At 67.2% G+C, this 56,244-nt stretch carries 54 protein-coding genes and 1 tRNA gene (2 of these 55 running past the window's edge); 26 read left to right on the top strand and 29 right to left on the bottom strand.

Annotated elements, in window-relative coordinates; genetic code table 11:
• From ASE70_RS07155 to ASE70_RS07135, 5 genes are all read right to left on the bottom strand, one after another.
• On the bottom strand, positions 1-668 hold the 5' portion of the coding sequence (locus tag ASE70_RS07155) for an argininosuccinate synthase (RefSeq protein ID WP_055998610.1). Its footprint begins 550 nt before the window's first position; the window shows 668 of its 1,218 coding nt (coding positions 1-668); its start codon is at positions 666-668; its stop codon lies beyond the left edge, outside the window.
• Positions 669-915: 247 nt separating this feature from the next.
• Positions 916-4,317 carry a chromosome segregation SMC family protein gene (locus ASE70_RS07150; RefSeq protein ID WP_056503519.1) on the bottom strand — a complete coding sequence of 1,134 codons (3,402 nt, stop codon included), beginning with the start codon at positions 4,315-4,317 and terminating at the stop codon, positions 916-918.
• Positions 4,318-4,363: 46 nt separating this feature from the next.
• Positions 4,364-5,095: a thioredoxin domain-containing protein gene (locus ASE70_RS07145; RefSeq protein WP_056502917.1), complete on the bottom strand. Its 732-nt coding sequence runs from the start codon at positions 5,093-5,095 to the stop codon at positions 4,364-4,366.
• A 26-nt stretch (positions 5,096-5,121) separates the two neighbouring features.
• Positions 5,122-5,814: a DsbA family protein gene (locus ASE70_RS07140; RefSeq protein WP_056502914.1), complete on the bottom strand. Its 693-nt coding sequence runs from the start codon at positions 5,812-5,814 to the stop codon at positions 5,122-5,124.
• Positions 5,814-6,347 carry a DUF721 domain-containing protein gene (locus ASE70_RS07135; protein ID WP_056395387.1) on the bottom strand — a complete coding sequence of 178 codons (534 nt, stop codon included), beginning with the start codon at positions 6,345-6,347 and terminating at the stop codon, positions 5,814-5,816. Before ASE70_RS07135 ends, ASE70_RS07140 begins: the two co-directional genes overlap by 1 nt.
• 28 nt (positions 6,348-6,375) lie before the next feature.
• On the opposite strand from ASE70_RS07135, the gene ASE70_RS07130 reads away from it, so the two are divergent.
• From ASE70_RS07130 to nudC, 3 genes are read left to right on the top strand one after another with little or no spacing between them, the layout of a single operon-like run.
• Entirely contained in the window at positions 6,376-7,407 is a 1,032-nt protein-coding gene (locus ASE70_RS07130; RefSeq protein ID WP_235519658.1) for an A/G-specific adenine glycosylase, read from the top strand.
• Complete coding sequence (locus tag ASE70_RS07125; protein WP_056502911.1) at positions 7,404-8,726, top strand: serine hydrolase domain-containing protein; 1,323 nt, start codon at positions 7,404-7,406, stop codon at positions 8,724-8,726. The genes ASE70_RS07130 and ASE70_RS07125 overlap by 4 nt, the downstream gene beginning before the upstream one ends.
• Positions 8,723-9,574: an NAD(+) diphosphatase gene (gene nudC / locus ASE70_RS07120; protein WP_056502909.1), complete on the top strand. Its 852-nt coding sequence runs from the start codon at positions 8,723-8,725 to the stop codon at positions 9,572-9,574. Before ASE70_RS07125 ends, nudC begins: the two co-directional genes overlap by 4 nt.
• Here the strand turns inward: nudC and ASE70_RS07115 are convergent.
• Positions 9,571-10,461, bottom strand: a complete 891-nt coding sequence (locus tag ASE70_RS07115) for a prephenate dehydratase (RefSeq protein WP_056502907.1) — start codon at positions 10,459-10,461, stop codon at positions 9,571-9,573. The genes nudC and ASE70_RS07115 overlap by 4 nt on opposite strands.
• A 115-nt stretch (positions 10,462-10,576) precedes the next feature.
• On the opposite strand from ASE70_RS07115, the gene ASE70_RS07110 reads away from it, so the two are divergent.
• The gene (locus tag ASE70_RS07110) at positions 10,577-11,257 is read left to right on the top strand and encodes a c-type cytochrome (RefSeq protein ID WP_056502904.1); all 681 of its coding nucleotides are present in this window, start codon (positions 10,577-10,579) and stop codon (positions 11,255-11,257) included.
• 261 nt (positions 11,258-11,518) lie between these two features.
• Here ASE70_RS07110 and ASE70_RS07105 read toward each other — a convergent pair whose 3' ends face one another.
• Complete coding sequence (locus ASE70_RS07105; RefSeq protein WP_056502901.1) at positions 11,519-12,202, bottom strand: HAD family hydrolase; 684 nt, start codon at positions 12,200-12,202, stop codon at positions 11,519-11,521.
• A 16-nt stretch (positions 12,203-12,218) separates the two neighbouring features.
• On the bottom strand, positions 12,219-12,881 hold the full coding sequence (locus ASE70_RS07100; protein ID WP_056502898.1) for a YggS family pyridoxal phosphate-dependent enzyme: 663 nt from the start codon (positions 12,879-12,881) through the stop codon (positions 12,219-12,221).
• A 22-nt stretch (positions 12,882-12,903) separates the two neighbouring features.
• Between ASE70_RS07100 and ASE70_RS07095 the strand changes: the two genes are divergently transcribed.
• Positions 12,904-13,428: a thiamine phosphate synthase gene (locus tag ASE70_RS07095; RefSeq protein ID WP_056502895.1), complete on the top strand. Its 525-nt coding sequence runs from the start codon at positions 12,904-12,906 to the stop codon at positions 13,426-13,428.
• A 33-nt stretch (positions 13,429-13,461) separates the two neighbouring features.
• Here ASE70_RS07095 and ASE70_RS07090 read toward each other — a convergent pair whose 3' ends face one another.
• Positions 13,462-15,573, bottom strand: coding sequence for a TonB-dependent siderophore receptor (locus ASE70_RS07090; protein WP_235519656.1), 2,112 nt, complete (start codon positions 15,571-15,573; stop codon positions 13,462-13,464).
• A 144-nt stretch (positions 15,574-15,717) separates the two neighbouring features.
• On the opposite strand from ASE70_RS07090, the gene ASE70_RS07085 reads away from it, so the two are divergent.
• Positions 15,718-16,788, top strand: a complete 1,071-nt coding sequence (locus ASE70_RS07085; RefSeq protein ID WP_162235941.1) for an AI-2E family transporter — start codon at positions 15,718-15,720, stop codon at positions 16,786-16,788.
• Positions 16,789-16,969: 181 nt separating this feature from the next.
• Here ASE70_RS07085 and ASE70_RS07080 read toward each other — a convergent pair whose 3' ends face one another.
• From ASE70_RS07080 to crtY, 4 genes are all read right to left on the bottom strand, one after another.
• Positions 16,970-17,896: a phytoene/squalene synthase family protein gene (locus ASE70_RS07080; protein ID WP_056395419.1), complete on the bottom strand. Its 927-nt coding sequence runs from the start codon at positions 17,894-17,896 to the stop codon at positions 16,970-16,972.
• The gene (locus ASE70_RS07075) at positions 17,893-18,474 is read right to left on the bottom strand and encodes a TIGR00730 family Rossman fold protein (protein WP_056395422.1); all 582 of its coding nucleotides are present in this window, start codon (positions 18,472-18,474) and stop codon (positions 17,893-17,895) included. Before ASE70_RS07075 ends, ASE70_RS07080 begins: the two co-directional genes overlap by 4 nt.
• A 176-nt stretch (positions 18,475-18,650) precedes the next feature.
• Positions 18,651-20,129 carry a phytoene desaturase gene (locus ASE70_RS07070; protein ID WP_056502889.1) on the bottom strand — a complete coding sequence of 493 codons (1,479 nt, stop codon included), beginning with the start codon at positions 20,127-20,129 and terminating at the stop codon, positions 18,651-18,653.
• On the bottom strand, positions 20,126-21,289 hold the full coding sequence (crtY, locus tag ASE70_RS07065) for a lycopene beta-cyclase CrtY (RefSeq protein ID WP_056395428.1): 1,164 nt from the start codon (positions 21,287-21,289) through the stop codon (positions 20,126-20,128). Before crtY ends, ASE70_RS07070 begins: the two co-directional genes overlap by 4 nt.
• Before the next feature lie 252 nt (positions 21,290-21,541).
• Between crtY and ASE70_RS07060 the strand changes: the two genes are divergently transcribed.
• The 6 genes from ASE70_RS07060 (at position 21,542) to ASE70_RS07035 (ending at position 28,603) form a co-directional block, all read left to right on the top strand.
• Positions 21,542-22,354, top strand: coding sequence for a sterol desaturase family protein (locus ASE70_RS07060; RefSeq protein ID WP_056395431.1), 813 nt, complete (start codon positions 21,542-21,544; stop codon positions 22,352-22,354).
• On the top strand, positions 22,269-22,709 hold the full coding sequence (locus ASE70_RS07055) for a DUF2141 domain-containing protein (protein ID WP_235519654.1): 441 nt from the start codon (positions 22,269-22,271) through the stop codon (positions 22,707-22,709). The genes ASE70_RS07060 and ASE70_RS07055 overlap by 86 nt, the downstream gene beginning before the upstream one ends.
• 68 nt (positions 22,710-22,777) lie before the next feature.
• Entirely contained in the window at positions 22,778-23,647 is an 870-nt protein-coding gene (locus tag ASE70_RS07050; protein WP_056395434.1) for a MipA/OmpV family protein, read from the top strand.
• Between the two features lie 765 nt (positions 23,648-24,412).
• Positions 24,413-26,098, top strand: a complete 1,686-nt coding sequence (locus tag ASE70_RS07045; RefSeq protein WP_056502887.1) for an ABC transporter ATP-binding protein — start codon at positions 24,413-24,415, stop codon at positions 26,096-26,098.
• Positions 26,082-27,167, top strand: a complete 1,086-nt coding sequence (locus ASE70_RS07040) for an efflux RND transporter periplasmic adaptor subunit (protein ID WP_056502884.1) — start codon at positions 26,082-26,084, stop codon at positions 27,165-27,167. The genes ASE70_RS07045 and ASE70_RS07040 overlap by 17 nt, the downstream gene beginning before the upstream one ends.
• Positions 27,164-28,603 carry a TolC family protein gene (locus ASE70_RS07035; protein WP_082450826.1) on the top strand — a complete coding sequence of 480 codons (1,440 nt, stop codon included), beginning with the start codon at positions 27,164-27,166 and terminating at the stop codon, positions 28,601-28,603. The genes ASE70_RS07040 and ASE70_RS07035 overlap by 4 nt, the downstream gene beginning before the upstream one ends.
• 384 nt (positions 28,604-28,987) lie before the next feature.
• Here the strand turns inward: ASE70_RS07035 and ASE70_RS07030 are convergent.
• Positions 28,988-29,074, bottom strand: a tRNA-Leu gene (locus ASE70_RS07030).
• A gap of 135 nt (positions 29,075-29,209) precedes the next feature.
• Here ASE70_RS07030 and ASE70_RS07025 point away from each other — a divergent pair.
• From ASE70_RS07025 to gltB, 5 genes are all read left to right on the top strand, one after another.
• Positions 29,210-30,154: a complex I NDUFA9 subunit family protein gene (locus tag ASE70_RS07025; protein ID WP_056502882.1), complete on the top strand. Its 945-nt coding sequence runs from the start codon at positions 29,210-29,212 to the stop codon at positions 30,152-30,154.
• Entirely contained in the window at positions 30,151-30,996 is an 846-nt protein-coding gene (locus ASE70_RS07020) for an undecaprenyl-diphosphate phosphatase (protein ID WP_056502880.1), read from the top strand. Before ASE70_RS07025 ends, ASE70_RS07020 begins: the two co-directional genes overlap by 4 nt.
• A gap of 151 nt (positions 30,997-31,147) precedes the next feature.
• Positions 31,148-32,593 carry an NAD(P)-dependent oxidoreductase gene (locus tag ASE70_RS07015; RefSeq protein ID WP_056502878.1) on the top strand — a complete coding sequence of 482 codons (1,446 nt, stop codon included), beginning with the start codon at positions 31,148-31,150 and terminating at the stop codon, positions 32,591-32,593.
• On the top strand, positions 32,590-33,174 hold the full coding sequence (locus ASE70_RS07010; RefSeq protein WP_082438742.1) for a DUF2059 domain-containing protein: 585 nt from the start codon (positions 32,590-32,592) through the stop codon (positions 33,172-33,174). The genes ASE70_RS07015 and ASE70_RS07010 overlap by 4 nt, the downstream gene beginning before the upstream one ends.
• The gene (gltB, locus tag ASE70_RS07005; RefSeq protein ID WP_056502875.1) at positions 33,171-37,703 is read left to right on the top strand and encodes a glutamate synthase large subunit; all 4,533 of its coding nucleotides are present in this window, start codon (positions 33,171-33,173) and stop codon (positions 37,701-37,703) included. The genes ASE70_RS07010 and gltB overlap by 4 nt, the downstream gene beginning before the upstream one ends.
• 65 nt (positions 37,704-37,768) lie before the next feature.
• Here gltB and ASE70_RS07000 read toward each other — a convergent pair whose 3' ends face one another.
• Positions 37,769-38,332 carry a hypothetical protein gene (locus ASE70_RS07000; protein WP_156356078.1) on the bottom strand — a complete coding sequence of 188 codons (564 nt, stop codon included), beginning with the start codon at positions 38,330-38,332 and terminating at the stop codon, positions 37,769-37,771.
• 45 nt (positions 38,333-38,377) lie between these two features.
• On the opposite strand from ASE70_RS07000, the gene ASE70_RS06995 reads away from it, so the two are divergent.
• Entirely contained in the window at positions 38,378-39,049 is a 672-nt protein-coding gene (locus ASE70_RS06995) for a glutathione S-transferase family protein (RefSeq protein ID WP_056395461.1), read from the top strand.
• A gap of 466 nt (positions 39,050-39,515) precedes the next feature.
• Here the strand turns inward: ASE70_RS06995 and rpoN are convergent, their stop codons facing one another.
• The 6 genes from rpoN to ASE70_RS06965 all read right to left on the bottom strand — a co-directional run bounded on the left by rpoN (position 39,516) and on the right by ASE70_RS06965 (position 44,604).
• A complete protein-coding gene (gene rpoN, locus ASE70_RS06990; RefSeq protein ID WP_056395473.1) occupies positions 39,516-40,997 on the bottom strand; it encodes an RNA polymerase factor sigma-54 in 1,482 nt (493 codons plus the stop codon).
• Between the two features lie 5 nt (positions 40,998-41,002).
• Entirely contained in the window at positions 41,003-41,788 is a 786-nt protein-coding gene (lptB, locus tag ASE70_RS06985; protein ID WP_055998417.1) for an LPS export ABC transporter ATP-binding protein, read from the bottom strand.
• A gap of 168 nt (positions 41,789-41,956) precedes the next feature.
• Positions 41,957-42,502, bottom strand: coding sequence for an LptA/OstA family protein (locus ASE70_RS06980; protein WP_056502869.1), 546 nt, complete (start codon positions 42,500-42,502; stop codon positions 41,957-41,959).
• A gap of 5 nt (positions 42,503-42,507) precedes the next feature.
• On the bottom strand, positions 42,508-43,146 hold the full coding sequence (gene lptC / locus ASE70_RS06975; RefSeq protein ID WP_056502865.1) for an LPS export ABC transporter periplasmic protein LptC: 639 nt from the start codon (positions 43,144-43,146) through the stop codon (positions 42,508-42,510).
• A gap of 9 nt (positions 43,147-43,155) precedes the next feature.
• Positions 43,156-43,776, bottom strand: a complete 621-nt coding sequence (locus ASE70_RS06970; RefSeq protein ID WP_056395479.1) for a ribonuclease D — start codon at positions 43,774-43,776, stop codon at positions 43,156-43,158.
• Positions 43,777-43,785: 9 nt separating this feature from the next.
• Entirely contained in the window at positions 43,786-44,604 is an 819-nt protein-coding gene (locus ASE70_RS06965) for a TerC family protein (protein ID WP_056395483.1), read from the bottom strand.
• Positions 44,605-44,821: 217 nt separating this feature from the next.
• Here ASE70_RS06965 and ASE70_RS20975 point away from each other — a divergent pair, with 217 nt between their 5' ends.
• Positions 44,822-45,676 (top strand): cold-shock protein, encoded by an 855-nt coding sequence (locus ASE70_RS20975; RefSeq protein ID WP_056395487.1) that lies wholly within the window; start codon positions 44,822-44,824, stop codon positions 45,674-45,676.
• Positions 45,677-45,770: 94 nt separating this feature from the next.
• Entirely contained in the window at positions 45,771-46,127 is a 357-nt protein-coding gene (locus ASE70_RS06955; RefSeq protein WP_056502860.1) for a bleomycin resistance protein, read from the top strand.
• Positions 46,128-46,207: 80 nt separating this feature from the next.
• Here ASE70_RS06955 and ASE70_RS06950 read toward each other — a convergent pair whose 3' ends face one another.
• Positions 46,208-46,642, bottom strand: coding sequence for a hypothetical protein (locus ASE70_RS06950; protein WP_056502857.1), 435 nt, complete (start codon positions 46,640-46,642; stop codon positions 46,208-46,210).
• On the bottom strand, positions 46,639-47,565 hold the full coding sequence (locus tag ASE70_RS06945; RefSeq protein ID WP_056502853.1) for an acyl-CoA desaturase: 927 nt from the start codon (positions 47,563-47,565) through the stop codon (positions 46,639-46,641). Before ASE70_RS06945 ends, ASE70_RS06950 begins: the two co-directional genes overlap by 4 nt.
• A gap of 71 nt (positions 47,566-47,636) precedes the next feature.
• Here ASE70_RS06945 and ASE70_RS06940 point away from each other — a divergent pair, with 71 nt between their 5' ends.
• The 3 genes from ASE70_RS06940 to ASE70_RS06930 all read left to right on the top strand — a co-directional run bounded on the left by ASE70_RS06940 (position 47,637) and on the right by ASE70_RS06930 (position 49,939).
• Positions 47,637-47,969: a metalloregulator ArsR/SmtB family transcription factor gene (locus ASE70_RS06940; RefSeq protein WP_235519652.1), complete on the top strand. Its 333-nt coding sequence runs from the start codon at positions 47,637-47,639 to the stop codon at positions 47,967-47,969.
• Between the two features lie 178 nt (positions 47,970-48,147).
• Complete coding sequence (locus ASE70_RS06935; protein WP_056502850.1) at positions 48,148-49,098, top strand: glutathione S-transferase family protein; 951 nt, start codon at positions 48,148-48,150, stop codon at positions 49,096-49,098.
• Positions 49,099-49,129: 31 nt separating this feature from the next.
• Positions 49,130-49,939 carry a glutaminyl-peptide cyclotransferase gene (locus ASE70_RS06930; protein WP_235519650.1) on the top strand — a complete coding sequence of 270 codons (810 nt, stop codon included), beginning with the start codon at positions 49,130-49,132 and terminating at the stop codon, positions 49,937-49,939.
• A gap of 41 nt (positions 49,940-49,980) precedes the next feature.
• Here the strand turns inward: ASE70_RS06930 and ASE70_RS06925 are convergent, their stop codons facing one another.
• The 4 genes from ASE70_RS06925 to ASE70_RS06910 all read right to left on the bottom strand — a co-directional run bounded on the left by ASE70_RS06925 (position 49,981) and on the right by ASE70_RS06910 (position 53,097).
• On the bottom strand, positions 49,981-51,591 hold the full coding sequence (locus ASE70_RS06925; RefSeq protein WP_056502847.1) for a cisplatin damage response ATP-dependent DNA ligase: 1,611 nt from the start codon (positions 51,589-51,591) through the stop codon (positions 49,981-49,983).
• 48 nt (positions 51,592-51,639) lie between these two features.
• Positions 51,640-52,131: a Dps family protein gene (locus ASE70_RS06920; protein ID WP_056502844.1), complete on the bottom strand. Its 492-nt coding sequence runs from the start codon at positions 52,129-52,131 to the stop codon at positions 51,640-51,642.
• A gap of 108 nt (positions 52,132-52,239) precedes the next feature.
• Positions 52,240-52,800, bottom strand: coding sequence for a TMEM165/GDT1 family protein (locus ASE70_RS06915; RefSeq protein ID WP_056502839.1), 561 nt, complete (start codon positions 52,798-52,800; stop codon positions 52,240-52,242).
• 12 nt (positions 52,801-52,812) lie between these two features.
• Positions 52,813-53,097, bottom strand: a complete 285-nt coding sequence (locus tag ASE70_RS06910) for a hypothetical protein (RefSeq protein ID WP_156356077.1) — start codon at positions 53,095-53,097, stop codon at positions 52,813-52,815.
• Positions 53,098-53,277: 180 nt separating this feature from the next.
• Here ASE70_RS06910 and rpmG point away from each other — a divergent pair, with 180 nt between their 5' ends.
• Positions 53,278-53,445 (top strand): 50S ribosomal protein L33, encoded by a 168-nt coding sequence (gene rpmG, locus ASE70_RS06905; protein WP_055757016.1) that lies wholly within the window; start codon positions 53,278-53,280, stop codon positions 53,443-53,445.
• Positions 53,446-53,902: 457 nt separating this feature from the next.
• Here the strand turns inward: rpmG and ASE70_RS06900 are convergent, their stop codons facing one another.
• Positions 53,903-54,205, bottom strand: coding sequence for a hypothetical protein (locus ASE70_RS06900; RefSeq protein WP_056502832.1), 303 nt, complete (start codon positions 54,203-54,205; stop codon positions 53,903-53,905).
• A gap of 86 nt (positions 54,206-54,291) precedes the next feature.
• Between ASE70_RS06900 and ASE70_RS06895 the strand changes: the two genes are divergently transcribed.
• Together ASE70_RS06895 and ASE70_RS06890 are read left to right on the top strand one after the other, a co-directional pair.
• Complete coding sequence (locus ASE70_RS06895; protein ID WP_056503502.1) at positions 54,292-54,714, top strand: CBS domain-containing protein; 423 nt, start codon at positions 54,292-54,294, stop codon at positions 54,712-54,714.
• A gap of 57 nt (positions 54,715-54,771) precedes the next feature.
• On the top strand, positions 54,772-55,704 hold the full coding sequence (locus ASE70_RS06890) for a hypothetical protein (protein ID WP_056502827.1): 933 nt from the start codon (positions 54,772-54,774) through the stop codon (positions 55,702-55,704).
• Here ASE70_RS06890 and ASE70_RS06885 read toward each other — a convergent pair.
• Positions 55,701-56,244: the 3' end of a lipopolysaccharide biosynthesis protein gene (locus ASE70_RS06885; protein WP_056502824.1), read on the bottom strand. The gene runs 926 nt beyond the window's last position; only the last 544 of its 1,470 coding nucleotides appear in the window; its start codon lies beyond the right edge, outside the window; its stop codon occupies positions 55,701-55,703. The genes ASE70_RS06890 and ASE70_RS06885 overlap by 4 nt on opposite strands.

The following is a 56,244-nucleotide window of genomic DNA, read 5'->3' as shown; positions in this document are numbered from 1 at the left end:
TGTGGCGTATCGGGCGCGTCCTCGGGGCTGACCGTCCGCGAGAAGACATATTCTGGAACCTCGTCCCACGGGTCCTCCAGCACCTTCCCCTCGGACGAGGTGTGCAGCAGGTTGGCATCGGTCGAGAAGGGCGATTCGCCGCGCTTGTCCTTGGGCACCGGGATCTGGTGCTGTTCGGCGAAGGCGATCAGCGCGGTGCGGCTGGTCAGATCCCATTCGCGCCACGGCGCGATGACCTTGATATCGGGTTGCAGCGCGTAATAGCCGAGTTCGAAGCGGACCTGGTCGTTGCCCTTGCCGGTCGCGCCGTGGCTGACCGCGTCGGCGTTCACCTGACGCGCGATCTCGATCTGGCGCTTGGCGATCAGCGGGCGCGCGATCGAGGTGCCGAGCAGGTACAGCCCCTCATACAGCGCGTTCGAGCGCATCATCGGGAACACGAAGTCGCGGACGAATTCCTCGCGCAGGTCGTCGATGAAGATATGCTCGGGCTTGATGCCCATCAGCTCGGCCTTTTTGCGCGCCGGCTCCAGCTCTTCGCCCTGGCCGAGGTCGGCGGTGAAGGTCACGACCTCGCACTTATATTCCTGTTGCAGCCATTTCAGGATTACGCTGGTATCGAGGCCGCCCGAATAGGCGAGTACGACGCGGTTGATGGACTCGGCCATGGGCAGGCTCCTTGAGGCTCGCGATTTGATGTTGGCGCGCGACTAGGCGACAAGGGGACAGGGCGCAAGGATGCGTGGGCGGATGTCTCTCCTTGCCTCCACCACCGTTCGCTTCGAGCGCAGGTTCGAGCTTGTCGAGAACCGTAGTCGAGAAGGTGGCGCCCCAAACGACCCAGTTCTCGACGGACGCTTCTCGACAGGCTCGAAGCTGCTCGAACCAAACGGCATTAAGCCTAAGTGAGAAACCCTATTCCGCCGCCAGCAAACTGGTCGCGCCGCCGAGATCGACCGATACCAGCCGGCTGATTCCGCGTTCGATCATCGTCACGCCGAACAGGCGGTGCATGCGGCTCATCGTCGCGGCATTGTGGGTGACGATCAGGTAGCGGGTGTCGGTATCGGCGGCCATCCGGTCGAGCAGGTCGCAGAAGCGGTCGATATTGGCATCGTCGAGCGGTGCGTCGACTTCGTCGAGGACGCAGATCGGCGCGGGATTGGTCAGAAACAATGCGAAGATCAGCGCGACGGCGGTCAGCGCCTGTTCGCCGCCTGACAGCAAGGTCAGCGATTGCAGACGCTTGCCCGGCGGCTGGGCGAGGATTTCGAGGCCTGCTTCCAGGGGATCGTCCGAATCGATCAGTTCGAGCCGGGCCTGCCCGCCATCGAACAGCGCACCGAACAGCCGGCGGAAATGTGCGTCCACTGCGTCGAACGCTGCCAGCAGGCGTTGTCGTCCTTCGCGGTTCAGCGTGCCGATCGATCCGCGCAGCCGCTGGACCGCCTCGGCCAGATCGGCGCGTTCGGCGGCGGTTTCGCCCTGTGCGGCCTCCAGCTCTGCCAATTCGGTCTCGGCGATCAGGTTGACCGGGCCGATCCGGTCGCGATCGGCGAGCAACCGGTCATGCGCTGCGGTCTCGGCCGCCGCGTCGCCGACCTCGGCCCCGACGAAGCCGATGCGTGGCAAGAGCGGCGGGGGGCATTGGAAACGCTCGCCCGAAAGCCGGCCCGTTTCCAAGCGGCGTTGTTCATGCCCCTCGGCACGCGCCGATGCGCCGGCGCGGGTTTCGCGGGCGGCGGCGAGCGTTTCGGCAATGCCGCTCACGATGCGCTCGGCGGCACGCAGGCGCGCGTCGGCGGCCTGTTCGGCGGCAGCGGCCTCGGCAGCCGCCGCGCGCAACCGGGTGAAGTCGCTTTCGATCCGCGCCAGTTCGGCGGCGAGCGCGGCGGGCCGATCGCGCAGGGCATCGCGGTCGGCGGCGATGGTCGTCATGCGGTCGTCGATCTCGGCGATCCGACCGGCGGCGTCGGCGGCGCGGGCATGCCACGACGCGATCTCGCTGGCAGCCGCCCCGGCACGCTCACGGTCGCGGACCAGCGCGGCGTCGAGGGTCGACCGGTCGGCGCGGGCGTCGGCGACGCGCACGCGGGCGGCATCGGCTTGCGCCAGCGAACCGGCGACCCTTGCGGCGGCCATGGTCCGGTCGGGCAGTTGCGCGACCGCAGCGGCGGCGCGGTCCGCATCGGCCAGCGTTTCGGCAAGGTCGCCGCGCAGACGGTGCAGGCGGGCCGCGACATCGTCGGCGCGCGCCTGTGCCCGTTCGATCACGGCGGCAGCGCGGTCTTCGGCACGGGCGGCATCGCGGGCGACGGTCTCGGCAGCGTCGAGCGCCCGGCGGGCAGCGGTCAGGGCCGCGCGCGCTTCGGCGATTGCGACATCGGCCGAATGGAGCGCGGCATCGGCGACGTCGCGTCGATCGACCAGCGCCCGTCGCCCCTCGCGCAACAGGCGCAGCCGGTTGGTTCGTGCCAGTCGTTCCGCCGCCGCCGCCCCCGATCCGGCGCGGCTGCGCAAACCGTCCCAGCGGCGCAGCGCCCCGTCGAGCGTCACCAGCCGCTGCCCGACCGCCAGGGGCGTACCCTCGTCACGTTCGACGACCAGGATTTGCGCCAGTCGCCGGGCGAGGAGCGGGGCGGTGACATGCGCCGACAGCCGGCCGACCCCGATCGGTATCGCCGGCCCATCGGTTGGGCCATCGTCGCCCTGCCAATGGCGATCGTCGGCCGGATCGCTGCCGGCGTCGAGATCGTCGCCCAGCGCCGCCGCCAATGCCGCTTCGAAGCCCGGTTCGACCACGACCGAATCGATGATCCGGGCGCGCCCGCCCCGGCGGAGCGCACGGTCGAGTGCCGCAATCTCGCTGTCGATCGCGGCGAGTTCGGCGGCAGCGGCGGCACGGTCCGACTGGGCGCGATCCCGTGCTTCCTGCGCGGACCGGTCGGCGGCTTCGGCATGGGTGATCGCCGCGCGGGCAGTGTCTGCGTCGGTCAGCGCCGCCGCCCGACGTTCGGCCGCCGCCGTGCGTTCCGCGAACAACGGGGCGACCGCCGACAGCGCCCCCTGTTCGGCAAGCAGCCGCGCTTCGTCGCGCCGGACGCGGTCGAGCCGGGCGCGGGCGGCATCGTGCGCGGCGGTGGCGACGCGCGCTTCGGCCAGTTCGGCGGCCTGTGCCGCAAGTGCTTCGGCATGCGCGCTGTCGGCCATTGCGGCGGCGTGGGTCGCTGCATCGAGCGCGGTATCGAGTTCGGGCAGGCGGGCGGTGGCTCCGGCCAGCGTGTCGGCCAGTCGCGTACGTTCGGCTTCGAGTCGTGCGACGGCCGTTTCGGCGTCGCCGGCCAGCGCCGCCTCGCGCGCCCGGTCCTCGGTCAGGCGCGCCGCCTGTGCGGTGAGGTCGGCCAGTCGCCGGGTCGCGGCATTGGCCTGTGCCTGCACCCGTTCGCGGGCATGGCCGACATCGCCGACCTGCTGGCGCAGGCGTTCGGCATCGGCGCGAGCGGTGGCGAGCGTCTGCGTGGCGGCGGACAGTTCGCCGGCGGCCTGCCCCTGCGCCCCGGCCTGACCGGCGACCAGCGCCTCGGCGGCCTTCGCTTCCGCCGTCGCTGCATCGGCCGCCGCCACCGCGTCGCGCCAACGGGCATAGAGCGCCCGCGCCTCCGCCACCCGGATCGCATCGGTCAGTTCGCGGTAGCGCGCGGCGACCCGCGCCTGCCGCCGGAGCGTTGTGGCGCGGGCATCCTGTTCGTGCGCCATCTCGCCCAGCCGGTCGAGATTGGCTTCGGTCGCGCGCAGCTTGCCCTCGGCATCCCTGCGCCGAACGTGCAGCCCGGCGATGCCGGCCGCTTCCTCCAGCATCGCGCGGCGTTCGGCGGGGCGGGCGGCGATGACCGCGCCGATGCGGTTCTGGCTGACCAGCGCGGGCGAATGCGCGCCGGTCGCGGCATCGGCGAACAGCAGCGACACGTCCTTGGCCCGCACGTCGCGCCCGTTGATGCGATAGGCGGAACCGGCACCGCGTTCGATCCGGCGGACGATCTCGACCTCGTCGCCATTCGCGTCTTCGGCGAGGATCGCGACCTCAGCGAAGTCGCGTTGCGGGCGGGTGGCGGTGCCGGCGAAGATTACGTCGTCCATGCCGGCACCGCGCAGCGATTTCGCGCTGTTCTCGCCCATGGTCCAGCGCAACGCTTCCAGCAGGTTCGACTTGCCGCAGCCATTGGGGCCGACCACGCCGGTCAGCCCGGCCTCGATCACCAGATCGGCGGGATCGACGAAACTCTTGAACCCGCCGAGCCGCAGCCGCCGGAGCGTCAGCCCCGGCGCGCGGGGGATGGCCGCATCATCCGGCGCGGCCATGGGGTCAGGCGCCGGCGGCCTTCAGCGCCGCTTCGATCTGTGGCCAGCTGACCGCATTCTCGACCTTTTCGCCGTTGATCAGGAAGGTCGGGGTGCCGGTGACGACCGAACCGCCCTCTTCGGTGATCTTGACGACCTGTTGCAGCAGCGTCTGGTCGGCGAGGCACTGGCGTGCCTTTGCTTCCGGTACGCCGCGCTGCTTGACGAAATCGACGAAGCCGGCGGCATCCGCCCATGCCGACACCGCCTGCAATGGCGGGATCGACTGGAGCCGCGCCTGTTCGGCCTGCGGCAGTGCCTGCATCCGGTCGAGCGTGGCGGCCTGATCCTGATACATCGCTTCGAGCAGCGGGAAGAAGGTCGCCGTTCCGTTGCACCGGCCGAGGACCGCCGCGGCGAGATCAGGCGCGCCATGAACCGCGAAGTCGCGGAATTCGAAGCTGACCTTGCCGGTCGATACATAGTTGTTGATGAGCGGTTCGTTGCCTTCGCGACCGAATGCGCCGCAGGTCGGGCAGGTACGCGAGCCATATTCGAGCAGCTTCACCGCCGCGTCGGGATTGCCGATGCGATAGCCGCCCTCGGGCGTGACCGCGACCATGTCGGTCCATTTCTGTCCGGCGGGCGCGGCGACATTGGCGACCGGCGCGGCGGCACCGCCATTGCCGCCGGTATCACCGCCGCCGCCACAGGCCGACAGCGAAGCAAGCGCGATCAGGGGGAGTGCGAAACGCATGGGGAATACTCTCTTGCGAACGGGGGTTATTTGGCGGTGAGCAGCGGCTTCAGGGTCGCCCAGTCATGGACGTCGGCCTTCTGTCCGTTGACCTCGAAGCTGGGCGTGCCGGCGATACCGGCGGCCTGCGCTGCTTCGGCGATGGCGATGACCCGCTTCTGCGCGACTTCGTCGTTCAGGCAGGCGGTGATCTTTGCATCGTCGAGGCCGTGGCCACGCATCAAGGCGCGCAGACCGGTCGCCTCGGCCAGCTGTTGCAGGCGGATCGCGATCGTCGCGGCGCGGGTCTGCGCGGCGGGCGTCTGGGCAAAGGCATCGGCCTTGTCGAGCATCGCCGCCTGCTGCGCCATGATCGCGTCGTGCGCGGCGATGAAGCGGTTCGGACCGCCGCAGCGCACCAGCAACGCCGCCGCGAGGTCGAGCGCGTCGCGCGGCAGCGTGCGATATTCGACCCGCACCTTTCCCGACCGCAGCAACGCCGGCAGCTCGGCCCGCGCATCCTTGGCGAAGGCGGCGCAGTGCGGGCAGGTATAGCTGGCCCATTCGACCAGCTGCACGCGCGCCATCGGGTTGCCGACGACGATTCCGCCGGTCGGCAGCATCGTGACGTTGGTCGACCAGTCGCGGCCGGCGGTGGCGCGGGCCGGTGCCTGCGCCTTGGCCGGGGGCATGCCGAACAGCGCCAGCAGGAACGAACAGACGAGAATGAGGATGCGCATCAGCGGACCTTGCCAAGAATCGGAATGGCGGGGGGCGGCGGGGCGGCGACGGCACCGGCCAGCGCGGCAAGCACCGCGCGCAGTTCGGGATCGGCGATGTCGCGGATCGATTCGCCCATATCGGCCGGGATCGGCAGCGGATCGCGCCGAACCGGGATCGCGCGGCGCGGTCGGACCTCGCCATGCCGGAACTGCAACCGCGCGACGGCGGGATAACCGAAGAACCGGTTGACCCGTTCGACGATCTCCGGCGCAATATGCTGCATCATCGTGCCGTGCGCGCCCGATACGGTCAGCGTCAGCGTACCATCGGCGCGCTTGCCCGGCGGGAAGCGGATCGATTCGGGCGCGGATACGCGGGCGAAGCGTTCGCCCACGATTTCTCCCCAGCGGCTGACCACCGCCGACTGCACGAACCCGAATTTGCGGAAGGCCGCGCCGCCGATATCGGGCAGCAATTCGGCCACGGCGCGTGCGCCGCCACGGCGGCGGGGTTCGGGAATCGTCGCATGGGGGCGGGGACGCGTCGTCATTGTCGCCACCCCATGCCATAGAGCCGCGGTGGACGCCAAGCATCTCTCTGTCGCCGAACGATTGCTCGACTGGTACGACCGCAATCATCGCAGCCTGCCATGGCGCAGCCCGCCCGGCGCGCCGCCGCCCGATCCGTATCGCGTGTGGATGTCGGAGGTGATGCTGCAACAGACGCAGGTCGCGACCGTCCGTCCGTATTTCCTCAGCTGGACGGCGCGCTGGCCGTCGTTCGCGGCGCTGGCGGCGGCGGCGGATGCCGATGTCATGGCGGCATGGGCGGGACTTGGTTATTATGCGCGGGCACGCAATCTACTGGCGTGCGCGCGGGTCGTCGCGGAGCGGGGCGCGCTGCCCGATACCGAGGCTGGCTTGCGCGCGCTGCCGGGGATCGGCGATTATACCGCCGCCGCGATCGCGGCGATCGCGTTCGGGCGGCGGGCGGTGGTGGTCGATGCCAATGTCGAGCGCGTCGTCTCGCGGCTGTTCGCGATTGCTCAGGCTTTGCCCGCCGCCCGGCCGGCGATCCGCGCCGCGACCGATACGATCACGCCCGACGACCGCGCGGGCGATTTCGCGCAGGCGATGATGGATCTGGGGTCGATGGTATGCACGGTGCGGGGGCCGCGCTGCCTGCTTTGCCCGCTGCGCGACGATTGTGCCGCATTCCAAGCGGGCACGCCCGAAGCCTTTCCGGTCAAGGCGGCGAAGAAGGCCAAGCCGCAACGTTATGGCACGCTGTTCTGGGCGGAACGCGACGGGCGGGTGTTGCTGGTCCGGCGGCCGGACAAGGGGCTGTTGGGCGGGATGCGCGCGTTGCCGACCGGGCCATGGGTCGACAGCGATCCGGGGACGGCGGGTGCGCCCTTTGCTGCCGACTGGCGCAGCATCGGGTTGGTTCGCCACGGTTTCACCCATTTCGATCTTGCCTGCACGGTCATGGTGGCGGATGCAGGCGACGAACCCGTGCAGGGCGAATGGTGGCCGGTGGCGGAGATCGCCGATGCCGGGCTGCCGACGCTGTTCGCGCGGGCGATAGCGGTGGTGGAGGGAATGCGATGACGATCGGACGATGGGCGCACGGATCGATGGCGCTGGCGGTGCTGCTGGCGCAACCGGTGGCGGCCTTTGCGCAGGCGGCACCGCCCCGCGCACCGGCCGCTCCCGCGACGCGCTCGCTGCCAGCGACCGGGGCGATGGTCAAAACCTATGTCACGGACAAGAAGGTTCCGGGCATGGTCGTGGTCGTCGGCGGTCCGACGTGGACCAGCGCCCACGCCGCCGGACGCACCGCCGCCGATTCGAGCGCCCCTGCGGCCACTGTCGATACGCTGTGGCGCGTCTATTCGATGACCAAGCCGATCACCGGCATTGCGGCGATGATGCTGGTCGAGGACGGCAAGCTGAAGCTCGATCAGCCGATCAGCGACTTCATCCCCGCGTTCAAGTCGATGAAGGTGCTGACCGATCCCGACAACAGCCTTGCCAGCCGTGCGGCGACCAAACCGATCACGGTCCGCAACCTGCTGACCCATACCGCCGGGCTTGGCTATACCATCGTGACCAAGGGGCCGCTGCTCAAGGAATATGAGCGGTTGGGCATCGTGCCGGCAACGATCAACGCCCAGACCGAGGTCGCGATGGCACAGGCGCGGCCCAAATCGCTCGAAGAATTCGCCGACCGGGTCGCCTCGCTGCCGCTGATAGCCGAGCCGGGGACGAAATGGAGCTATTCGATCGGTCTCGACGTGATGGGCCGGGTGATCGAGGTCGCGAGCCGCATGTCGTTCGAGCGTTTCCTGCAAACGCGGATGTTCGGCCCGCTCGGCATGACGTCGACCTTTTGGCAGGTGCCGGAGCGCGAGAAAGCGCGGCTGGCGACCAACTATGCGTGGGCCGGCGACACGCTGGCCCCGGTCGATCCGGCGGCGACGTCGGTCTGGTTGCAGAAGCCGAGCTTTCCCTATGGCGGCGCTGGGCTGGCGATGTCGGCGCGGGATTACGACCGGTTCCTGCACATGTTGCAGAATGGCGGGACGCTGGACGGCAAGCGGGTGATGAAGGCGGAAACGGTCGCGCTGGCGATGTCGAACCTGCTGCCCGACGGCGTCACCTTCGGCGGGGTCGATGGCGCGACCGGTGGGCAGGCGGGGCCGAAAATGGGCTTCGGTGCCGGCGGTTCGGTCTATCTGGAAACGTTGCCGGGACGGCCGGGCAAGGGCACCTATGGCTGGGGCGGCGCGGCGGGCACCGTCGCGTTCGTCGATCCGGTGCGGCAACTCCGGGGAACGGTAATGGTCAATTATTTCCCGGCCGATCGTTTCCCGCTGCGCGAGGATCTGGTGAAGGCGCTGGCGAGCGATCTTGCGGGCGCACGATGATCGGTTTTACCGGCGCGACGCTGGAACGGGTCGATCACGAGCGCGACGATCCGGCGGCGTTGGCGCGGGCGCTGGCGCATCCGGGCGCACGGTTGCTGGTGCTGGACGGGCTTGCGCCGCCGGTCGACGGCGACCGGCTGGCGTTGGCGCCGATGGACCCGGCGCGGGGCGACGCGTTGCTGCTCGGCAATCTGGACGGCGCGCCGTTGTTCGCGATCGGCGACGGCATCGCGACCGCGCCGGCGATGCGATCGCCGACGCTGATGACGACGCTGGCCGCCATGCCGGTGGGCGAGGCGGCGCTGTACGGCATTGCCCGCAGCCTGATCGACTGGCACGTCCGGCATGGCTTTTGCGCGAATTGCGGGCAGGCGACGGCGGTGTCGCGGGCGGGGTGGGCGCGTGCGTGCGGCACCTGCGCCACACAGCATTTTCCGCGCACCGATCCGGTCGTCATCATGGCGGTCGAACATGGCGACCGGGTGCTGCTGGGGCGGCAACCGAGCTGGCCGCCGGGGCGCTATTCGACGCTCGCCGGGTTCGTCGAGGTCGGCGAATCGATCGAGGAAGCGGTCGCGCGCGAGGTGCTGGAGGAAGCGGGCGTGCGCGTTGGCGCGGTACGCTATTTCGCCAGCCAGCCGTGGCCGTTCCCGTCGCAGCTGATGATCGGGTGTATCGCCGTCGCCGAGGACGATTTGTTGCGGGTAGACACCGCCGAGCTGGAGGACGCGTTCTGGGCGACGCGGCAGGAGGTTCGGGCGGTGCTGGCCGGGGAGACCGGGCGGTTCATCGCGCCGCCGACCTATGCGATCGCGCATAGTTTGCTGGCGGCGTGGGCCGGCTTCTAACCCCGCTCGCGCGCGCGTCCGTAGCTGCCCAGCAGCCGCATGCTCTTGGTATGGAACGCCAATTCCTCAAGCGCGCGGTCGACATGGGGTTCGCCCGGTCGCCCTTCGATATCGCAGAAGAATTCGGTCGCGGCGAAGGTGCCGCCGCGCTGATAGCTTTCCAGCTTGGTCATGTTGACGCCGTTGGTCGCAAAACCGCCCATCGCCTTGTACAGGGCGGCGGGCACGTTCTTCACCTCGAACACCAGCGTCGTCATGCATGGCCCGGCGGGCAATTCCGATGCGGCGGCGCGGGCGAGCACGACGAAGCGGGTCGTATTGTGATCGGCGTCAGCGATGTCGTCGGCCAGCACCTGCAATCCGTACAGCGTCGCGGCGGCGGGCGGCGCGAGGGCGGCGACGGACGGGTCGGCCATCGCCGCCGCCGACGCTGCCGCGCCCGCCGTATCGGGGTGCGCCACCGGTTCGATGCCGCGCGCGCCGAGCCAGTGGCGGCATTGGCCGAGCGCCTGTTCGTGGCTCATCGCCTGGCGCACCGCCTCGATCGGACCGAGGCCCAGCAGCGCGTGTCGGATCGGCAGGAAATGTTCGCCGGTGATGACCAGCCCCGATTCGGGCAGCAGGAAATGAATGTCGGCGACGCGACCGTGCAGCGAATTTTCGATCGGAATGATCGCGCAGTCGGCCTGGCCCGAACGCACCGCGTCGATTGCATCGGCAAAGCCGAAACAGGGCAGGGGCAGCGCGTCGGGAAACGCCTGTACCAGCGCGACGTGCGAATTGGCGCCGGGCGCGCCCTGAAACGCCACGGCGCGATGCGGTTCGCGGGCGGCGGCTTCGGTCATCTGCGCGACAAGGGGGCGCGCCGGTGCGGCGTATTTCTGCATGGGGGGCGGCGGATATCGCTCGCGGCGGCAACCGGCAAGCCCGTCTTGCCAGTAATCAAAGCCACCTCTAAGCATGGCTCCAAACAAAACCATCTTAGGCGAGACGGCTCAGCGCATGGACGACCGGACGAACACGATCGCGGGTTGGGTATTGGCGGGATGCGCCGCGGCCCTCGGACTGTCCATTGCCAGTGGCATGATCTTCCATTCCGGTCCGCCGGAAAAGTCGGGCTATCCGGTGGAGGGCGCTGCCGAGGCGGGTGGCGGCGGCGGTGCGGCGGCGGTGCCGATCGCGACGTTGCTGGCCTCCGCCGACGTCGCCAAGGGGGCCGAAGTCTTCAAGAAATGCGCGGCCTGTCATACCGTCAATCAGGGCGGGGCCAATGGTATCGGCCCGAACCTGTGGGGCGTGATCGGCAAGAAACATGGCCATCTGGCCGGTTTCGCCTATTCGAGTGCGTTGACCGGCGTTGCGGGCAATTGGGACTTCGACGCGATGAACGCGTGGCTGACGTCGCCGCGCAAATATGCGCCGGGGACCAAGATGACCTTTGCCGGTCTGGGCAGTGCCGAGGACCGGGCGAACGTCATCGCCTATCTCAACACGCAGGGGTCGAACCTGCCGTTGCCGGCCGCCCCCGCCGCCGGAGCCGCGCCGGCCGAGGAAGGCGTGAAGAATGTCGAGGAGGGCGCGACCGCCAATACCGCCGACATCGTGAACGCGGCCACACCCGCTTCGGGCGCGCCGTCGGTCGATCCGGCGGCGGCGGAACAGGCGGCGAAGAAGGGCGAGTAACGCTTCGGTTCTGTCTTCGCGGCGAGCCGGGATCGGTTCGCGCGAAGGCGCGAAGAAGGTCAGATTTCGCGCAGAGGCGCGGAGGCGCAGGTGGGTTGCGTTTGCTGCGTCTTCGCGTGCGTTCGGCAGACGAATGCGCCCGCTGCAACCTGCAAGAAAGGCCGCGGTCGCGGGTGAGGTTGCGTCAAGAACAACCTCTCCGCGCCTCGGCGGCTCTGCGCGAACCAATTTCTTCTATTCCACGCCGTCGCGTGAACCGATTCAGGCGTTCACCGGCTCCAGCCCCAGCAGCTTCGCAACCTCATCGAAGCCATGGGCGATGTCGGTGACGCCCAGTTCGCGCAGGCGGGCGTCGTGGCCGACGCCGCAATGCGTGCCCGCGCACAGGCCGATCACGCGCGCGCCCGATGCGACCGCGCCGGTGACGCCGACCGGTGAGTCCTCGAGGATAGCGCATTGTTCGATCGGCACGCCGAGCTGCTTCGCGCCGTAGAGATACAGGTCGGGCGCGGGCTTGCCGTTCGCGACATGCTCCTTGCCACTGTAGATGTGATCGCCGAACGCGTCGGCCAGCCCCAGATGGCGCAGATGGGTCGAGATCCAGTGGGTCGTACTCGACGAGACGATCGCGCGCGGCAGGTCGGCGGGGAGCGAGCGGACGAAGGCGATCGCGCCGGCCACTGCCTCGACGCCGTCTTCCAGTACCCGGGCGTCTTCGATCGCGCGGGCTTCGAAAAAGCCGGCGGGGATCGGTCCGCCGACCCAGCGTTCGATCGCCTGGGTGAAGTGGGTGCCCGACAGCCCCATGAAATTGGCCATCGAATCGGCGGCGCTGGTCGGGTAGCCGGCTTGCGTGAGGAATTCGGCGATCTGGCGGTTGCCGGCGAATTCGCTCTCCAGCAGCACACCGTCGAAATCGAACAACAAGGCTTGCGGACGGGTCATGATACGCTCCGTAGGGTCAGCCGCGCGGGCCGAACAGCGCCGATCCGACGCGGACATGGGTCGCGCCGAGGGTGACGGCGGTCTCGAAATCGTCGGACATGCCCATGCTCAAGGCGGTCAGGCCGTGGTCACGAGCGAGCTTGGCGGTCAGCGCGAAATAGGGGGCGGCGTCGAGGCCGGCGGGGGGCACGCACATCAGGCCCGCGATGGGCAGGCCCGCCGCCTTCGCCTCGGCCAGCAGCGCGGGCAGATCGGCAAGGGGGCAGCCGCCCTTTTGCGGTTCGTCGCCGATATCGACCTGGAGGAAACAGGCGGGTGCGCGGCCGGTCTTGTCGATCGCCTTCGCCAGTGCCGCGACCAGCGACGGGCGGTCGACCGAATGGATCGCGTCGAACAGGCGGACCGCGTCCTCGGCCTTGTTCGATTGCAGCTGCCCGACCAGATGCAGTTCGATGCCGGGGGTAACCGCCTGCAACGCCGGCCATTTCGCCTGCGCCTCCTGCACCCGGTTTTCGCCGAAGACGCGCTGTCCGGCGTCGATCAGCGGCTGGATGGCGGCGGCGTCGCGGGTCTTGCTGACCGCGATCAGCGTCGTCGCGCCACGGTCCCGGCGCGCGATCGATTCGGCATGGGCGATCCGGTCGCGAAGGTGGCCAAGCGAGGTTGCGGTTTCGGTCATCGCGCGCGCTATAGAGGCGGTCATGCGTCGCCGCCACCCTTTGCCGAGCCGCTGGCTGATGACCGACGAGCGTCTGGGCGACGACCTGGCGGCGAAGGTAGCGAAGTTGCCACGCGGCAGCGGGGTCGTCTTTCGCCAATATGCTACGCCCGAAGGGAAAAGGCGGCGGATGTTTGCACAGGTGCGGCGAATCGCGCGGGCGCGGCGGCTGGTGCTGCTGGTCGCCGGACCGTTCCTGCCGGGGGGCGACGGGGTGCATGGCCGCAAAGCGCGCAAGAACAGGGGGTTGGCGACACGACCGGTGCATTCGGTGCCCGAACGCATCGCCGCCGAGCGGGCGGGGGTCGATGCAACCTTCGTCTCGCCCGTCTTCGCCACCCGCTCGCATCCGGGCGCAAGGCCGCTTGGCCGTGTCCGCTTCGCGCTGCTGAGCCGCGGCGCGCGCCTGCCGGTCATCGCCCTGGGCGGGATGACCGAGCAGCGCGCCCGCACGCTGCCGGGCATCGCCGGTTGGGCCGCGATCGATGCGTGGTTGGAGGCTGTTTGAAAACGCGCCCTTCCGCGCGTTTCCAAACGACGCTCAGAATTTCGTGCGTAGTTCGACGAAGGCGGTGCGCGGTTCGCCGGGGAAATGGCCGGTCTGCGCGGTAAAGCCCGACGCGGCATAGACTTTGTCGAACAGGTTATCGACGCGCAGCATCAGTTCGGCGAAGCCCAGTTGGCGCGTGATCGACGCGTCGAAGATGGTGTAGGGCAGCACCGGCTGTCCCGAGCGGCTGACCCGGCGCGACACATGCTCGCCGCCGAACGCGAAGGCGGTGCGGAGCGGTGCGACCTGATAGCGGGTCCAGAACCCCAGCTTGTGCGCGGGCGCATTGGCGAAGCGATTGCCGATCGCATCGGCCAGCGACTGGCCGGCGACGCTGCCGGTGATGCGCGTATCGTTATAAGCGTAATTGGCGAGCAGCACCCAGTCCGGCGTCAGATCGGTGGTCAGATCGATCTCGACCCCCTTGCTGGTCACCTCGCCGATCGGGCGGAGCTGATCGACACCGCCGACCGGCGGCAGGCTGGGATCGACCTGCAACAGATTGCGGCGAACGATGCGATAGAGCGCGGCATTGGCCTGTACCCGACCGTCGAGCAGCCGCGATTTGAAGCCGGTTTCGATCTGGTTGCCGGTGATCGGGGCGAAGGGACCGCCGGCGGCGGGCAGCTGGCTGGCCGGGGCCTGCGGATCGAAGCCCTGCGACCAGCTGACATAGAGCGACAGATCGTCCTGCGGCCGGTAGATTGCGCCGGTGCGGAAGGTGATATCGCCGTCCTCGTACCGCGCGTTCGCCGTCACCCGGCCGGCGGTGGCAACATGGGTGCTATCCTCGAACCGGTCGTAGCGGACGCCCGCGACCAGCAGGAGATGCGCGGTCAGGTCGATCTGATCCTGCGCATAGACGCCGAAGCGGCGCGAATCGGTATCGGTGACGGTGAAGGGCAGAGCCGTCGCCCGCAACGCATCACCATCGGAACGGCCATAGACCGGGTTGGACAGGCTGAGCGGCAACACGCCAGCGCGCAGGATCCGCGACTCCAGCGCGTTCGATTCGCGATACCAGTCGCCGCCGATCTGAACGCGGTGCGACAGGCCGAGCAAGGTCGTGCGCGCGGTGGCATTGGCCATGAACGACAGGCCATCGACCGGGCGGACCTGATCGCGAAATTCGCGCAGGACCAGATCGGGGTTGGCCGCACTCAACCCGCGCGGCTCGTGATATTGCTGGCGTTCGGTCGAGCGGAAGCTGCGGACGCCGGCATCGAGCGTCACCGCATCGCCGATCGCGGTCGCATAGCGCGCGGCCCATGCGGTCGATGCGAGGTGGAGATCATCGCTCTTTTCGTTCGCATTCCAGCCGATCGAGGTGCGGAAACGGCCGCTGTCGTCGACCAGCACCCCGCGCAGCCGGTTGGCGCGCAGATCATTGTCGTAGGTGGTGACCTGCAGCGTCAGCAGCCCGCCGGGATTGGTGCGGATCGACAGCCCGGCATCGCCGATCAGCGCCTTGTGCAGGGTGTTGAAGCGGTACGGCTGCATCGCTTCGTAAAAGCCGCCGATGCGATAGGACACGACACCATCGGCATCGATGCGGTCGATCGCCTCCGCCGAGATGCCGAACCGGTCGTAATTGCCGGCGGTGACGACGGTGCGCAGCGCCGAGCGGTCCGACGGCGTTTTCGACACATAGTTGATGATCCCGCCCGGCGCACCGGGGCCGAAGAACAGCCCCGCCGGTCCCTTCAGCACCTCGACCCGGTCGATGTTGAACAATTGCGGCACGGTAAAGCCGACGAACGGATTGCCGCGCATCCCGTCATAGAAAGATTCGTCCTGGCGAAACCCACGGAAGGTGACGCCGGCATAGCTGTACGCGCTGACGCCCGAGATATTGCGATACAGGTCGGTCGCGTCGCGCGCGCCCTGATCGGTGAACAGTTCGTGGTTGATGACCTGCAACGCCTGCGGAATGTCGAGCGGGTCCTGCGCCGATTTGCCGACGGTGGTGATGGTGGTGCGATAAAGTTGCCGGGCGCGTCCCTCGACCACGATGTCGGCGTCGTCGCCGGCGGGGCGTTCCTGCGCCGCCACCGGGGTTGCCATCATCGCCGCCGTCATCGCCGGCATCCACCACAGTTTCACGTCGTTCCCCCTATTGCGATTTGCTCGCATTAGCGACAGTCACGACGCGGTGCAATCGTTTCGGATACGATCGTTCGAACGATGCCCGCCACCAACACGGAACGGCGGCGGGTTCCGCCCGTTGACGCACCGAAGGGGATGGCGATGCGGGGTGACACGGAACAGGCGGGACCGGGCTATGCACGGGTCGCGGCGATGACGGTGATGGTGCTGGCGATCATCGGCACCGGGTATCTCATCCTCTCGATGATGCGGCTGGTGCTGCTGGTCTTTGCCGCGACGGTCATCGCGGTGTTGTTCAGCGCGGTCGCGCGCCGCATTCAGAAATGGACCCACCTGCCGCGCGGGCTGGCGCTGGCGGCGGCGATCATCCTGTTGCTGGGGATCGTGATCGGCATCTTCTATGGCTTCGGCGCGCAGCTGGTGCAGCAGTTCGATACGATCCGCGAACAGATCCCGTCGGCGTTGCAGGCGATCCAGCGGCAACTGGACGCATGGGGGCTGGGCGAGCCGGCGCGCGACCTGCTGTCGCAGGGCAGCAGCGACCTGTCGACGATCATGTCGCGCGCGGGCAGCTATGTCCTGTCGATCGGGTCGGGACTGTCGGATGCGGTGCTGGTGCTGGTCGGGGCGATCTTCCTCGCGGCCGATCCCGAACTGTATCGCCGCGGTCTGGTGAAGCTGGTGCCGCCGGCGGCCGAACCGGTCGCGCGCAAGGCGGTGGACGATGCCGCCGCGGGCCTGCGCGGATGGATGAAGGGTGAAGCGGTGGCGATCGTCGTCGTCGCGGTGCTGACCGGCACCGGGCTGTGGCTGCTGGGCGTGCCCGCCGCGATCGGGCTGGGCCTGATCGCCGGGTTGATGGATATCGTGCCCTATGTCGGGCCGATCATCGCCGGACTGCCCGCGGTGATGCTGGCCTTCACCCATTCGCCGTCGACCGCGCTGTGGACGATCGTGCTGTTCCTGATCGTCCAGCAGATTCAGGGCAATATCCTGCAACCCATCGTCCAGAAGCACGCCGTCGACGTGCCGCCCGCCGTGCTGCTGTTCTCGGTCATCGGCATGGGGCTGATGTTCGGGTTCATCGGCGTGGTGCTGGCCGCGCCGCTGACCATCGTCGTGTTCGTGCTGGTGCAGCGGATTTACGTGCAGGCGTTGCTGGGGCGGGAGATTACGGTGGCAACCGACAAGGTGAAGGGGGAGGACCAGTGAGGAAGCGGATGTTTCTGCTCTCCTCCTTCCGGTCCCCAGCCCATGCTCTGTCGTCACTCCCGCGCAGGCGGGAGTCCATATGCGCCGAGGTCACTACTTCAGCACAAACCTCAGCGGCTATGGATTCCCGCCTGCGCGGGAATGACGAACATTCTTAAGGATCGTTGAACGTCGCTCCGTCCTAGTTCGGGCGCGTCCAGAGCGACGGGTCGCGGGGCGTATCGGGGGCCGGGCGCCAGCGGGCGGCGATGAACGCGCGGGCGATCGCCGCGATCTTCTTGCCCTTCGACGTCGTCTGGCGCTGGTCCCACGCCGCGGGGCCAGCCGCCGCAACCTTGCGGGCGATGCCGCCATAGATGTCGGCGGCAGCCAGTACCGCCCATGCCGATCGCCATGGCAGGCGCGCCGCGCCGACCCGGGCGCTGTCCTCGTGGAGCGCCGCGCGCGCCGCCATCCGCCGGGCGAGCACCGCAACCCGATCGGGCGTCGCCATCGGATCGGCCGGGTCGATGCGCTGTTCGGCCAGCCAGTCGCGCGGCAAATAGCAGCGCCCGGCGGCGGCATCCTCCGCCACGTCACGGGCGATATTGGCGAGCTGGAAAGCGAGGCCGAGATCGCAGGCGCGGTCGAGCGTGTCGTGGTCCTGTGCGGGCACGCCCATCACCACCGCCATCAGCCCGCCGACCGCGCCCGCGACGTGATAGCAATATTGGTACAGATCGTTCTCGGTCACCGGTTGCCAGCCATCGGCGTCGAGCTGGAATCCGTCGATCACGTCGTGGATCAGCCGGTGCGGCAAACCGACCTCGGCCGCGACGACGCCCAGCGCGTCGAAGGCCGGATCGCCGGTCGGCTGCCCGGCCAGCGCCTGCGCCGTGCGCTCGCGGATCAGCAGCAGGCGCGCGGGGGCATCGTCGAGCCGCTGCATCCCGTGCCCCATGTCCTGCCCGTCCGCCAGATCGTCGCAGGCGCGACACCAGGCATAGAGCAGCCAGGCGCGTTCGCGGGTTTGGCGGTCGAACAGCTTGCTCGCCGCCGCGAAACTTTTCGAACCGCGCGCGATGGTGTCGCGGGCGTGCGCGACGAGCTCGGCGCGGGGCGGGATCAAAGGTCTTTGCTGCTCATGTGGATGATCGCCTGTACCGGGGTATGCGCGGCCATCCTGTCGAGCAGGACGTCGAGCGTGTCGGCGACCAGCAGGATGTCTCGGTGCATGGGGCGCATGAAGCCGACCTCGGCCATTTTGTCGACGAAGGCGATCAGGTGATCGTAATAGCCGGCGGTGTTGAGCAGGCCGACCGGCTTGGCATGATAGCCAAGCTGGGCCCAGCTCATCGCCTCCCACAATTCGTCCATCGTGCCGGTGCCGCCGGGGATGGTGACGAAGCCGTCGGACAGGTCGGTAAATGCCTGTTTGCGCTGATGCATGGTGTCGACGACGTGGAGTTCGGTGAGGCCCTTGTGCGCGGCCTCCGCCTTGACCAGCGCGGTCGGGATGACGCCGATGACGTCGCCGCCCGCCTCGATCGCGCCATCGGCGACCGCGCCCATCAGGCCGAGCCGCCCGCCGCCATAGACGACGCCGATGCCGCGTTCCGCAAGGGCACGACCCACGGCGCGGGCGGAGTCGATGTAGATCGGATCGGCGGGGGTCGCGGACCCGCAGTAAATGGCCAGACGCTTCATGGGCGTGAGCGGTAGGCGATCGGCGGGAGGGGGGCAAGATCGCGGTGCGACGGGCGGACTTCCCTCCCCTCCCTGGCAAGGGAGGGGCCGGGGGTGGGTCGGCCGGCAAGGGAAGGTTCGCGCGCGATAACGGGCCTACCCACCCCCTCCCTTGTCGGGGAGGGGAGCAGGATGCGTTAGTCCTCCCCGCCCAGCATCAGCGCCGCCGTCGCCTTGGCACTGCCGACCACGCCCGGAATCCCCGCGCCCGGATGGGTGCCCGCGCCCACGACATACAGGTTCGGGATGTCGTCGTCGCGGTTGTGCGCGCGGAAATAGGCGCTCTGCGTCAGGATTGGCTCCAGCGAGAAGGCCGAGCCGTGATACGCGTTCAGATCGTGGGTGAAGTCGCTCGGCATATAGCTGAACTTCGTCACGATCCGGTCGTGGATGTCGGGGATCAGGCGGCGACCGACCTCGTCCAGAATCCGCTTTTCGAGGATCGGGCCGATCTTGTCCCAGTCGACCGGGAACTTGCCGGTGTGCGGCACCGGGCACAGCGCGTAGAAGGTCGAATGCCCCTCGGGCGCCATCGACGGGTCGGTGACGGTCGGGTGGTGGAGGTAGAGCGAGAAATCCTCGCTGAGGACGCCATGGTCGTAAATGTCGGCGAGCAGCCCCTTATAGCGCGGGCCGAACAGGATCATGTGGTGCGGGATGCCCGGCCACGTGCCCTTGATGCCGAAATGGACGACGAACAGCGACGGCGAAAAACGCTTCTTTTCGAGGCGCTTGACCTTGCGCTGCGCGCTGCGCGATCCGGCCAGCAGATCCTTGTAGCTGTGCATCAGATCGGCGTTGGTCGCCACCATGTCGGCGGCGATCACCGTGCCGCTCTTCGTGGTGACGCCGGTCGCGCGGTCGCCCAATGTGTCGATGCTGGCTACGGGATCGTTCAGGATCAGCGTGCCGCCCAGCTTTTCGAACAGGCGGACCATGCCGGCGACCAGCTTGTTGGTGCCGCCCAGCGCGAACCAGACGCCGCCGTCGCGCTCCAGCTTGTGGATCAGCGCATAGATGCTGCTGGTCTTCATCGGATCGCCGCCGACCAGCAGGGTGTGGAATGACAATGCCTGACGCAGCTTCTCGTTCTTCACGAACGACGACACGATCGAATAGACCGATCGCCATGCCTGGTACTTCGCCAGCGCCGGCGCGGCCTTGATCATCGAGGCGAAGTCGAGGAACGGCACATGGCCCAGCTTCACATAGCCTTCCTCGTACACGCCCGCCGAATATTCGAGGAAACGGGCATAGCCGGCGATGTCGCCGGGATCGAGCTTGGCGATTTCGGAGCGCAGCAGCGTGTCGTCGTTGGTATAGTCGAAATTGGTGCCGTCGGGCCAGTTGAGCCGGTAGAAGGGCGACACCGCCTGCAGCGTCACGTCCTCTGCCATGTCGCGGCCGGTCAGCTGCCACAGTTCCTGCAACGCTTCGGGGGCGGTGATGACGGTCGGGCCGGCGTCGAAGACGAAGCCGTCGCGTTCCCAGTAATAGGCACGGCCGCCGGGCTTGTCCCGCCCTTCGACCAGCGTCGTCTGTACGCCGGCGGATTGCAGGCGGATGGCGAGCGCGAGGCCGCCGAACCCCGCACCGATTACGACTGCCGTCTTCACCCCTGTCTCCCCACCAAAGCCTGTACCGCACGTCCGATCGGTACCGGCGGTTTGCCTGTCAGCACGCGCAATTTGTCGAACAGCGTCGACCCGCCGGCATAGAAACGCCCGACCAGTCCCGCATCCAGACGGTAGAAGCGTTCGAGCACGCGGTAGCGTTCCGCCGGTTCCGCCGCCCGGAACAACATCGTCGCCAGCATCCGGTAGAATCGCCGCTGCCGCCACAAAGTCGCGGCATAATCATGGGTCAGCGTGTGCAGCGCACCGCCCGACCAGTCGCCGCTGTCGGCGACCAGATGCGCGAGGCGCACCGCATCGGGCAGCGAATAGCCGGTAAGCGGATGGAACAGCCCGGCGCGCATCCCGCCCTTCGCGACGCGATTGCCGCCCGAGCGCCAATATTCCTCGAAATCGCCGCCCATCGCGACCGGTAGCACGCCGGTCTCGCTGCGGCCGACGCGGGCGATGTTCCAGCCCTGCGCCTGCGCATAGCCGGCGATGCGCCCGGCCAGCAGCTGCGTGTCGATATCGGGGGTGTCGCTGTAATAAGTGTCCTCGACGAACAGCGTCGAGGCATCGAACGGCAGGGTATAGACGAAGCGATAGCCGTCGAGCTGTTCGACCGAACCGTCCATGACGATCGGCCGCTCGACGCCGTGCAGGTCGTCGGTGACCAGCTCCATCCCCATGAATTTCTGCCAGCCGAGGTCGAGCAGCGACGTATCGCCGGGACCGCGACAGTCGATCACGCCCTGCGCCTCGACCCGGTCGCCATCGGCGAGGACGACCGCGGTCGGGCTGGCCCCCAGCACGCGGACCGATGGCATCAGCGTCTCGCGCGACAGCGTCTGGCGCAACACCGTATCGAGCCGTTCGGAGGTGATCGAATAATAAGCGGTGTCGAGCGTACGGGCATGGGCGGGGAAAACGATGTCGTAGCCGCGCCACGCATGGGCGATGAGCGGGGCGACCAGCGCGCGATGGTCGTCCGACACGTCGCTGCCGAAGAACGACCAGACATGGTTGCCGCCGAAATGCGATGCGCCCTCGATCAGGCGGATGCGCGCATCGGGCCGCCGCTTCGCCGCCGCCAGCGCGATCAACGCACCGGCAAGCCCTCCGCCGACGATGGCGAGGTCGCAGTGATGGATGGTTGGCATGGGATGGCCCTAGGGGAGGGCGGCAACAGTAGCAACGGCGCGTACAAAATCCTCCCCGCGAGCGGGAAGGGGGACCATGCGTGGCATAGTGGAGGGGGAGCGCCGCATACGAAGCCGTTGTTTTCGTGGATGCCCCCCTCCACCACCGCCTTCGGCGACGGTCCCCCTCCCCGTGCCGGGGAGGATTTTGGGTGCCCTTCCCCGGGAGGATCTGGGGTGTCATCCGGTCCTGCAATCCGCTACAGCGGCTGCATGTCGATCCCGTTGGCTATCTTCCTGTCCGCCGTGGCGATGACGGCGATCGTCGGCGTCCGCTATCTGCTGGCGTCGGCCGGGTTTGCCTTTGCGACGCGTAGCAAGCATCCGGGGCTGTACCGCGGACTCGACGCACAGATCGCGAAGGAAATCCGCTGGTCGCTGTTGTCCGCCGCGATCTACGGCGTGCCGGCGGGCATCGTGGCGTGGGGCTGGGAGCATCGCGGCTGGACGGCAATCTACCGCGACGTCCACGCCTATCCCTTATGGTATCTGCCGGTATCGGTGCTGCTGTACCTCTTTGCGCACGACACCTGGTTCTACTGGACGCATCGCTGGATGCACCGGCCGAAATGGTTTCGCATCGCCCATGCCGTCCACCATGCCAGCCGACCGCCGACGGCGTGGGCGGCAATGGCGTTCCACCCGATCGAAGCGTTAACCGGCGCTGTGGTAATTCCGTTACTGGTATTCGTCATTCCGATTCACACCGGCGCACTGGCGTTGGTGCTGACGATCATGACGGTTATGGGGGTAACCAACCATATGGGGTGGGAAATGTTCCCGCGATTCATGTGGTCGGGGCGATTGGGCGGCTGGCTGATTACCGCCAGCCATCATCAGAGGCATCATGAGCGCTATGGCTGCAATTTCGGGCTCTATTTCCGCTTCTGGGACCGGTTGTGCGGCACCGATGGCGGGCTGGGCGACTTCGAAAAGGAACGTGCGCGCGTCGCGCGGCGGGCGAATCGCGCTGGCGGCGCTGGCGCTGGCGACGCTGCCGGGGGCCATGCCGACCGGCACGCTTGACGTCCGTATCGCCGACCTGCGGTCGGCCAAGGGCGTCATCCGCCTGTGCCTGACCGCCGATCCGAAGAATTTTCCCGGTTGCACCGACGACCGCAATGCCGTCACCCGCACCTTTGCCGCGGCGGAGCGCGGCGTACGCATCGCCGGGCTGGGGCGTGGCGATTATGCCGTATCGGTGATCCACGACGAGAACAACAATTCGAAGCTCGACACCTTTGCCGGCATCCCGCGCGAGGGCTTCGGATTCTCGCGCAATCCGGCGATCCGGTTCGGCCCGCCCGCCTTCAGCGCGGCGGAGTTCCCGGTCGCGAGTGATGTAACCATGCAACAGGTGCGGATTCGCTATCTGCTATAGTAGTCGCGACGGACCGAAGCGCGCGGCGTAGCGTTACGGCCGGGTAACATTTTCTCGGAGCTACGCCCTTGCGCGCCTTTCTTGCCGCCGTCCTGACCGCCGCCGCCGTTGCCGGCCCCGCCTTCGCACAGGAAGCGGCGACCCCGGCGGTGCCGGCATCGTCGCTGCCCAACACCGATACCGGTGCCGATTTCTACGTCGTCGGCCTCGGCGCGGCGGTGCTGCCCGATTACGAAGGGTCGGACGATTATTCGTTCAGCCCGGTGCCGGCCGCGACCGGCCGCGTGTCGGGGTTCAACTTCCTGCTCGCCGGCAACCGCGTCAGCGTCGACCTGATCCCCGACGGCATCGGCCCGACCTGGGATTTCCAGGCCGGGCCGATCGCGGTCGTGAACCTCAACCGCAATTCGACCAAGGGCATCGACGATGCCCAGGTCCGTGCACTGGGCACGGTCGATACCGCGATCGAACTGGGCGGCTATGTCGGGTTGGGCAAGACCGGGGTCATCACCTCGCAATTCGACCGGCTGTCGGCATCGGTCAGCTATCGCAAGGACGTGGGCGGCGGCCACAAGTCGACGGTGCTGGCACCGACGATCAACTATGTGACGCCGCTCAGCACGCGCGCCATCGTCGGGGTGATCGTGTCGGCCGAACGGGTCGGCGAAGGCTATGCCGACAGCTATTTCTCGGTCACGCCGGCGCAGTCGCTGGCAAGCGGCCTGCCGGTCTACAACGCGCGGGGCGGGTGGAAGAACTGGACGCTCGGCCTGCTCGGTGGCCGGTCGATCAGCGGTGACCTGCGCTCGGGCTGGCAGCTGTTCGGCACCGTCGTCTATCGCAAGCTGCTGAACGATTTCGCCGACAGCCCGATCGTCGCGCGCAACGGGTCGAGCAACCAGTGGCTCGGTGCGGTCGGGGTCGCCTACAGCTTCTGATTTGGCGTCGGATCGGGCGGGTAGGTTCGGACCGGCGAGACTGCCGCGAAGGTGCTGAGTCCTGCCCCCTGCCGTACCCTCGCGCATGCGGGGGGCCAGACCGTTGCCGCTGTAGGCGAGCAATATCGGCTCGCGTACCCCCCGCGCAGGCGGGGGTCCAGGGTTCCAGGCACAAGCCGTTGTTCTGCTTGGCTCTGGACCCCCGCCTGCGCGGGGGTACGGCGAGGTTGTGGCGACGCTTGCGAGTTTCGCAGCGGTCTCGATGATCGCATTGCTGCGTTGCGGCGAACTAGGACCGATCGACATTCAGCTGCCAAGCCAGCGATCTGCTCCCCTCCCTGACAAGGGAGGGGCTGGGGGTGGGTAGGTTCGGGTCTGGCGAGACGCTCCTTCGCGGGCCAACCCACCCCCGACCCCTCCCTTGTCAGGGAGGGGAGAAGTCGAAACCTTAGTGAATGTCGATCGGCTCTAGAACGCCACCGACTGCTATCATCTCCAACGACCTCCGGATATCGGCCGGCACTGGCCATGTGCTGGCCCGGCAACCCCTCCGCGTCTTACGCCGGTTCGCACGATAGCGATCGTCGACGGTCGTAAGAGGCCGAAGCTCGCGCCCATCCGTCGGCAAATGGTGCACAGCAACAATTTTTAACATCGCGCCCGATACACAGACGGGATTTTCGACGTAAGGCGCGGCAGGGCGGTCTGGCGTCGGTAGCATGGGGCGATGGCGACCGGTTCCGGACGCAGGAATAGGGGTGTGCTTTGGCGACGCAACGACTGGGGTTCCGGGATGCGATCGGCTGGCTGTCGCAGATCATCGGTCCCGACTCGGCCTATGTGCGGCTCGGCATCGTCTATACCGTCGCGATCAGCCTGCTGGCGCTCGCGACGCCGATCTCGGTGCAGTTGTTGATCAACAGCGTCGCCAATACGGCGATGCCCGCGCCGCTATGGGCGCTGTCGGGGGTCCTGCTGCTGCTGCTGTTGATGGTGGTGGCGCTGAGTGCGCTCCGCGTCTGGATCATGGCGGGGTTCGAACGTCGCCTGTTCTCGCGCATCGTCGCCGAAGTCACGTTGCGCGCGGTGCATGCGCAGGACCCGTTCTTCACCGATGGCAATCGCGGCGACCTGTTCAACCGTTTTTTCGATCTGGTCGTCGTCCAGAAATCGGTGCCGAGCCTGGTGATCGGTGCCTTCACCATCGTGTTGCAGGCGGCGATCGGGCTGACCATCACCAGCTTCTATCATCCGGTCTTTCTCGCGTTCAACGTCGTGCTGGTCGCGGCCATCTTCATCGTGTGGCTGATCTGGCGGCGGGGCGCGATCGGCGGGGCGGTCGCGCTGAGCCACGCCAAGCACAAGGCCGCCCACTGGCTGGAAAGTGTCGGCGGATCGAACGGCTTCTATAAATCGTCGCGCCATCTGGATTTCGCGATGCAGCGTTCGGAAGCGGTGACCGCCAGCTATGTCGACACGCATCGGCGCTATTTCTGGTATCAGTTCGCGCAAACGGTCGCGTTCCTGCTGATCTATGCCTTTGCCAGTGCCGGGCTGCTCCTGCTGGGCGGCATGTTGATCCTGCACGGGCAATTGTCGCTGGGGCAGTTGGTCGCCGCCGAGCTGATCCTGTCGGGCGTCTTTTACGGCATTTCGCAGTTCGGCTGGTATCTCGACACGTTCTACGAACTGGTCGCGAGTTCGGAGGAATTGTCGCTGCTGTTCGCTATTCCGCAGGAAACCACCGTGCGCGGTGACCATGGTCCGCGCGACGGTGCGGTGAAGCTGACCGACGTGGTGCTCGACGGTGCGCGCTATACGCTGGCGCTGGGGGCGGGCGAACAACTGGTCACCGTCGCCGAACCGGGAGCCGAGCGGCGGCTGGCGATGCTGCTGAAACGCCATGCGCTCCCCGAACGGGGGCTGCTTCGCATCGGAGGGGCCGATCCCGGCTCGTTCGACATCTACCGGTTGCGATCGGACGTGACGGTGCTCGACCGCTCGACCATCGTCGAGGCGACGATCCGCCAGTATCTTCGCCTCGCGTCCGAAGACCTTGACGAGGTGGCGATGGAGGCGCTGGCGACGGTCGGTCTCGAACGCCGCCTCGCCAGCCTGCCCAAGGGGCTCGACACGCAGCTAGGATCGACCGGCTATCCGCTCAGCGTCGGCGAGACGATGGCGCTGAAGCTCGCCAATGCGCTGCTGGTCCGGCCGAAGCTGTTGCTGCTCGGCCAGCTGTACGACCTGTTGCCGCCCGAACGGCTGGCCGCGGCGCTGCGGCTGCTGAAGGCGCATGGCACGACCGTGCTGCTGTGTACCGGACGGCCCGAGGATCTGGAACTCGACGGCTATCTCCATCTCGGCATGACCGAACAACGCCGATTCGACCGGCTTGCCGATCTGCAGGCCGTAGCCAACCGGGAGGGTGCAGATGACGCATCGGCCTGAACAACTGGCGCATTTCCGCACGCTGGCGGCGCTGCGTCCGCCGCGCGTGGCGGTGGCGATCGCGTGGATGCTGGTCGTCGGCATCGCGGCGGCGGCGGTCGTGCTGTTCGTGGTGCCGTGGGTACAAACCGCGCAGGGACGCGGGCAGATCGTGTCGCTCGACCCCGACGACCGTGCGCAGGAGGTGACGGCGCTGGTGCCGGGGCGGGTCGAGCGCTGGTATGTGCAGGACGGGCAGCATGTCGGACGCGGCGACCCGATCGCGCGCATCGTCGACCTTGACCCCAATCTGCTGTCGCGGCTGGCGGCCGAACGCGCGCAGGTGCTGGCCGAGATCGCATCGGTGCAACAGGCGCAGGCCGTCGCGCAGATCGATGTCGGGCGGATGCGGCAGCTCTATTCCGAAGGGCTGGCGTCGCGGCGCGATTACGAACAGGCGCAGATCAAGGTCGCCGAGTCAGGGGCGAAGCTGGCCGAATCGCGCGCCAAGCTGAACCGCATCGACGTGCAGCTCAACCGGCAGTCGGCGCAGCTGGTGCGGGCACCGCGCGATGGCCGTATCCAGAATCTGAACGCGGCGACGGGCGGTGCGCTGCTGACGGCGGGGACCGTCCTTGCCGTCGTCGCGCCCGAACGGGTCGAGCGCGCGGTCGAATTGCTGATCGACGGCCGCGACGTGCCGCTGCTGCGGCCGGGGCGTCCGGTACGGCTGGAGTTCGAAGGCTGGCCGGCGATCCAGTTCAGCGGCTGGCCGTCGATCGCGCACGGCTTTTTCGACGGGCGCGTCCGCACGATCGATCCGAATGCCAATATGCAGGGGCTGTTCCGCATCCTCGTCGAACCGGCCCCCGGCAAGCCGGCATGGCCCGAACGACGCTTCGTCCGGCTGGGCGGCAAGGTGCAGGGCTGGGTTCAGGGCGAGACGGTGACCGTCGGGTATGAACTCTGGCGGCAGTTGAACGACTTCCCCCTCGAATTCGGCCAGACTGCGACCGACAAGACTGCGGGGTCGGCCGGCGAGAAGGAGGAAGAGAGGACGATCGCGACGAAAGCGGGCAAGCCGAAATGATCCGGTCCGGCCTCCTGTCCGCGCTGGTCGCCGCTCAACTGTCGGTCGCGCCCGCCGTCGCACGACAGGTTCCTCCGGCCCCCGTGCCCGCCACGGCACCGCTGACCCTCGACGAGGTGTTGCGCGCCTCGGCCCGCGCCGCGCCGCAGATCGTCGAGGCGCTGGCGAAGGTTCGCGCGGCGCAGGGGCGTGCCGTCACCGCCGACGGGGCGTTCGATACCGTGTTCGACGCCGAGGGCCGCTCGCGCGCGCTCGGCTATTATGACGGGACCTATGTCACCGGGCGGGCGACCCGTCCGCTGACCGGCAATGGCGGCTATGTCTATGGCAATTACCGCGTCAGCCGCGGCGATTTCCCCGTGTATGAGGATGAACACTATACCAACCGGCTGGGCGAGGCGAAGGTCGGCGCTCTCTATGCGTTGTTGCGCGACCGGCTGATCGACGAGCGCCGGACGAAGCGGACGCTGGCGTCGGGGGACATCGACATCGCGCAGTTCGAGCGCGGTGCGGTGGCGATCGGCGTGCAGCGGCGTGCGATCGACGCCTATCAGAACTGGGTCGCGGCCGGGTTGCGCCTGCGCGCCTATCGCGACCTGCTCGCCCTGTCGGAAAGCCGTCGCGGCGGCCTTGCGCGGCAGGTCCAGCTGGGTGCCCGGCCCGAAATCCTGCTGGCGGAGAACGATCAGAATCTCGTCCGCCGGCGCGCGCTGGTGGTCCGCGCGGAGGGCGATTTCGCGGCGGCGGCGAATGCCCTGTCGCTCTATTTCCGCGATGGTGCGGGGGAACCGGTGCTGGTCGGTCCCGAGCGTCTGCCGAACGATCTCGGCGCGCTGGCCGGCGTAGCCGCTGTCGCCCGTGCCGACTTCGCACAGCGCCGCCCCGATCTGCAGATGCTGCTGACCCGGATCGATCAGGGGACGGCGCGGCTGGCGCTGGCGGAGAACGACCTGCGCCCCCGGCTCGACCTGCGCGGCGAGGTCGGCAAGGATGTCGGCCCGGTGGGGCTGGGCGGAGCGTCGCGGACCCCGCTGGAGACGGCGGTCGGCTTCCGTTTCTCGATGCCGTTGCAGAATCGTGTGGCCAAGGGGCGCATCGTCGAAGCGCAGGCCGAACTGGACGCGTTGTCGGCGCGCAGCCGCTTCCTGCGCGACCAGATCACGGTCGAAGTGGAGGGCATCGCGATCGGCGTCGGCGCGGCCGAGCAGCTGGCGGTGATCGCCGAACAGGAACGCCAGCTCGCCGAGCGACTGGCCGCAGCCGAGCGACGACGGTTCGAACTGGGGTCGAGCGACTTTTTCCTCGTCAACCAGCGCGAGGAAACGGCGAACGACGCGCGCGTCCGCGTGATCGAGGCGCAGGCACGAATCGCCGCCGCCCGCGCCGAACTCGCCGCCGCCACCGCCGATCGTGGGGCACTGGGTCTCGATCCCTGACGCGGGCAACGATGTCGCAACATTCGCGCCGACCGCCGGGCGGGATGCGTAGTCGCCACCCCGTGCGGTTGCGGACCCGGGGGTTAGGTGCTGCCAAGGACGGTACGGCAATTGTTGTGCAGCGAGGCGCTTTCGACCCTAACCCGCATGGCCTTCGGGTACGATCGCTTGGCCTGCCGCACGGGCTTCCCAGATACGCATTATCACCGTGATCCACCTCGATCGTATCGTGACGGGGGTGTCCAGTCGCGTCCGCCGCGAGCGCGACGGTTCGATTCGTACGGTATCGAGGCGTAGCCGACGTGCAGCCTGAAAGATCGGTTGGGGCAAGGTTCTCCGGGGATCGTGCTGGACGATCCCCGCGCATGTTCATGCTGTGAGAAATGGTGCCCAGAAGAGGACTCGAACCTCCACGACCTTGCGATCGCCAGCACCTGAAGCTGGTGCGTCTACCAATTCCGCCATCTGGGCACGGGGTAGGAGGGGGCCTCTACGGGGGCGTCGGGGGGGTGTCAACAACTTGTTTCGCGATTTTACGTTGTCCTTGCCGTTTGGATGCGGGAACGGCATGGGGCGTGGCATACAGGCCAAGCAAAGGCGGGCACGATGAAGAACCAGTTGGTGACGCTGTTCGGCGGTGGCGGTTTCGTCGGCCGCTATGTCGTACAGGAATTGTTGAAGGCGGGCGCCCGCGTCCGCATCGCGCAGCGCGATCCGCGCCAGGCGCTGCACCTGCGGACGCAGGGCGGCCTTGGCCAAACCCAGTTCGTCGCAGCCGACCTGTCGCGTCCCGACACGCTGGCGCGGGCGGTTGCGGGTTCGGATGCGGTCGTGAACCTCGTCGGCATTCTCGACGGCGATTTCGACAAGGTCCATGTCACCGGCGCGCGCAACGTCGCCGAGGCGGCGGCAGCGGCCGGGGCGAAGGCGTTCGTCCAGATTTCGGCGATCGGGGCCGATCCGGCGTCGCCATCCGCCTATGGCCGGTCGAAGGCGGCGGGCGAGGATGCGGTGCGCGCTGCGTTCCCGCATGCCACGATCCTGCGCCCATCGATCGTGTTCGGGCGCGAGGACGGCTTCGTCAATCGCTTCGCCGGCATGATCGCGGGTGCGCCGGCGCTGATCGGACGGCCGATCGTCCCGGTGATGGCAGCGGCGACCCGGTTCCAGCCGATCTATGTCGTCGATCTGGCGCAGGTGGTGGCAAAGGCGCTGGCCGATCCCGACCGGTTCGGTGGCCAGACCTATGCGATCGGTGGCCCGGACGTCATCTCGATGGGCGAACTCAACCACTGGATCGCCCGCGCGATCGGCCGCGACGTGCGCTTCGTCGAGATTGCCAACGAGCTCGGCGGCCTGATCGCCGCGCTGCCGTTCACCCCGATCAGCAAGGATCAGTGGTCGATGCTGTCGCGCGACAATGTCGTCACCGGCGACGTGGCCGGGATCGACGCGTTCGATATCCGCCCGGTGCCGTTGTCGACGGTCGCGCCCGAATGGCTGGTCGCGTATCGCAAGAATGGCCGCTTCAACAAAGTCGCCCGGGTATGAGCAGCGCGCAATCGTGGTTCGAAGCCGCGATCCTGGGGGTGATTCAGGGGCTGACCGAGTTTTTGCCGGTCTCCTCCAGCGCGCATCTGCGCATCGCCGGCGCGTTCCTGCCGTCGGGCACCGATCCGGGTGCCGCCTTCACCGCGATCATCCAGATCGGGACCGAGGCGGCGGTACTGCTGTATTTCCGCAAGGACATCTGGCGGATCGCGACGGCGTGGCTGGGCCAGTTCTTCGGGAAGCGGTCGGCGCACGACGCCGACAATGCCCGGATCGGCTGGCTGGTCATCATCGGCACGCTGCCGATCGTGGTGCTCGGGTTGTTGTTCAAGGACGCGATTGAGACGTCATTGCGCAATTTATGGTTCACGGCGTTCAGCCTGATCGGGTTCGGCATCCTGCTCGGCATCGCCGACCGGGTCGGGCGGCGGCGCTGGGGGATCGACCGGCTGGGCTGGGGCAGCGGCATCGCGTTCGGTTTCGCGCAGGCGATGGCGTTGCTGCCGGGCGTATCGCGGTCGGGCGGTACGATCACCGCCGGGTTGTTCATGGGGTTCACCCGCGAAGCGGCGGCGCGGTATTCGTTCCTGCTCGCGATTCCTGCCGTGCTGGCATCGGGGCTGTACCAGTTGCTCAAGACCTGGGGGCAGTTCGGTCCCTATGGTCCCGGGCCGACGTTGCTGGCGACCGGTATTTCGTTCGTCGTGGGATATGCATCGATCGTCGGATTCCTGAAGCTCGTATCGACGCGGGGGTATATGGCGTTCGTCGTGTATCGCGTGTTGCTGGGTAGCGCGTTGATTATCCTCCTATCTCAAGGACGACTAATGCCGCTGGGATAGGACCGGTACGGCCATAATTAGCCTAGTTAAGAATTGATCGCAGTAGTAACTGGAGTTATACCGCCTTATTGGGTCAGCTATGCTTACCTAATGATCGTTTATTGCGTGACTTGGCTCGCCAAATATGCTTTCCAAACCATCGGAGGGCATCATGGCCGATCAAGCAATGCTGAAGTTCGTTTCGCGTCCCCAGGCCTATCCGGCAAAGCGGGAAGCCGAATTGCGTGCGGAAGACTTCCGCGAGATCGCGGAGCGCTACGCTCCGCCGACCGCCGAGGATCAGGCGGGACGCTGCTCGCAATGCGGCGTCCCCTATTGCTCGGTCCATTGTCCGCTGCACAATCATATTCCCGACTGGCTGCGCCTGACCGCCGAAGGGCGGTTGCAGGAAGCGTATCAGCTGTCGAACAGCACCTCGACCATGCCCGAAATCTGCGGCCGCATCTGTCCGCAGGACCGGCTGTGCGAGGGCAATTGCGTCATCGAATTTTCGGGCCATGGCGCGGTCACGATCGGGTCGGTCGAGAAATTCATCACCGACACCGCATGGGAAAATGGCTGGGTCGAGCCGGTTGCGGTCGGGCCGGCGCGTGGCGCATCGGTCGGGATCATCGGTGCGGGGCCGGCGGGGCTGGCAGCGGCCGAATGGCTGCGCAACCTCGGCTATGAGGTCCACGTCTATGACCGGTACGACCGCGCGGGCGGGCTGCTGACCTATGGCATTCCCGGCTTCAAGCTGGAAAAGCCGGTGGTGATGCGCCGGGTCGAGCGGTTGAAGGAAGGCGGCATCGTCTTCCACGAAGGGTTCGAGGTCGGCCGCGATGCCAAGCTCGACGAGCTGCGGGCAAAACACGACGCGATCCTGATCGCGACCGGCGTCTACAAGCCGCGTGCGATCAAGGCACCCGGCGTCGGCAGCGGCGGGGTGGTCGATGCGCTCGATTATCTGACGACGTCGAACAAGGTCGGCTTCGGCGACAGCGTGCCGGCCTATGACGACGGCTCGCTCAATGCGGCCGGCAAGAATGTCGTCGTCGTCGGCGGCGGCGATACCGCGATGGACTGCGTCCGCACCGCGATCCGCCAGGGCGCGAAGTCGGTGAAGTGCCTCTATCGCCGCGACCGTGCCAACATGCCGGGATCGCAGCGCGAAGTCGCCAATGCCGAGGAAGAGGGCGTCGAGTTCGTCTGGCTCTCCGCCCCCGCCGCGTTCGACGATCGCGACGGACAGGTCGTGCAGGTGCGCGCGACGGGGATGCGCCTCGGCGCGCCCGACGCATCGGGCCGCCGCGCGCCGGAAACCGACCCGGGCAACGAGTTCGTCCTCGACGCCGATCTGGTGGTGAAGGCGCTGGGCTTCGATGCCGAGGATCTGCCGACGCTGTTCGATGCGCCGGAGCTGGGGGTGACCCGCTGGGGCACGGTGCGCGTCGATGGCAAGTCGATGATGACGTCGCTCGACGGCGTGTTCGCGGCGGGCGATATCGTGCGTGGCGCATCGTTGGTCGTATGGGCGATCCGCGATGGGCGCGATGTGACCGACCGGATGCATGCGTATCTCAAGGCGAAGGCCAAGGTGGCGAAGGTGGCGGCGTGAAGGCGCTCCTCGCAGCTGCAGTTTTTCTGATGCCGGCGATTGCGACGGCTCAAGCCCCTGCAACGCCTGCTGCCGCTACCGCCATTGAACCTGCACGACTTGCAGCGGCCAAACGGGTCGTGGACGCGGTGTTTCCGGCAGCGCAGCGAGCGCAGATGATGGAGGCGCTGGTCGGGAGCATCAGCAACGCGATGCTCGGAAGCTTCCAGCAACAGCCCGATATTGCCCGAATGATTAAAACGGAACCGCGCTCCCGGCCGGTATTCGAACGGTTCATCGCACGACAGCAGGCGAAGACCGCGGCAACGATAAAGGCAAACCTGCCCGGCATGGTCGATGCCATGTCGAACGCCTATGCGCGTCGCTTCACGGAAGCGCAGCTCAAGGAAATGCAGACCTTCTTCGAAACGCCGACGGGGCGCGTCTATGTCGCGCAGTCGATGACGATCATGTCCGACCCGGATGTCGCGGCATGGCAAGCGAAGGTGCAGAGCGAAAGCATCGCGACACTTGGCACCGACGCGAAAGAATTTGTTCAGGAACTGATGGCGCTCGCGCCAGCCAAGGAGGCAAAGCAATGACCGACATGACCTCCGAACGCCTCCGCCTCGCCAACGAAGGCATGTACCGCCCCGAATATGAGGGCGACGCCTGTGGTGTCGGCATGGTCGCCGCGACCGATGGCAAGCCGTCGCGCCGGGTCGTCCAGTCGGCGATCGATGCGCTGCGCGCCGTGTGGCACCGGGGCGCGGTCGATGCCGATGGCAAGACCGGCGACGGTGCCGGCATCCATGTCGACCTGCCGCATCGCTTCTTCGATGATGCGATCGCCGCGTCGGGGCACAAGCCGCTGCATGCGCGGCTCGCGGTCGGCATGGTGTTCATGCCGCGCACCGATCTGGGTGCGCAGGAAACCTGCCGCACGCTGGTCGAATCGGAGATCATCGAGGCGGGCTGGTCGATCTATGGCTGGCGGCAGGTGCCGGTCGACGTGTCGGTCATCGGCATGAAGGCGCAGGCGACCCGCCCCGAGATCGAGCAGATCATGATCGCCGGCCCCGCGCCCGAGGACATGGACGAGGCCGAGTTCGAGAAGAACCTGTATCTGGTCCGCAGGCGTATCGAAAAGCGGATCATCGCCGCACAGATCACCGGTTTCTATTTCTGTTCGCTGTCGTGCCGCTCGATCATCTACAAGGGGCTGTTCCTTGCCGAGAGCCTGTCGGATTTCTATCCCGACCTGACCGACGAACGCTTCGAATCGCGCGTCGCGATCTTTCACCAGCGTTATTCGACCAACACCTTCCCGCAATGGTGGCTGGCGCAGCCGTTCCGCTGCCTTGCCCATAATGGCGAGGTCAACACGATCCGCGGCAACAAGAACTGGATGCTCAGCCACGAGATCAAGATGGCGAGCATCGCGTTCGGCGAACGGTCGGAGGACATCAAGCCGGTGATCCCGGCCGGCGCGTCGGACACGGCGGCGCTGGACGCGGTGTTCGAGACGATCTGTCGTTCGGGTCGTGACGCGCCGACCGCCAAGCTGATGCTGGTACCCGAGGCGTGGCAGGGCGCGGCGGACATGCCCGAAGCGCATACCGCGATGTATGACTATCTGGCGAGCGTGATGGAGCCATGGGACGGCCCGGCGGCGCTGGCGATGACCGATGGCCGCTGGGCGGTCGCGGGGCTGGACCGCAACGCGCTGCGGCCGCTGCGTTACACGATCACCGGTGACGGGTTGCTGATCGTCGGGTCGGAAGCGGGCATGGTCCCGGTCGCCGAGGCGACGGTGGTCGAGAAGGGGCGACTGGGGCCAGGCGAGATGCTCGCCGTCGATCTGAGCGAGGGCAAGCTCTACAAGGATCGCGCGATCAAGGACAAGATCGCGGGTGAGGCGGACTATGCCGCGATGACCGGCAAGTTCCTGACGATCGACGACCTGCCCGCCGCCAGCGCCGAACCGCTCCGCTACGACCGGGCCGAACTGGCGCGGCGGCAGGTGTGCGCCGGACAGACGCTGGAGGACATGGAGCTGATCCTGTCGCCGATGGTCGAAGGGGCCAAGGAAGCGATCGGATCGATGGGCGACGATACGCCGCTGGCGGTCATCTCCGACAAGCCGCGCCTCATCAGCCATTTCTTCCGCCAGAATTTCAGCCAGGTCACCAACCCGCCGATCGATCCGCTGCGGGAGCGGTACGTCATGTCGCTCAAGACGCGGTTCGGCAATCTTGCCAACATCCTCGACGCGGCCGACCGCGGAAATGCGGTGCTGGTGCTCGACAGCCCGGTGCTGACCAACACCGACTGGCTGCGGCTTAAAGGCCATTTCGGCACGCAGGCGGCGGAGATCGACTGCACCTTCCCGGCGGGTGAGGGGCCGGAGGCGCTGCGCGCCGCCATCGCCCGCATCCGGGCACAGGCCGAACAGGCGGTGCGCGAAGGGCGCAGCGAGCTGTTCCTGACCGACGAGCATCTCGACGCGACCAAGGTGCCGATCGCCGGCGTGCTGGCGGCGGCGGCGGTGCATACGCATCTGGTCCGCAAGGGGCTGCGCTCCTACGCATCGATCAACGTGCGGTCGTCCGAATGCCTCGACACCCATTATTATGCGGTGCTGATCGGGGTCGGCGCGACGACGGTGAACGCCTATCTGGCCGAAGCCGCCATCGCCGATCGCCATGCGCGCGGGCTGTTCGGGGAGATCGGCATGGACGAGGCGCTGAAGCGCCATCGTACCGCGATCGACGAAGGGCTGCTGAAAATCCTGTCGAAGATGGGGATCGCGGTGATCTCCAGCTATCGCGGCGGCTATAATTTCGAGGCGGTGGGATTGAGCCGCGCGCTGGTCAACGACTTCTTCCCCGGCATGCCCGCCAAGATTTCGGGCGAGGGCTATCATTCGCTGCACGTCAACGCGACCGAACGGCATGAAGCGGCATTCGACACGGCGGTGGCGACGCTGCCGATCGGCGGCTTCTATCGCCAGCGTGGCGGCGGCGAGGCGCATGCCTATTCGGCGCAGCTGATGCACCTGTTGCAGACGGCGGTCGCGACCGACAGCTATTCGACCTACATGCAGTTCTCGCGCGGGGTCCGCGACCTGCCGCCGGTCTATCTGCGCGACGTGCTGGAGTTCAACTTCCCGGAAACCGGCGTGGCGATCGATCAGGTCGAGGCGATCACCGAGATCCGCAAGCGGTTCGTGACGCCGGGCATGTCGCTCGGCGCGTTGAGCCCCGAAGCGCATGAGACGCTGGCGATCGCGATGAACCGGATCGGCGCGAAGGCGGTGTCGGGTGAGGGCGGCGAGGATTCGATCCGCTATCAGCCATATGAGAATGGCGACAACGGCAATTCGGTCATCAAGCAGGTGGCGTCGGGCCGGTTCGGCGTCACCGCCGAATATCTCAACGCCTGCGACGAGATCGAGATCAAGGTCGCGCAGGGGGCCAAGCCCGGCGAGGGCGGACAGTTGCCCGGCTTCAAGGTGACCGAGTTCATCGCCAAGCTGCGCCATGCGACGCCGGGGGTGACCCTCATCAGCCCACCGCCGCACCACGACATCTATTCGATCGAGGATCTGGCGCAGCTGATCTATGATCTGAAGCAGATCAACCCGAAGGCGCGGGTGTGCGTGAAGCTCGTGTCGTCGGCCGGGATCGGCACGGTGGCGGCGGGCGTGGCGAAGGCGCATGCCGACGTCATTCTGGTGTCGGGCCATGTCGGCGGGACCGGGGCGTCCCCACAGACGTCGATCAAATATGCCGGCACGCCGTGGGAAATGGGGCTGTCGGAGGTCAACCAGACGCTGACGCTGAACGGCCTGCGTGGTCGGGTAGTGCTGCGCACCGACGGCGGCCTCAAGACCGGGCGCGACATCGTCGCCGCCGCGATTCTGGGGGCCGAAGAGTTCGGCATCGGCACGCTGTCGCTGGTGGCGATGGGCTGCATCATGGTGCGCCAGTGCCACAGCAACACCTGCCCGGTCGGCGTGTGCGTGCAGGACGAGCGGCTGCGCGCCAAGTTCACGGGGACCCCGGAAAAGGTCATCAACCTGATGACCTTCATCGCCGAGGAAGTGCGCGAGATCCTGTCGCGTCTGGGCGTCCGCAGCCTGAACGACGTGGTCGGGCGGACCGAGTTCCTGCGGCAGGTCAGCCGCGGGGCCGAGCATCTCGACGATCTCGACCTGAACCCGATCCTCGCGAAGGTCGATGCCGACGAGAGCGAGCGGCGGTTCAGCCTGTCGACCTTCCGCAACGAAGTGCCCGACAGCCTCGATGCGCAGATGATCAAGGATGCGGCGGCGGTCTTCTCCCGCGGGGAGAAGATGCAGCTGACCTATTCGGTGCGCAACACCCACCGCGCGGTCGGCACCCGGCTGTCGTCGGAGATCACCCGCACGTTCGGCATGTCGAAGCTGGCCGATGGCCATGTCACGGTGCGGCTGCGCGGCAGTGCCGGGCAGAGCCTCGGCGCGTTCCTGTGCAAGGGCATCAAGCTGGAAGTGTTCGGCGACGCCAACGACTATGTCGGCAAGGGGTTGTCGGGCGGCACGATCATCGTGCGGCCGATGGTGTCGTCGCCGCTGCGCAGCCACGAGAATACGATCGTCGGCAATACCGTGCTGTACGGCGCGACCAGCGGCAAGCTGTTCGCGGCGGGGCAGGCGGGCGAGCGTTTCGCGGTCCGCAATTCGGGCGCGACCGTGGTGGTCGAGGGCTGTGGCGCCAATGGCTGCGAATATATGACCGGCGGTGTCGCGGTGGTGCTGGGGCGGACCGGCACGAATTTCGGGGCGGGCATGACCGGCGGCATGGCGTTCATCTACGACCATGACGCCAGCTTCGAACGCAACCACAATCCGGAGAACATCACGCTCCACCGGCTGGGATCGGCGCATTGGGAAGGGGTGCTGAAGGATCTGATCGCCCAGCATCATGCCGCCACCGACAGCAAATGGTCGGGCGCGATCCTCGAGGATTGGGACCGGTGCAAGGGTCGGTTCTGGCAGGTGGTGCCGAAGGAAATGCTGACGCGGCTGCCGCACCAGTTGCTCGACGATGCGGCGGGGGAACCGGGACAGGCGGTCGCCGCCGCCTGAACCAGCGCGCCGCGACGGTTGGTCGATCGTCGCGGCGTCGCGCTATCGTCGGGTCGCGTCCGCCGTCAGGACAGATGCCGACCGGTCCGGCGGCGTACGGCGATCCAGCCGAACGCGGTGTAGACCGTCAGCGCCCACCAGCCGCCATCGGTGACGAACAGATAGGCGATGCCGATCGCCGCCAGCGCCAAGGCGGTGAGCAGCGCGAGCCCGGTCGGCAGCGCGGCCGCCAGCAGCACCGCGCCCGTGACCGTCGCCACCACCGCCTGAACCCCGAGCCACGCATAGGAACCGGACACGCCCAGCGATCCGATCGCCGGCAGCTTGACCGTCGCGAAGCCGCGCATCGCATTGGGAAAGGCGTCGGCGGCGAGATGCAGGCCGATGCCGATCGCGAGACCGGCCATCACCGGTCGCCAGCGGCGCGTGATCAGCGCCAGTGCGAGGGGCAGCAGCGAATGGGTCAGGCCGCTGCGATGGCCGATCGGCAGCCACAGGTCGAGATCGGGCAGGGTGGTGCCCGCGATCCCGGCACACATCGCCGCCGCGGCGTGGACGATCGGCCGGGGCGAGGCGCGCGCCAGCAGGATCGCGGCCGTCAGCCAGACCAGAGCAATCAGCAATCCCACACGAATCCCCTTCCGCGCCGTCGCCGTGCCGCCTAACACGACGGGATGTGGCAGCTTCTGCAATTCCCGTTATGTCCCTTCTCGCGCAAGGTCCGTCTGCTGCTGGCGGAGAAGAGCATCGGCTATCAGCCGGTGCGCGAATCGCCATGGACGCGGCGGGACGAGTTCCTGCACCTGAACCCGGCCGGACAGACGCCGGTGATGATCGACGAGCAGGCCGGTATCCGCCTGATCGATTCGATGGCGATCTGCGAATATATCGAGGAAACGGGCGACAAGCCGGCGATGCTGAACGGCAGCGCCGCCGACCGCGCCGAACAGCGGCGGCTGGTGACGTGGTTCGACACGCAATTCTATCGCGAGATCACCGGACCGCTGCTGATGGAGCGGATGGAAAAGCGCATCGTCCATCGCCAGACGCCCGACACGCGCGTCCTGCGCGAGGCGATGAAGGCGGCGGTCGAGCATCTCGATTACATCGATTATCTGCTCGACCATCGGCAATGGATCGGCGGGGCGACGATGAGTCTCGCCGATCTGGCGGCGGCGGCGCAGATTTCGATCGCGGACTATCTGGGCGGGATCGACTTCAAGACGCACGACCTGGCGAAGCGTTGGTATGTCGGCATGAAGAGCCGACCGAGTTTCCGGCCGCTGCTCGCCGAGCGGATGGAAGGCGTGCCGCCGCCGGCCGATTATGAGAAGCTGGACGTTTAGGGCCAGCCTTCGTCCTTGTTCCGGCTCCGTTGGGTTCGAGTAGCGATCGAGCCTGTCGAGAGCGCGTATCGAGAACGAGGTTCCGCGAGTGCGACCTTTAACAATTACCGTGCGATCGCCCTCACCCTTCCGGCGCTTCGCGCCTCCTTCCCTCTCCCGCCGGGAGAGGGAAGGGGCCCGCCCGGAGTAGCCGGGTGGGAAGGGTGAGGGTGACTTATCGTTCGCAAGCGCGTTCTCGACGGACGCTTCTCGACAGGCTCGAAGCTGCTCGAACCGAACGGGTGGGAGCGGGGTCGGGCCGTGGGATTACAGCGGCTTAATGGTTTCGCGCCGGCCAAAGGTCACAAAGGTCACACTCGTACGCGTTTCGCGATCGGCGTGACCTAGCCCGGTCGCGGGACAGCGGGATGCACGGTAGGAAAGAGCGCCCGCGACCCTGCCACCCGTTGCCGCCTGTAGGAAAGCGCTAGCGGCCAAGCGCCTTTTGCCGGCGGCGCTGGACCGAGGAGCCCAGCCCGATCGCCTCGCGATATTTCGCCACCGTCCGCCGTGCGATGTCGAAGCCCTTCGCATTCAGCAGTTCGACCAGCGTATCGTCGGACAGGATCTTTTTCGGGTCTTCGGCGGCGATCAGGCTGCGGATCGCTTCCTTGACCGCGAGCGCCGACACCGCCTCGCCGCCATCGGCCGACTGGATGGCGGAGGTGAAGAAATACTTCATCTCGAACAGCCCGCGCGGGCAGGACAGATATTTGTTCGAGGTCACCCGGCTGACCGTCGATTCGTGCATCTCGATCGCCTCGGCGATCCGCGCGAGCGTCAGCGGACGGAGATGGGCGACGCCCTGGCGAAAGAACGCCTCCTGCTGCTTCACGATCTCGGTCGCGACCTTCAGGATGGTGCGCTGCCGCTGGTCGAGCGCCTTCACCAGCCAGTTGGCGCTGGCGAGACAGTCGGACAGCCATGCCTTGGACGATTTGGTGCCGTTTGCATTGAGTTCGGCGAAATAGTCACGATTGACCAGTACGCGCGGCAGGGTCGCGCCGTTGATCTCGACCGCCCAGCCATCGCCGCGCGGGGCCACGAACAGGTCGGGGACGACCGACTGGGCGCGTTCGCCGCCGAAGCGGCAGCCGGGTTTGGGATCATAGCCGCGCAACTCGCGGATCATGTCGGTCAGGTCTTCGTCGTCGACCTCGCAGATTCGGCGCAACTGCGGCAGCGCGCCGCGCGCGAGCAGGTCGAGATGATCGAGCAGCCGCGCCATGCACGGATCGTAGCGGTCGACCTCGCGCGCCTGAATCGCGAGACATTCGGCAAGGCTGCGCGCGCCGACGCCGCTGGGGTCGAAGGTCTGGACGATGCCCAGCACCGCTTCGACGCGGGCGAGCGGTACGCCGAGGCGGTTGGCGATGTCGAGCAGCGATCCCGACAGATAACCGCAATCGTCGATCTGATCGATGATCGCGCTGGCGATGAACAGGTCGGCCCCGGCGACGCAGGCCCCGGCCTGTTGCAGCAGATGGTCGATCAGCGAGATGTCGGCGCTGGCCAGCGCGTCGAGATCGGGGGCATCCTCGAACCCGCCGGCACCGGTCGCGGCAAGGCCGAGACCGCCGTCGAGCGAGCCGACCCCGTCCGACGCGCTGTCATGATGGAAGGTTTCGCCGAGATCGAGGTCGAGCGATTCGCCGCTCGCCGCGCCCAGCCCCAGCAGTTCGTCGGACCCAGCAGGGTCGCCGGCCGCGACCGGATCGGCCGCTTCGGTCGCCGGGCCGTCATCGTCACTGCCGCCCGATTCGAGCAGCGGGTTCTTTTCGATCTCCTCGGCAAGGAACCCTTCGATTTCGAGATTCGACAGCGCGAGCAGGCGGATCGCCTGCTGCAACTGTGGCGTCATCACCAGCGATTGCGACTGGCGCAGGTCGAGGCGAGGCGCGAGGCTCATCGTGGTTAGAGTTCGAACCCTTCGCCGAGATACAGGCGGCGGACATTGGCGTCGGCGACCAGTTCGGACGGCGAACCGGCGAACAACACCCGCCCGTCATAGATGATATAGGCGCGGTCGACGATTTCGAGCGTCTCGCGGACATTGTGGTCGGTGATGAGCACGCCAATGCCGCGCGATTTGAGCTGGATCACCAGATCGCGAATGTCGGCGATCGAAATCGGATCGATGCCGGCAAAGGGTTCGTCGAGCAGGATGATCGTCGGATTGGCCGCCAGCGCGCGCGCGATTTCCGCGCGCCGCCGCTCGCCGCCCGACAGGGCCATGGCGGATGCGGTGCGCAGCCGGGTGAGGCCGAATTCGTCGAGCAGCTGTTCGAGTCGCGCCGCGCGCGTCACCTTGTCCGGTTCGGCCAGTTCGAGCACGGCGAGGATGTTCTTTTCCACCGACAGCCCGCGAAAGATCGACGTTTCCTGCGGCAGATAGCCAAGGCCGAGGATCGCGCGGCGATACATGGGCAGCGCCGTGATATCCTCGCCGTCCAGCAGGATGCGGCCGGCATCGGGCTTTACGAGGCCCATCGCCGAATAGAAGCTGGTCGTCTTGCCCGCGCCGTTGGGGCCGAGCAGGCCGACGACCTCGCCACGCCCCACCGACATCGACACGTCGGACAGCACGACGCGCTTGTCATAGGATTTGGCGATCGACACGACCGACAGCCCCCGGTCGGAGGGGCGTTCGTGCACGGGGACAGCGTCGGCGCTGCGGGACAACAGGGTGGTGTCGGTCATCGGCAGCGTCCTGATCGCATGGCAGTGGTTACCGTACCGTTAGGACGGAACGACTGGCAGGAATATTGCATGAAAGCGGCGGTGGCGGAAGGTCCGATCGCCGGCCGGCGCAGGTTATGCGATGAATGCAGGCTTAATCGTCACCGGCGGGGCAAACGCGCCGGACGCTTAATTCCGCTTGGGAACCGAGAACCGCCCCGTCACGCGACCGCCGCTCTGCTGGACCGCCCCGCCCGGCGCGGCGGTGGTGCCGACGCCCGACCCATCGATCGTCGCGCGACCGGTGTCGAGGTCGATCGACAGCCGCCCGCCGGTCAGCGTGTTGGCCCCCTGCGTCAGCTGCACGCCGCCGATCATCGTCACCACGCGGCGATTGACGTCATAGACGGCAAAACGCGACTTGGCGGTCTGATCGGGGCGGGTAACGGTGACGTTGCCGGTCGCGTCCATGCGCGATGCCTGCGGCGATGCGCCTTCGGTGACCTGCCCGACATAGGCGACGACGACACGGTCGGCGGTGAGCGTCATGGTCGACTGGCGAATGGTCACGCCGCCGGTCAGGACGGCGCGGTTGGCGCGATCCTGCAGTTCGATGGCGTTCGCCGAGAAATCGATCGGCGCGTTCGAGTCGTGCCGCGTCTGCGCCGGGGCCGACCCCGCGATGGCGAGGAGGCCGAAGGTGGCGGCGAGGCCCGGGAGCGCGTGGCGAATCATCGCGGCTATTTCGTGCGTGCCGGGTCGATACGCAAGCGGGCATTGCCGGTCAGCCGCACGGTGCGCGATTCGAGATCGGCATCGAGCCTGTCGCCGCTGAACGTCCCCATCGATGTGGTGCCGGTAACCGCGCTGCCGCTTTGCAGGCGGCGGGTCTTGAGATCGACGGTCGCGTCGTTGGTGTCGAGCGCATAGCCGTCGGCCGCGCGGAAGCGGATCGGGCCGTTCACCGCGACCTGTTCGGTCTGCATGTCATAGCGGCCCCGCGGTGCCGTCAGCCGTGCGGGACCATCCGGCAGGCGGATGGCGGCGGCCAGTTCCTGCAGCTGCACCACCGGTTCGGCCGAGCTTTTCTGCACCGCCGATCCGGCATCGATGACGAAGGGCTGACCCTTGGCATCCTGTCCGCGATATTCGGCGGCGCGCAGGCGCATCCGTTCCTGCGCGACGGCGACCTTGTTCTTGTCGAGGACGAAGCTGGTATCGCCGCGCATGAACAGCGGGGCCATCACCAGAAACGCGGCCAGCACGCCGATGCCGATCGGCAGCACGACCATCAGGAATCCGATCAGCCGGTCATGCGCGCTGCCCGGCGCTGCACGGCGTTGCCGGCGCGAGCGTTCCTGGCGGGCGATTTCCGACATCCTCTACCCCTACATGTGCGCGAAGATATCGGTCTCGGGCCAGCCGGCGAGATCGAGGGCGGCACGGTGCGGCAGGAAATCGAAACACGCCTGCGCCAGATCGGTGCGCCCTTCGCGGGCCAGCCGCTTCGCCAGTTCCTCGCGCAGCGCGTGGAGGAAGCGGACGTCGGAGGCGGCATAATCGCGCTGCGCATCGGACAGCACCGGCCCGCCCCAGTCGGACGATTGCTGCTGCTTGGACAAATCCTGCCCCAGCAGTTCGCGGACCAGTTCTTTCAGGCCGTGGCGATCGGTGTAGGTGCGGACCAGTCGCGACGCGATCTTGGTGCAGAATACCGGGCCGGCGGTGACGCCCAGATAATGCTGGATCGCGGCAAGGTCGAACCGCCCGAAATGATAGAGCTTCACCCGGGCCGGATCGGCCAGCACCGCCTTCAGGTTCGGCGCGGCATAGTCGCTGCCGGGATTGAAGCGGACCAGATGCTGGTTCTCGCCGCCATCGGACAGCTGCACGACGCACAGCCGGTCGCGCGGGGTGATCAGGCCCATCGTCTCGGTATCGACGGCGATGTCGGCACCGGGGGCGAACACGTCGGCCGGCAGATCTTCTTCGTGGAAATAAACGCTCATCGGTTGCGCCTAGCGGTTGGAAGCCTCGCGCTCAATGGCTTCCCTGGCCATGCGCTTCTTCGTCTTCGATCGGCGCGAGACGATGTTGAGCGTCTCGACCCCGGCGGAGAATGCCATCGCGGCATAGATATAGCCCTTGGGCACGTGCACGCCGAAGCCATCGGCGATCAGCACCGCGCCGATCATCAGCAGAAAACCGAGCGCGAGCATGACGACGGTCGGGTTGGCGTTGATGAAGCGCGCCAGCGGATCGGCGGCGACCAGCATGATGCCGACGGTGACGATCACCGCGGCCATCATGATCGGCACCTCGTCGGTCATGCCGACCGCGGTCAGGATCGAATCGATCGAGAACACCATATCGAGCGCGACGATCTGCGCGATCGCCGAACCGAGCCCCAGGGCGGCCTTGCCCTTCTTGTCGAGCGCGTCGCCGGTGGGTTCGTCGTCCATCGTGTGATGGATTTCCTTCGTCGCCTTCCACACCAGGAACAGCCCGCCGACGATCAGGATAAGGTCGCGCCACGAAAAGGCGGTTTCGAAGCTCGGCCGGCCATAGCCGTCGGGCGACCCCTGAATGCCGAGGTCGAACACCGGAGTCGTCAGCGAGACGATGAACGCGATCATCGACAACAGCAGTAGCCGCATGACCAGCGCGAGGCCGATCCCGATTCGCCGCGCCAGTTGTTGCTGATGGGCCGGCAACTTGTTCGACAGAATCGAAATGAAGATCAGGTTGTCGATGCCGAGCACGACTTCCAGTACGACCAGCGTGAAGAATGCGGCCCACGCCGTCGGGTCGGCGATCAGCGCCATGATGGTGTCCATCGGGCGATTCTGTGCCGTCTTCGCCACATAATCGCAAGATAATCGCCATGATCGCGGCGACAGGAACGATTGCAGCGGCGAAATTCGTTTGGGACCGCGCGCTTTTACGCTATGCAGAGATGTGGCACCCGGCTTGGCGGTGCCCGGACACCTGCGTTTTTCGCTCGGCGCTTGGGTTTAGAATGAAGTTGGGCGAACCAGGAAGACGAACAGGGCAATGAGTTTCGATCGAGGACGGCGCGGCGAGCGCGGTGGGCGCGGCAGGGACAAGCGCGACGGTTTTGGTGACGAAGGCGGCGGCAGCAGCTACGGCGGCGGCGGCTTCGGCGGCGATCGCGGTGGCTTCGGCGGCGGTGGATTTGGCGGCGGCGGCTTCGGCGGCGGCGGCAGCAGCTACGGTGATCGTGGCGGCGGTGGCGGCTTCGGTGGCGGCGGCGGCGGTTTCCGTGGCGGCGGTGGCGGCGGCTTCGGCGGCGGCGGTGGCGGCTTCGGTGGTGGCGGCGGCGGCGGTGGCCGCGGCATGCCCCCGCAGGTCGTCGGCGAAGCGACCGGTGTCGTAAAGTTCTTCAACGCGCAGAAGGGCTTCGGTTTCGTCGTCCGTGATGATGGCGGCGAAGACGTGTTCGTGCACATCTCGGCCGTCGAACAGGCCGGGCTGAGCGCGCTGGCCGAAGGGCAGCCGATGGGCTTCACGCTCGTCGATCGCGGCGGCCGCATCTCGGCGACCGATCTGAAGATCGACGGCGAACCGATGGCCGTGACCGGCGGTGGCGCACCGCGCGAAGCACGTGAACCTCGTGATGCCGGCCCCCGTGGCGGCGCAGGCGGCGGCATGGGCGGCCCGCAGCGTCAGCTGACCGGCGAACGCGCCAGCGGCGTCGTGAAGTTCTTCAACGCGATGAAGGGCTTCGGCTTCATTCAGCGCGACGATGGACAGCCGGACGCATTCGTCCACATCTCGGCCGTCGAGCGCGCGGGTCTCCCGACGCTCAACGAAGGCGATCGTCTCGAGTTCGAACTCGAGGTCGATCGTCGCGGCAAGCATGCCGCGGTGAACCTCAACAAGCTCTGAGGTTCGCGCTTCGGCGACAGGAAAGCGGCCGGTCACTCGCAAGGGTGGCCGGCCTTTTTCGTTTCGAGGAACCCCGTACGGGATCGGGCATCCGATGGATCTGGCGACACCCAATTTGCCGTCGCGCGACTTCGCGGTGACATCGGCCTTTTTCGCCGAGCTCGGATTTGACGAGGCATGGCGCGACCCGACCTGGATGATCCTCGAACGCGGATCGCTGACGCTCGAATTCTTTCCGTGGCCCGATTTCGATCCGGCGACGAGCGGCTATGGCAGTTGCCTGCGGCTCGACGATCTCGACGCATTTTACGCGGTCGCGCAGGCGGCGGGGATCGTGGAGCAATCGACCGGCTTTCCGCGATTGCAACCGGCACGCGAGCAGAACGGCCTGCGGATCGGCGCATTGCTTGATCCCGATGGGTCGCTGCTGCGGCTGATCCAGAATCCCTGAGCGGGCGGTCGGCGTTCGGGCCCGGCGTTCTCGGCACGCTCGAAGCTGCTCCGACCGAACGGCATGACGGCGTCGGAGGGTCAGCGCCGGGAATAGCCTAGCCGATAGGCTACCCCGCCTGCGCAGAGACCGGCGAGACAATAGCCAAGAACGTCGAGCGGTTCGTCGAACCAGCGGGTGCCGGGGTCGCCGACGATCGCCATCACCGCCCCGATCAGGCCACCGGCGATCAACCCGAGGCGCAGCGCGTCGCCGCGGCGCTGTCGTCCCGATCGTATCGCGAAATGCCATAGCGGCAGCCCGAGCAGCAGGCAGATCGGCACGGCGATGATCGACCCGACGACGATGCTGAACAGCGAGATTTGCACCAAAGCGGTGAGAGGGTAGGCGCTGGCCGGCTCATGGCCGATCACTTCGCGCAGCGACCATGATGCGATCAGGACGGCAACCCCCGCCACGGCCGCGACAGTGACCGATGCGATGCGCCGGCAGACCGGCGGTGCGACGACGCTCACGCGACCGTCTCCACCGTTGCCGCGTCATGCACCCGCCGCAACCCGGGCCTTGGCGGCAGATGCGCCGGTTCGTTCAGGTCGCGGACCAGCCCGACCCGCCGCAACGCCAGCAGCATCCACCAGCCCGGATCATGCTGCCCCGGCAATATTCCCAGTCGTGCCGATTCGGGGAAGGCGTGGTGGTTGCCGTGCCATGCCTCGCCAAAGGTGAGGAGGGCGGCGGCGGGCAGGTCGTGACCCTGCACGCCCATGCCGTCGACGACCCAGTTCTGCGGTCCGCGGCGATGGGTGATATGGCCTACCAGCCAATGACCGGTAACGCTGACCGCTACGCGGACCGGCACGCCCCAGACGAGCCATGGCAGACCGCCGATCGCGAAGAACAGCAAGGCCCATGGCAATTGCTGCGCCATCCAGCTCGCTTCCAGCCAGCGCAGGAACGGGTCGTCGCACAAACCGGATTCGGGTTCGAACCGTGGCGGATGGTCGAGGTCGAGGCGGCAATGCATCTGCCACCATGCGTCGTGCAGCATCGTGGTGCGGTGGGCGTGGAGGGGGTGGCAGTCGGGCTGGCGTTGCGCCCAGTCGCGCATGTCGTGCAACCGAACCATGCCGAGCGGTCCCGCCATGCCGACCAACGTGCCCAGATAGACGAGGATGCGTTCGAGCCAGTGCGGCGCGATGAAGCTTCGATGGATCAGCAGGCGGTGCAACCCGATCGAGTGGCCGGCGCACAGCGTCACCGCACTGGTGCCGAGGAACAGCAGCACACTGCCGATCGTGACGTGAAGCGGTGCCAGCGCCAGCGAGGCGATGGTCATGCCGCCGATCCAAAGCGATTTGGCGGGTGCCCATCGCACCCGGCCCCGAACGGCGGACGTGGCATCGGTAACCTTCATACGGAGCGTCGAACAATCGGACATAACCCCTCCTTCGGTAATTAGGTATATTCCTAAATAGCGAAAGATGTTTGTCAAGCGATGGAGAGGGACCTATGGCATCGGGTATGCAACGTGTGTTCGAAGCGCTGGCGTCGGTCCCGAGGCGCAAGATCCTGGCCTATCTCGCCCATGCCGAACTGAGCGCGGGCGAGATCGCGGCGCGATTCGACATGTCGAAGCCGTCGATCTCGCAGCATCTGTCGATCCTCGAAGCGGCGGGCCTGGTCAGCAGCGAGAAGCGCGGGCAATATGTCTATTACCGGCTGGTGCCCGACAATCTGACGAACACGCTGAACGGGTTCGTGCAGGAAGTTTGCCCGGTTTCCCGGCCGCTGAAGCGGGAAAGCGCTGCCCGGAAGCAGGATGCGAACACCGACGAGGTTTGATCGGATCGACGGCCGCATCCGATTCTCGCTGCGGATCGGGAGCGAGCTGACGAACGGACGCGCGCCCGTCGCGCGGCGCTTCACATCCTATCGATCGAAATCGCGCCGTTCGGTGAATCGAGGCTGATCGGAAAACGGCCGCCCTGCGTTGCATGGCCGGATAGCGAAAGGATCGTCGATGGGCATGTTGCAGCACGGGGTTTGGACCAACGACACGCCGGTCGCACCGACCGACGAATCGGGCAATTTCCAGCGGGCGGAGAGCGGGTTTCGCGACTGGCTGACCCGCGATGGCCATGCGGGGCCGGCGGGACAGCGCGGCAGTCCGGCGGAAGCGGGGCGCTATCATCTGTATGTCAGCCTCGCCTGCCCATGGGCGCATCGGACGCTGGTGGTGCGCGCACTCAAAGGATTGGAGGCATTGCTGCCGGTGACGGTGGTCGGGCCGTTGATGGGTGCGCAGGGATGGAGCTTTGCGGAGGCGTTCGGCGGCAGCGGCGATCCGGTCAACGGCGTCGATCATCTGCACCAGCTCTATACGCTCGCCGATCCCGACATGACCGGCAAGGTCACCGTGCCGGTGCTGTGGGACAAGGCCGAACGCCGGATCGTGAACAACGAATCGTCGGATATCCTGCGGATGCTGAATACCGCGTTCGACGATCTGGGCGCGACGCCGGGCGATTATTATCCGGCGGCGCTGCGCGGCGAGATCGATGCGGTCAACGACCGTGTCTATGCGAGCGTTAACAACGGCGTCTATCGCGCGGGCTTCGCGACGACGCAGGCGGCGTATGACGACGCGGTCGCCGCGCTGTTCGACTCGCTCGACTGGCTGGAGCAACGGCTGACGGGCGAATGGCTGGTCGGCGATCGGCTGACCGAGGCGGATCTCCGGTTGTTCACCACGCTGGTGCGGTTCGACCCGGTCTATCATGGGCATTTCAAATGCAATGTCCGCCGCCTGCTCGACTATCCCCGGCTGCGCGCGCTGACCGAACGGATCGCGGTATTGCCGGGCGTCATGGACACGATCGATCTCGACCAGATCAAGACGCACTATTATCGCAGCCACAAGGATATCAATCCGACCGGGATCGTACCCGCCGGCCCGGCGGTACCCTTCTGACGGTTCAGCAACGGGCAAGGCGGATGCGAGGATGACGACGACGATGATCCGCTGGTTGATGCCCCTGAGCCTGGCGCTCGCCACCGCCGCGTCCGCGCAGACCGGCGCGCCCCCGCTTGCGCCGGTGCAGCCGGTCCCGGTCGAGGGGATTTCGGCGCGGATCGTGGCGCGCTATCCGCATGATCGCACCGCTTTCACGCAGGGGCTGGTGTGGCATGACGGGGCGCTGTTCGAAAGTACCGGGCAGCCCGGCGTGTCCGATGTGCGGCGGGTCAATCTGGCCGACGGCAAGGTGCTGGCGCGCGCCCGGCTGCCGGGGGAGCAGTTCGGCGAAGGGCTTGCAGTCGACGGGCAGCAGCTGGTCAGCCTGACGTGGATGGACGGCATCGCCCATCGCTGGAACGCCAAGACGCTGAAGGCGGTCGGCACCGCGCGCTATGCCGGGGAGGGCTGGGGACTGGCGAGCGACGGCCAGTCGCTGATCCTGTCGGACGGGACGCCGACGCTGCGCTTCCTCGACCCCAAAACGTTCAGGGAGCGGCGACGGGTGACGATCACCGCCAATGGCCGGCTGGTGCATAACCTGAACGAGTTGGAGATGATCGACGGCAAGCTGTGGGGCAATATCTGGCACCGCGACTATATTGTACGGATCGATCCGGCGACGGGGGCGGTCGACGGGCTGGTCGATTTGGCACCGCTGCGCGCGGAGTTGGGCGCGCTCGATCCAGAGGCGGTGTTGAACGGGATCGCGTGGGATGCGGGGACCAAGCGCCTGTTCGTTACCGGCAAATGGTGGCCGATGCTATTCGAGATCGCGTTGGAGCCAGTGGCGGGGTGATCGTACGCCCGCCTACGCGGGGGTACGACAACGTGCGGGGCTCAGCTCACCAGTTTCAGCAGCGTCGCGACATGGTCGGCCTCGGCCGCGGGCTTGTCGGTGCGAATGCGGTTGATGCGGGGGAAGCGCATCGCGACCCCCGATTTATGGCGTTTCGATGCGTGGATCGAATCGAACGCGACTTCGAGGACCAGGGTCTTCTCCACCTCGCGAACCGGACCGAAGCGCTGCACGGTATGCTGGCGGACGAAGCGGTCGAGATCCTTCAATTCGGCATCGGTGAAGCCCGAATAGGCCTTGCCTACCGGTAGCAATTCGCCGCCCTCGGCCGGGTCGCCGGTCCAGCAGCCGAAGGTGTAGTCGGAATAGAAGGACGATCGCTTGCCGCTGCCGCGCTGGGCGTACATCATCACGCAGTCGGCGACGAGCGGGTCGCGTTTCCATTTGTACCACAGCCCGACGCGCCGCCCGGCGACATAGGGCGAGTCGCGCCGCTTGAGCATGACGCCCTCGATCGCGGCGTCGCGCGCGCCACTGCGGATATCGGCGAGCGCGTCGAAATCGGCGGCGTCGATCAGGCGCGACAGGTCGAAGACGGTGGGGTCGAGCCGCGGCACGAAGGTTTCGAGCCGGGCGCGGCGGGCGGTCCATGGCTGGTCGCGCAGATCCTCGGCGCCGTCGAACAAAATGTCGTAGAGGCGAACGAAGGCGGGATAGTCGGCCAGCATCGCCTTCGACACGATTTTCCGCCCCAGCCGCTGTTGCAGGGCGTTGAAGCTGGCGGCACCGGCATCGGCATGGACGCTCGCGCCCTGTCCATCGCCGCGCACCAGCAATTCGCCGTCGAGCACGCCGGGTGTGCGGAAGGCGGCGGCGACTTCGGGGAAGGCGGCGGTGATGTCGTCGCCGGCGCGGCTGTAGAGGCGGGTCTCGGCCCCGACATGGACCAGTTGTACCCGGATGCCGTCCCATTTCCATTCGGCGGCATAGTCGGCAAGCTCGACCACGCCGTCGTCGAGCGGGTGGGCGAGCATGAACGACCGGAACACCGGCAGGTCGGCGGCATGCGGCTGCTCGCCGCGCCCCTCCGCCCACGCGAAGAGTTCGGCATAGGGCGGGGCGAGGCCGTGCCACACTTCCTCGACCGCATCGACATCGAGCCCGAACGCCTGCGCCAGCGCGGTCTTGGCAAGCCGGGCGGAGACGCCGACGCGCAGCGCCCCGGTGGCGAGTTTCAGCAGCGCATAGCGTTCGTCGGATTCGAGCCGGTCGAGCATGTCGGCGAGCGCGCGCGGCGCGTCGGATCGCGACAGGCTGGCGAGGCGGCTGACGACGGTGTCGAGCGTCAGCGGATCGGCGTCGTGGATCGTGCCGGGTGGCGGTTCGGGCCAGAGCAACGCCACGGTCTCGGCAGTGTCGCCAACGAAATCGCGGCTCATCGCGAACAGGACGGGATCGGTGCGTTCGGTAATCAGCGCGCGGATCGTCGCCGATTTGACGGCGGGCAGGTCGAGATCGCCGGTTAGTGCCGAGATCGCCCAGCCGCGATCGGGATCAGGCGTATCGCGCAGATAGGTGCCGATCAGCGCCAGCTTGGCATTGCGCGACCGGGTGTAGATCAGGCGGTCGAGCAGATCGGCAAAGGCGCGCATCGGTTCATGCCGGACGGGCGGGGCGGCAAGACCGCCCCGCGCACCCGATCAGCCCTTGCGAGCGGCTTCGAACAGGAACCAGGCGCGTTCCTCGGCCTGATCGATCCAGTCGTCGGCAAGGCTGCTGGTCGCGGTATCGCCGGCATCCTCGGCGGCTTCGCGAGCCTCGCGTAGTCGTTCGACCAGCTTCAGATTGTCGTCGCGCAGCTCGGCGAGCATGTCGTCGGGCTTCACGAAATCCTTGTCATTGTCCTTGATCGCGGCGCGGCGCGCGATGTCGCCGATCGAGCGCAGCGTGGTGTTGCCGGTCTTGCGCACGCGTTCGGCGATGACGTCGGTCACGGCGAGGATCTGCGATGCCTGATCGTCGAGCATCAGGTGATAGTCGCGGAAATGCGGGCCGGAGACGTGCCAGTGGAAGTTCTTCGTCTTCAGATACAGCGTGAAGCAATCGGCAAGCGCGGCGTTCAGCCCGTCGGCGACGGTCACCGTCTTGTTGTTGGGCAGGTCGGTCGGGGTGTCGAGCGCGGGGTTGGTCACGGCGAAAATCTCCGGCGGGATATGGTTCGGTTCAGCAACGATCGCGCTGGCGAATCTTTCCCGGCCGCGCCGCTCAAAAAATCCGGTCGTGGTGATCGCCCGGGCAGATCACAGCAGGCGCAGCGCGCCAAGGCCGAGGATCGCACCGGTCAGACCGAGCAACAGCGTCGCAACCGCCCGGACAGCGGCCAGCGGCAGCTTCAGCCAGTCGCGCTCGCCGAGCGTCGCCGACGCGAGCAGGAGGATCGCGCCGGCCAGCGCACCGCCGATCGCGCCGGTCACCGGGTCGGGGGTGCGCGCCACGAGCGCGAAGACGAGGAACTGGCTGCGGTCGCCAAGGGCCAGCACCGCCATGCCGAGCAACCCGGTCAGGAAGGGCGGCAGTCGCCAGTCGCCGAGGCGGTCCTTGATTCGCGCGGGCAACGGCACCGACGTCGCGGCAGCGATCAGCGCGACGGCGAGCATCAGGTCGCGGGCATTGGGAGTCAGGGCCGGCGCGACCAGCATGCCGCCGATCGCCGCCAGCCCGAACCCCGCCGCCTGCCCGACGATCGCGCCCCATAGTGCGCCGCGTCCCGACCGGTCGGACAGGATCGCGGCGAGCAGCGGCGGGCGGTCGGTCGCGCCGGCCAGCAGGACCGCGACGAACGCGGGGACGAGCGGGTCCATGCCGTGGCCGGATCAGTCGGCGAACCGCACCGTGCAGGCGGCGGCATAGGCCCGCGCCGTGGCGATGTCGCTGCGGCCGCAATGCATCGCTTCGCGGGCGAGCGCGGTCCATTCGCCGATCGACCGGCGTTCGCCCCGGGCGATCGCGGCGTCGAGCACGGCAAGGATGCTGAGCGCGGGCAGGCTCGATTCGGCGGTGGCGATGGCGCGAATCGCCTCGATCTCCGCCAGCGGGCAGAGGCGGTGGCCGACGCGTAGTGCCCGTTCCGCATCGATGTGCACTGACTCGATCCGCATCTTCACCTCCAACGCTTTGAATCCCAAGCTAGGATGCGATCGTTACGTTCCGATGAAGGCCGCTCGTCTTGACTTTGGCCGGCGATTGGCTCATGCGCCCACGTCTTGCAGCAGCCCCCGTGTGGCGGGCCGCTATTCATTGTCAATTCGCGGGCGTCAGGCCCAAGGGGTTTTTGGGTCATGGCAAAGCCGACCACCGTCAAGATCAAGCTCGTCAGCTCGGCCGATACCGGCTTCTTCTATGTCACCAAGAAGAACCCGCGCAACCAGACCGAAAAGCTGACCTTCCGCAAGTATGACCCGGTCGTGCGCAAGCATGTCGAGTTCAAGGAAGCGAAGATCAAGTAAGCCGCTCCGGTCCCGAGGGACCGGGCGTGTCGCTTGCCGCTTTCCGCAAAACCCGCCGGACGTCGATGGACGATCGGCGGGTTTTGCTGTGTTGGGCAGGCGTAACGCGGTCTATGCGGGGTGCTGATGCGGATCAGACGGCAATGCTTGCCGGGACCAGTCGGCTGCCCCGGATCTGATCCGAGGTGCCGCCACCTCTTGGCCGTAGCAAAGAAGCGCGACCCCGGATCAAGTCAGACTTCTGCGCAAAGTAGCGAGCTCGGCCAAAAACTCGTCGTACCCCCGCGCAGGCGGGGGTCCAGAGCCAGGTATAACAACGGCTTGCGCTTGGAATCCTGGACCCCCGCCTGCGCGGGGGTACCGCCAGGGGGAGCGGTTCGCGACTTCCGCAGAGGTCTCGATCAAGTCCGGGGTGACTCAGAAATTAGGGAGGCGGTCGAATGCGAACCGTGCGGCCTTACCCCCGCCTGTCCCGCCCCGGATCGCGATCGGCGTTGAACGCGTCGACGGCGGCGTCATGGCCCGATCCGTTGCTCAGGAACACCAGCGCCATCAGCGCGCCGCCCAGCATCACCGAGAATCCGACACCGGCCAGCGTCGCGGCGGCGATCACCCAGTTCATCGATCCGATCCACCACCAGATGCCGGCCAGTGCCAGCAGCGCGGCGACCGCCGAGATCGCTGCCATCACCCGGAGCAGCCAGCGAAATCGTCGCCAGGCGAACGCGGCATATTCGGGGTCGTCGAGATCGTTCGCCATGGCTTTCCAATGGCCGCGAAGCGTGGAATTCTCAACCCATGGATGCGCCGGCGGATCGGACCGGCGCACCGGTGGAGGAGAGGGCGATGACCATCGCGAAACTGTTGGGCAAGCGTGCGGTCGTATCGGTCGGGGCCGATCGAACGGTCCGCGAGGTTGTGGCGCTGCTGGCCGAGCATCGCATCGGCGCGGTGCCGGTGCTGGAGGGGGCCGCGGTCGTCGGCATCTTTTCCGAACGCGACATGATCCACGCGCTGGTCGAACGCGGTGTCGACGCGCTCGACCTGCCCGTTTCCGAACGGATGACCAGCCCGGCGATCACCGTCGATCCGGCGGCGTCGGTGCTGGGGGCGCTGTCGCTGATGACGCAGCGGCGCATCCGGCATTTGCCGGTGGTCGATGGCGACCGGCTGGTCGGGTTCGTGTCGATCGGCGACCTCGTCAAATATCGAATCGACGGCATCGAGGCAGAGGCGAAGGCGATGCGCGACTATATCCAGCAGGGATAGCGAACCCGGGCGCGCCGGTTGACGCGGGTTTAACCGGCGGTCGATAAGAACGGCGTCATGGCCTCGCTCGGCGAACATCTCAACTGGCACTGGAAGCAATGGCGGCACCGCCGGCTGGCGCGCGGCATCCTTGCCACGCCGCCGGCGATGGTGCGCGACGACGGGGTGATCGTCTTTTCGATGATCGGCAGCGCGGTGCTGTTGCCCTATCTGGTCGCGGTCAAATCGTTGCTGCATCATCTGCGGCGCGGGCGCGTCGTGATCCTCGACGACGGCACGCTGACGGCGGCGGACAGGGCGGTGCTGGCCGCGCAGCTCGGCGACCCGCGGATCATTCCGATCGATTCGGTCGCGACCGATCCGTGCCCCCGCCGCGATGTGTGGGAGCGGTTGCTGGCGATCCTCGACCTGCGCGCCAACGACTATGTGATCCAGCTCGATTCGGACACGGTGACGCTGGGGCCGGTGCCCGAGGTCGCGGCCGCGATCGCGGCGGGACGCAGCTTCACCTTGTTGGGCGAAGCGGACGCCCGGTTGCTGCCGATCGACGCCTTTGTCGCGACGCGCCGCCCGGTCGATCCGTTGTTGCCGGCCACCCATGTGCAGGATGCGTCGGAAGCGGTGCTGGACCGGGTCGACCTGCCCGGCCATGCGCCGCTCCGCTATGTCCGCGGCTGTGCCGGTTTCGCCGGCTTCGCACGAAGCGGCGACGGGCGGGGCGTTGCCGAAACGCTGTCGCTTGCGATGGACGAGGTGCTCGGGCAACGGCAATGGCGCCGCTGGGGCAGCGAGCAGGTCGCTGCCAATTTCGTTGTCGCCAACGATCCCGATCCGGTGCTGCTGCCCTATGCACGCTATTTCAACTTCTGGAATGCGGGCATTCCGGGCGGTGCGGCGTTCGCGCACTTCATCGGCACCTATCGCTTTCACGGCAACGCCTATCTGCGCGCGACCCGCGACGCGATTCGTCAGCTTCGCAGCGCGGACTAACGCCGCCGGAGCATCGCGATCGCATCGGTCAGTGCGGGCCGGGCGAACAGCAGCAACATCGCCGTATAAACGCTCCCGCCGACCACGACCGACAGCGCCAGCGTCGCGACCGGCGATCCCGGCGCAACGATCGTCCGCGCCAGCACGACCGCACCGACCATCGCTACCCCCGCCGCGAACGCCGGGCGGACGGCGGCGGCGAATGTCGCCAGCGACAGTCCGATCACCGGCAATGCCCGGTGCAGCACGATGCCGAGCAGGATCGGATGGGCGATGATCCACGCCGCTGCCAGCCCGGCAATGCCGAAGCGCACGCCGATCAGGAACGCGACCGGCAACAGCACCGCGCCGATCGCCGTCGTCCGCGCGGTAATCCCCGGCCGGCCCATCGCATCCACCACCGGCGGGAACAGCGTCTGGAGCGTCATGAACGGCATCGCGATGCCCAGCAGCGCGACGAGCGGTGCCGCTTCCCGCCACTGATCGCCCAGCGCCAGCGTAACGACCGGCGCGGCGGTCACGGTCAGCCCTAGGAAGAAC

The organism is Sphingomonas sp. Leaf22 (assembly GCF_001421715.1).
In the GTDB taxonomy this organism is placed as follows: Bacteria; Pseudomonadota; Alphaproteobacteria; order Sphingomonadales; family Sphingomonadaceae; genus Sphingomonas.
The sequence above is the reverse complement of the archived record's forward strand: the minus strand, read 5'-3'. Positions and strand labels throughout refer to the sequence as shown.

Bases quoted from the DNA above. Each gene is read 5' to 3' on its own strand.
- ASE70_RS07145 (WP_056502917.1), bottom strand. From the start codon at position 5,095: ATGCGTTTCGCACTCCCCCTGATCGCGCTTGCTTCGCTGTCGGCCTGT.
- ASE70_RS07140 (WP_056502914.1), bottom strand. From the start codon at position 5,814: ATGCGCATCCTCATTCTCGTCTGTTCGTTCCTGCTGGCGCTGTTCGGC.
- ASE70_RS07135 (WP_056395387.1), bottom strand. From the start codon at position 6,347: ATGACGACGCGTCCCCGCCCCCATGCGACGATTCCCGAACCCCGCCGC.
- ASE70_RS07125 (WP_056502911.1), top strand. From the start codon at position 7,404: ATGACGATCGGACGATGGGCGCACGGATCGATGGCGCTGGCGGTGCTG.
- nudC (WP_056502909.1), top strand. From the start codon at position 8,723: ATGATCGGTTTTACCGGCGCGACGCTGGAACGGGTCGATCACGAGCGC.
- ASE70_RS07115 (WP_056502907.1), bottom strand. From the start codon at position 10,461: ATGCAGAAATACGCCGCACCGGCGCGCCCCCTTGTCGCGCAGATGACC.
- ASE70_RS07110 (WP_056502904.1), top strand. From the start codon at position 10,577: ATGGACGACCGGACGAACACGATCGCGGGTTGGGTATTGGCGGGATGC.
- ASE70_RS07105 (WP_056502901.1), bottom strand. From the start codon at position 12,202: ATGACCCGTCCGCAAGCCTTGTTGTTCGATTTCGACGGTGTGCTGCTG.
- ASE70_RS07100 (WP_056502898.1), bottom strand. From the start codon at position 12,881: ATGACCGAAACCGCAACCTCGCTTGGCCACCTTCGCGACCGGATCGCC.
- ASE70_RS07095 (WP_056502895.1), top strand. From the start codon at position 12,904: ATGCGTCGCCGCCACCCTTTGCCGAGCCGCTGGCTGATGACCGACGAG.
- ASE70_RS07085 (WP_162235941.1), top strand. From the start codon at position 15,718: ATGCGGGGTGACACGGAACAGGCGGGACCGGGCTATGCACGGGTCGCG.
- ASE70_RS07075 (WP_056395422.1), bottom strand. From the start codon at position 18,474: ATGAAGCGTCTGGCCATTTACTGCGGGTCCGCGACCCCCGCCGATCCG.
- crtY (WP_056395428.1), bottom strand. From the start codon at position 21,289: ATGCCAACCATCCATCACTGCGACCTCGCCATCGTCGGCGGAGGGCTT.
- ASE70_RS07060 (WP_056395431.1), top strand. From the start codon at position 21,542: ATGTCGATCCCGTTGGCTATCTTCCTGTCCGCCGTGGCGATGACGGCG.
- ASE70_RS07040 (WP_056502884.1), top strand. From the start codon at position 26,082: ATGACGCATCGGCCTGAACAACTGGCGCATTTCCGCACGCTGGCGGCG.
- ASE70_RS07035 (WP_082450826.1), top strand. From the start codon at position 27,164: ATGATCCGGTCCGGCCTCCTGTCCGCGCTGGTCGCCGCTCAACTGTCG.
- ASE70_RS07025 (WP_056502882.1), top strand. From the start codon at position 29,210: ATGAAGAACCAGTTGGTGACGCTGTTCGGCGGTGGCGGTTTCGTCGGC.
- ASE70_RS07020 (WP_056502880.1), top strand. From the start codon at position 30,151: ATGAGCAGCGCGCAATCGTGGTTCGAAGCCGCGATCCTGGGGGTGATT.
- ASE70_RS07015 (WP_056502878.1), top strand. From the start codon at position 31,148: ATGGCCGATCAAGCAATGCTGAAGTTCGTTTCGCGTCCCCAGGCCTAT.
- gltB (WP_056502875.1), top strand. From the start codon at position 33,171: ATGACCGACATGACCTCCGAACGCCTCCGCCTCGCCAACGAAGGCATG.
- ASE70_RS06995 (WP_056395461.1), top strand. From the start codon at position 38,378: ATGTGGCAGCTTCTGCAATTCCCGTTATGTCCCTTCTCGCGCAAGGTC.
- rpoN (WP_056395473.1), bottom strand. From the start codon at position 40,997: ATGAGCCTCGCGCCTCGCCTCGACCTGCGCCAGTCGCAATCGCTGGTG.
- lptB (WP_055998417.1), bottom strand. From the start codon at position 41,788: ATGACCGACACCACCCTGTTGTCCCGCAGCGCCGACGCTGTCCCCGTG.
- ASE70_RS06980 (WP_056502869.1), bottom strand. From the start codon at position 42,502: ATGATTCGCCACGCGCTCCCGGGCCTCGCCGCCACCTTCGGCCTCCTC.
- lptC (WP_056502865.1), bottom strand. From the start codon at position 43,146: ATGTCGGAAATCGCCCGCCAGGAACGCTCGCGCCGGCAACGCCGTGCA.
- ASE70_RS06970 (WP_056395479.1), bottom strand. From the start codon at position 43,776: ATGAGCGTTTATTTCCACGAAGAAGATCTGCCGGCCGACGTGTTCGCC.
- ASE70_RS06965 (WP_056395483.1), bottom strand. From the start codon at position 44,604: ATGGACACCATCATGGCGCTGATCGCCGACCCGACGGCGTGGGCCGCA.
- ASE70_RS20975 (WP_056395487.1), top strand. From the start codon at position 44,822: ATGAGTTTCGATCGAGGACGGCGCGGCGAGCGCGGTGGGCGCGGCAGG.
- ASE70_RS06955 (WP_056502860.1), top strand. From the start codon at position 45,771: ATGGATCTGGCGACACCCAATTTGCCGTCGCGCGACTTCGCGGTGACA.
- ASE70_RS06945 (WP_056502853.1), bottom strand. From the start codon at position 47,565: ATGTCCGATTGTTCGACGCTCCGTATGAAGGTTACCGATGCCACGTCC.
- ASE70_RS06940 (WP_235519652.1), top strand. From the start codon at position 47,637: ATGGCATCGGGTATGCAACGTGTGTTCGAAGCGCTGGCGTCGGTCCCG.
- ASE70_RS06935 (WP_056502850.1), top strand. From the start codon at position 48,148: ATGGGCATGTTGCAGCACGGGGTTTGGACCAACGACACGCCGGTCGCA.
- ASE70_RS06930 (WP_235519650.1), top strand. From the start codon at position 49,130: ATGACGACGACGATGATCCGCTGGTTGATGCCCCTGAGCCTGGCGCTC.
- ASE70_RS06925 (WP_056502847.1), bottom strand. From the start codon at position 51,591: ATGCGCGCCTTTGCCGATCTGCTCGACCGCCTGATCTACACCCGGTCG.
- ASE70_RS06915 (WP_056502839.1), bottom strand. From the start codon at position 52,800: ATGGACCCGCTCGTCCCCGCGTTCGTCGCGGTCCTGCTGGCCGGCGCG.
- ASE70_RS06910 (WP_156356077.1), bottom strand. From the start codon at position 53,097: ATGCGGATCGAGTCAGTGCACATCGATGCGGAACGGGCACTACGCGTC.
- rpmG (WP_055757016.1), top strand. From the start codon at position 53,278: ATGGCAAAGCCGACCACCGTCAAGATCAAGCTCGTCAGCTCGGCCGAT.
- ASE70_RS06900 (WP_056502832.1), bottom strand. From the start codon at position 54,205: ATGGCGAACGATCTCGACGACCCCGAATATGCCGCGTTCGCCTGGCGA.
- ASE70_RS06895 (WP_056503502.1), top strand. From the start codon at position 54,292: ATGACCATCGCGAAACTGTTGGGCAAGCGTGCGGTCGTATCGGTCGGG.
- ASE70_RS06890 (WP_056502827.1), top strand. From the start codon at position 54,772: ATGGCCTCGCTCGGCGAACATCTCAACTGGCACTGGAAGCAATGGCGG.